At 38.6% G+C, this 57,671-nt stretch carries 65 protein-coding genes, 1 pseudogene and 2 riboswitches (2 of these 68 running past the window's edge); of the genes and pseudogenes, 19 read left to right on the plus strand and 47 right to left on the minus strand.

Annotation, left to right across the window (positions count from 1 at the left end; genetic code table 11):
* Together dhbC and B5473_RS07435 are read right to left on the minus strand one after the other, a co-directional pair.
* Positions 1–325, minus strand: the 5' end (the start) of a protein-coding gene (gene dhbC / locus B5473_RS07430; RefSeq protein WP_079524295.1) for an isochorismate synthase DhbC. The gene continues 878 nt to the left of window position 1, outside the view; 325 of the gene's 1,203 nt are visible here — the first part of the coding sequence; the start codon lies at positions 323–325; the stop codon falls past the left edge of the window.
* 46 nt (positions 326–371) lie between these two features.
* A complete protein-coding gene (locus B5473_RS07435) occupies positions 372–1,160 on the minus strand; it encodes a 2,3-dihydro-2,3-dihydroxybenzoate dehydrogenase (RefSeq protein WP_079524296.1) in 789 nt (262 codons plus the stop codon).
* A gap of 657 nt (positions 1,161–1,817) precedes the next feature.
* Here B5473_RS07435 and B5473_RS07440 point away from each other — a divergent pair.
* The 5 genes from B5473_RS07440 (at position 1,818) to thiW (ending at position 6,367) form a co-directional block, all read left to right on the plus strand.
* Complete coding sequence (locus B5473_RS07440; protein ID WP_079524297.1) at positions 1,818–3,362, plus strand: alanine/glycine:cation symporter family protein; 1,545 nt, start codon at positions 1,818–1,820, stop codon at positions 3,360–3,362.
* Positions 3,363–3,475: 113 nt separating this feature from the next.
* A complete protein-coding gene (locus B5473_RS07445) occupies positions 3,476–4,231 on the plus strand; it encodes a 3'-5' exonuclease (protein WP_079524298.1) in 756 nt (251 codons plus the stop codon).
* A gap of 256 nt (positions 4,232–4,487) precedes the next feature.
* Positions 4,488–4,946 carry a hypothetical protein gene (locus tag B5473_RS07450; RefSeq protein ID WP_079524299.1) on the plus strand — a complete coding sequence of 153 codons (459 nt, stop codon included), beginning with the start codon at positions 4,488–4,490 and terminating at the stop codon, positions 4,944–4,946.
* A gap of 56 nt (positions 4,947–5,002) precedes the next feature.
* Positions 5,003–5,575 (plus strand): cupin domain-containing protein, encoded by a 573-nt coding sequence (locus B5473_RS07455; RefSeq protein WP_079524300.1) that lies wholly within the window; start codon positions 5,003–5,005, stop codon positions 5,573–5,575.
* A 108-nt stretch (positions 5,576–5,683) separates the two neighbouring features.
* Positions 5,684–5,773, plus strand: a riboswitch (TPP riboswitch).
* 87 nt (positions 5,774–5,860) lie between these two features.
* The gene (gene thiW / locus B5473_RS07460; RefSeq protein ID WP_079524301.1) at positions 5,861–6,367 is read left to right on the plus strand and encodes an energy coupling factor transporter S component ThiW; all 507 of its coding nucleotides are present in this window, start codon (positions 5,861–5,863) and stop codon (positions 6,365–6,367) included.
* A 347-nt stretch (positions 6,368–6,714) separates the two neighbouring features.
* Here thiW and B5473_RS07465 read toward each other — a convergent pair whose 3' ends face one another.
* The 8 genes from B5473_RS07465 to B5473_RS07495 all read right to left on the minus strand — a co-directional run bounded on the left by B5473_RS07465 (position 6,715) and on the right by B5473_RS07495 (position 11,850).
* Complete coding sequence (locus B5473_RS07465; RefSeq protein WP_079524302.1) at positions 6,715–7,110, minus strand: VOC family protein; 396 nt, start codon at positions 7,108–7,110, stop codon at positions 6,715–6,717.
* A 117-nt stretch (positions 7,111–7,227) separates the two neighbouring features.
* Positions 7,228–7,359: a hypothetical protein gene (locus B5473_RS21055; protein WP_303047312.1), complete on the minus strand. Its 132-nt coding sequence runs from the start codon at positions 7,357–7,359 to the stop codon at positions 7,228–7,230.
* Positions 7,360–7,463: 104 nt separating this feature from the next.
* Positions 7,464–7,961: an SRPBCC family protein gene (locus B5473_RS07470; protein ID WP_079524303.1), complete on the minus strand. Its 498-nt coding sequence runs from the start codon at positions 7,959–7,961 to the stop codon at positions 7,464–7,466.
* Between the two features lie 112 nt (positions 7,962–8,073).
* Entirely contained in the window at positions 8,074–8,544 is a 471-nt protein-coding gene (locus B5473_RS07475; protein WP_079524304.1) for an S-ribosylhomocysteine lyase, read from the minus strand.
* Between the two features lie 15 nt (positions 8,545–8,559).
* A complete protein-coding gene (locus B5473_RS07480) occupies positions 8,560–9,282 on the minus strand; it encodes an amino acid ABC transporter ATP-binding protein (protein WP_139377709.1) in 723 nt (240 codons plus the stop codon).
* Positions 9,283–9,336: 54 nt separating this feature from the next.
* Positions 9,337–9,996 (minus strand): amino acid ABC transporter permease, encoded by a 660-nt coding sequence (locus tag B5473_RS07485; protein WP_079524306.1) that lies wholly within the window; start codon positions 9,994–9,996, stop codon positions 9,337–9,339.
* Positions 9,997–10,058: 62 nt separating this feature from the next.
* Positions 10,059–10,859, minus strand: a complete 801-nt coding sequence (locus tag B5473_RS07490) for a transporter substrate-binding domain-containing protein (protein WP_079524307.1) — start codon at positions 10,857–10,859, stop codon at positions 10,059–10,061.
* A 253-nt stretch (positions 10,860–11,112) separates the two neighbouring features.
* The gene (locus B5473_RS07495; protein WP_079524308.1) at positions 11,113–11,850 is read right to left on the minus strand and encodes an SDR family NAD(P)-dependent oxidoreductase; all 738 of its coding nucleotides are present in this window, start codon (positions 11,848–11,850) and stop codon (positions 11,113–11,115) included.
* Positions 11,851–12,479: 629 nt separating this feature from the next.
* Here B5473_RS07495 and B5473_RS07505 point away from each other — a divergent pair.
* Positions 12,480–12,932 (plus strand): HEAT repeat domain-containing protein, encoded by a 453-nt coding sequence (locus B5473_RS07505; protein ID WP_079524310.1) that lies wholly within the window; start codon positions 12,480–12,482, stop codon positions 12,930–12,932.
* A 301-nt stretch (positions 12,933–13,233) separates the two neighbouring features.
* Here the strand turns inward: B5473_RS07505 and B5473_RS07510 are convergent, their stop codons facing one another.
* The 14 genes from B5473_RS07510 to B5473_RS07575 form a co-directional block, all read right to left on the minus strand.
* Positions 13,234–14,337, minus strand: coding sequence for a 5-methyltetrahydropteroyltriglutamate--homocysteine S-methyltransferase (locus tag B5473_RS07510; RefSeq protein ID WP_079524311.1), 1,104 nt, complete (start codon positions 14,335–14,337; stop codon positions 13,234–13,236).
* A gap of 107 nt (positions 14,338–14,444) precedes the next feature.
* Complete coding sequence (locus B5473_RS07515; RefSeq protein WP_079524312.1) at positions 14,445–15,362, minus strand: LysR family transcriptional regulator; 918 nt, start codon at positions 15,360–15,362, stop codon at positions 14,445–14,447.
* 129 nt (positions 15,363–15,491) lie between these two features.
* On the minus strand, positions 15,492–16,112 hold the full coding sequence (locus B5473_RS07520; RefSeq protein WP_079524313.1) for an NAD(P)-dependent oxidoreductase: 621 nt from the start codon (positions 16,110–16,112) through the stop codon (positions 15,492–15,494).
* Between the two features lie 65 nt (positions 16,113–16,177).
* The gene (locus B5473_RS07525; protein ID WP_079524314.1) at positions 16,178–17,704 is read right to left on the minus strand and encodes a class I adenylate-forming enzyme family protein; all 1,527 of its coding nucleotides are present in this window, start codon (positions 17,702–17,704) and stop codon (positions 16,178–16,180) included.
* A gap of 146 nt (positions 17,705–17,850) precedes the next feature.
* Complete coding sequence (locus tag B5473_RS07530; RefSeq protein WP_079524315.1) at positions 17,851–18,165, minus strand: excinuclease; 315 nt, start codon at positions 18,163–18,165, stop codon at positions 17,851–17,853.
* Between the two features lie 98 nt (positions 18,166–18,263).
* On the minus strand, positions 18,264–18,476 hold the full coding sequence (locus B5473_RS07535; RefSeq protein WP_079524316.1) for a phosphoglycerate mutase: 213 nt from the start codon (positions 18,474–18,476) through the stop codon (positions 18,264–18,266).
* 220 nt (positions 18,477–18,696) lie between these two features.
* Positions 18,697–19,167, minus strand: coding sequence for a peptide-methionine (S)-S-oxide reductase (locus B5473_RS07540; protein WP_079524317.1), 471 nt, complete (start codon positions 19,165–19,167; stop codon positions 18,697–18,699).
* Positions 19,168–19,454: 287 nt separating this feature from the next.
* Positions 19,455–20,768: a CitMHS family transporter gene (locus B5473_RS07545; RefSeq protein ID WP_079524318.1), complete on the minus strand. Its 1,314-nt coding sequence runs from the start codon at positions 20,766–20,768 to the stop codon at positions 19,455–19,457.
* Positions 20,769–20,863: 95 nt separating this feature from the next.
* Entirely contained in the window at positions 20,864–21,559 is a 696-nt protein-coding gene (locus tag B5473_RS07550; RefSeq protein WP_079524319.1) for a response regulator, read from the minus strand.
* Between the two features lie 4 nt (positions 21,560–21,563).
* Positions 21,564–23,120 carry an ATP-binding protein gene (locus B5473_RS07555; RefSeq protein ID WP_079524320.1) on the minus strand — a complete coding sequence of 519 codons (1,557 nt, stop codon included), beginning with the start codon at positions 23,118–23,120 and terminating at the stop codon, positions 21,564–21,566.
* 136 nt (positions 23,121–23,256) lie between these two features.
* Positions 23,257–25,302 (minus strand): catalase, encoded by a 2,046-nt coding sequence (locus B5473_RS07560; protein ID WP_079524321.1) that lies wholly within the window; start codon positions 25,300–25,302, stop codon positions 23,257–23,259.
* Positions 25,303–25,509: 207 nt separating this feature from the next.
* Positions 25,510–26,835, minus strand: a complete 1,326-nt coding sequence (locus tag B5473_RS07565; RefSeq protein ID WP_079524322.1) for an MFS transporter — start codon at positions 26,833–26,835, stop codon at positions 25,510–25,512.
* Complete coding sequence (locus tag B5473_RS07570; RefSeq protein ID WP_079524323.1) at positions 26,832–27,476, minus strand: 3-oxoacid CoA-transferase subunit B; 645 nt, start codon at positions 27,474–27,476, stop codon at positions 26,832–26,834. The genes B5473_RS07565 and B5473_RS07570 overlap by 4 nt, the downstream gene beginning before the upstream one ends.
* Complete coding sequence (locus B5473_RS07575; protein ID WP_079524324.1) at positions 27,463–28,152, minus strand: CoA transferase subunit A; 690 nt, start codon at positions 28,150–28,152, stop codon at positions 27,463–27,465. The genes B5473_RS07570 and B5473_RS07575 overlap by 14 nt, the downstream gene beginning before the upstream one ends.
* Before the next feature lie 87 nt (positions 28,153–28,239).
* On the opposite strand from B5473_RS07575, the gene B5473_RS07580 reads away from it, so the two are divergent.
* Positions 28,240–28,836, plus strand: a complete 597-nt coding sequence (locus B5473_RS07580) for a TetR/AcrR family transcriptional regulator (RefSeq protein WP_176142050.1) — start codon at positions 28,240–28,242, stop codon at positions 28,834–28,836.
* A 201-nt stretch (positions 28,837–29,037) separates the two neighbouring features.
* Complete coding sequence (locus tag B5473_RS07585) at positions 29,038–29,340, plus strand: YunC family protein (protein WP_079524326.1); 303 nt, start codon at positions 29,038–29,040, stop codon at positions 29,338–29,340.
* Between the two features lie 88 nt (positions 29,341–29,428).
* Here the strand turns inward: B5473_RS07585 and B5473_RS07590 are convergent, their stop codons facing one another.
* The 3 genes from B5473_RS07590 to B5473_RS07600 all read right to left on the minus strand — a co-directional run bounded on the left by B5473_RS07590 (position 29,429) and on the right by B5473_RS07600 (position 31,777).
* Positions 29,429–29,788, minus strand: a complete 360-nt coding sequence (locus B5473_RS07590) for a hypothetical protein (RefSeq protein ID WP_254865270.1) — start codon at positions 29,786–29,788, stop codon at positions 29,429–29,431.
* A gap of 598 nt (positions 29,789–30,386) precedes the next feature.
* Positions 30,387–31,253, minus strand: a complete 867-nt coding sequence (locus B5473_RS07595; protein WP_079524327.1) for an IS3 family transposase — start codon at positions 31,251–31,253, stop codon at positions 30,387–30,389.
* A complete protein-coding gene (locus B5473_RS07600; RefSeq protein WP_079524328.1) occupies positions 31,250–31,777 on the minus strand; it encodes a helix-turn-helix domain-containing protein in 528 nt (175 codons plus the stop codon). Before B5473_RS07600 ends, B5473_RS07595 begins: the two co-directional genes overlap by 4 nt.
* 184 nt (positions 31,778–31,961) lie before the next feature.
* Here B5473_RS07600 and B5473_RS07605 point away from each other — a divergent pair, with 184 nt between their 5' ends.
* A complete protein-coding gene (locus B5473_RS07605) occupies positions 31,962–32,210 on the plus strand; it encodes a hypothetical protein (RefSeq protein WP_079524329.1) in 249 nt (82 codons plus the stop codon).
* A gap of 21 nt (positions 32,211–32,231) precedes the next feature.
* On the plus strand, positions 32,232–32,441 hold the full coding sequence (locus tag B5473_RS07610; RefSeq protein WP_079524330.1) for a hypothetical protein: 210 nt from the start codon (positions 32,232–32,234) through the stop codon (positions 32,439–32,441).
* A 468-nt stretch (positions 32,442–32,909) separates the two neighbouring features.
* On the opposite strand, the gene ltrA is transcribed toward B5473_RS07610, so the two are convergent.
* The 7 genes and pseudogenes from ltrA to B5473_RS21200 all read right to left on the minus strand — a co-directional run bounded on the left by ltrA (position 32,910) and on the right by B5473_RS21200 (position 37,728).
* Positions 32,910–34,172, minus strand: coding sequence for a group II intron reverse transcriptase/maturase (gene ltrA, locus B5473_RS07615; RefSeq protein ID WP_079524517.1), 1,263 nt, complete (start codon positions 34,170–34,172; stop codon positions 32,910–32,912).
* 683 nt (positions 34,173–34,855) lie between these two features.
* Positions 34,856–35,158, minus strand: a complete 303-nt coding sequence (locus B5473_RS07620) for a hypothetical protein (protein ID WP_079524331.1) — start codon at positions 35,156–35,158, stop codon at positions 34,856–34,858.
* 121 nt (positions 35,159–35,279) lie between these two features.
* On the minus strand, positions 35,280–35,642 hold the full coding sequence (locus B5473_RS07625) for a hypothetical protein (RefSeq protein ID WP_079524332.1): 363 nt from the start codon (positions 35,640–35,642) through the stop codon (positions 35,280–35,282).
* Positions 35,643–36,245: 603 nt separating this feature from the next.
* Positions 36,246–36,539, minus strand: a pseudogene (locus B5473_RS07635) (tyrosine-type recombinase/integrase); the annotation flags it as partial.
* Positions 36,540–36,760: 221 nt separating this feature from the next.
* A complete protein-coding gene (locus B5473_RS07640; RefSeq protein ID WP_139377711.1) occupies positions 36,761–37,189 on the minus strand; it encodes a DUF5643 domain-containing protein in 429 nt (142 codons plus the stop codon).
* Positions 37,190–37,196: 7 nt separating this feature from the next.
* Positions 37,197–37,514, minus strand: coding sequence for an RNA polymerase sigma factor (locus B5473_RS07645; RefSeq protein ID WP_079524335.1), 318 nt, complete (start codon positions 37,512–37,514; stop codon positions 37,197–37,199).
* A complete protein-coding gene (locus B5473_RS21200; RefSeq protein WP_439848469.1) occupies positions 37,420–37,728 on the minus strand; it encodes a nicotinate-nucleotide--dimethylbenzimidazole phosphoribosyltransferase in 309 nt (102 codons plus the stop codon). The genes B5473_RS07645 and B5473_RS21200 overlap by 95 nt, the downstream gene beginning before the upstream one ends.
* A 178-nt stretch (positions 37,729–37,906) precedes the next feature.
* Positions 37,907–38,021: riboswitch (TPP riboswitch) on the plus strand.
* Positions 38,022–38,172: 151 nt separating this feature from the next.
* Here B5473_RS21200 and thiC point away from each other — a divergent pair.
* Both thiC and B5473_RS07655 read left to right on the plus strand, forming a co-directional pair.
* Positions 38,173–39,957 carry a phosphomethylpyrimidine synthase ThiC gene (gene thiC / locus B5473_RS07650; RefSeq protein ID WP_079524518.1) on the plus strand — a complete coding sequence of 595 codons (1,785 nt, stop codon included), beginning with the start codon at positions 38,173–38,175 and terminating at the stop codon, positions 39,955–39,957.
* A 21-nt stretch (positions 39,958–39,978) separates the two neighbouring features.
* The gene (locus tag B5473_RS07655; protein ID WP_079524336.1) at positions 39,979–40,146 is read left to right on the plus strand and encodes a serine protease; all 168 of its coding nucleotides are present in this window, start codon (positions 39,979–39,981) and stop codon (positions 40,144–40,146) included.
* Positions 40,147–40,271: 125 nt separating this feature from the next.
* Here the strand turns inward: B5473_RS07655 and B5473_RS07660 are convergent, their stop codons facing one another.
* The 3 genes from B5473_RS07660 to B5473_RS07670 are packed head-to-tail and all read right to left on the minus strand — an operon-like array spanning position 40,272 to position 41,194.
* Positions 40,272–40,610 (minus strand): 4-aminobutyrate aminotransferase, encoded by a 339-nt coding sequence (locus tag B5473_RS07660; protein WP_079524337.1) that lies wholly within the window; start codon positions 40,608–40,610, stop codon positions 40,272–40,274.
* 19 nt (positions 40,611–40,629) lie between these two features.
* A complete protein-coding gene (locus B5473_RS07665) occupies positions 40,630–40,935 on the minus strand; it encodes a hypothetical protein (RefSeq protein WP_079524338.1) in 306 nt (101 codons plus the stop codon).
* Between the two features lie 25 nt (positions 40,936–40,960).
* Positions 40,961–41,194 carry a hypothetical protein gene (locus tag B5473_RS07670; protein WP_079524339.1) on the minus strand — a complete coding sequence of 78 codons (234 nt, stop codon included), beginning with the start codon at positions 41,192–41,194 and terminating at the stop codon, positions 40,961–40,963.
* Positions 41,195–41,444: 250 nt separating this feature from the next.
* Here B5473_RS07670 and B5473_RS07675 point away from each other — a divergent pair, with 250 nt between their 5' ends.
* Positions 41,445–42,290: an alpha/beta fold hydrolase gene (locus B5473_RS07675; protein ID WP_079524340.1), complete on the plus strand. Its 846-nt coding sequence runs from the start codon at positions 41,445–41,447 to the stop codon at positions 42,288–42,290.
* Entirely contained in the window at positions 42,283–43,470 is a 1,188-nt protein-coding gene (locus B5473_RS07680) for a SpoIIE family protein phosphatase (protein WP_079524341.1), read from the plus strand. The genes B5473_RS07675 and B5473_RS07680 overlap by 8 nt, the downstream gene beginning before the upstream one ends.
* An 81-nt stretch (positions 43,471–43,551) precedes the next feature.
* Here B5473_RS07680 and B5473_RS07685 read toward each other — a convergent pair whose 3' ends face one another.
* The 5 genes from B5473_RS07685 to B5473_RS07705 all read right to left on the minus strand — a co-directional run bounded on the left by B5473_RS07685 (position 43,552) and on the right by B5473_RS07705 (position 48,004).
* Positions 43,552–44,091 (minus strand): PadR family transcriptional regulator, encoded by a 540-nt coding sequence (locus B5473_RS07685; protein ID WP_079524342.1) that lies wholly within the window; start codon positions 44,089–44,091, stop codon positions 43,552–43,554.
* An 82-nt stretch (positions 44,092–44,173) separates the two neighbouring features.
* Entirely contained in the window at positions 44,174–45,355 is a 1,182-nt protein-coding gene (locus tag B5473_RS07690) for a YhgE/Pip domain-containing protein (protein ID WP_079524343.1), read from the minus strand.
* Between the two features lie 191 nt (positions 45,356–45,546).
* Entirely contained in the window at positions 45,547–45,789 is a 243-nt protein-coding gene (locus B5473_RS07695; RefSeq protein ID WP_079524344.1) for a hypothetical protein, read from the minus strand.
* A gap of 157 nt (positions 45,790–45,946) precedes the next feature.
* The gene (locus B5473_RS07700; RefSeq protein ID WP_079524345.1) at positions 45,947–47,410 is read right to left on the minus strand and encodes a phospholipase D family protein; all 1,464 of its coding nucleotides are present in this window, start codon (positions 47,408–47,410) and stop codon (positions 45,947–45,949) included.
* 126 nt (positions 47,411–47,536) lie between these two features.
* Positions 47,537–48,004, minus strand: coding sequence for a hypothetical protein (locus B5473_RS07705; RefSeq protein ID WP_079524346.1), 468 nt, complete (start codon positions 48,002–48,004; stop codon positions 47,537–47,539).
* A 686-nt stretch (positions 48,005–48,690) separates the two neighbouring features.
* Here B5473_RS07705 and B5473_RS07710 point away from each other — a divergent pair.
* Positions 48,691–49,053, plus strand: coding sequence for a DUF2294 domain-containing protein (locus tag B5473_RS07710; protein ID WP_079524519.1), 363 nt, complete (start codon positions 48,691–48,693; stop codon positions 49,051–49,053).
* A gap of 128 nt (positions 49,054–49,181) precedes the next feature.
* Entirely contained in the window at positions 49,182–49,367 is a 186-nt protein-coding gene (locus B5473_RS07715; protein WP_079524347.1) for a multidrug transporter, read from the plus strand.
* Positions 49,368–50,497: 1,130 nt separating this feature from the next.
* Here the strand turns inward: B5473_RS07715 and B5473_RS07725 are convergent.
* On the minus strand, positions 50,498–51,646 hold the full coding sequence (locus B5473_RS07725; RefSeq protein WP_217699915.1) for an asparaginase: 1,149 nt from the start codon (positions 51,644–51,646) through the stop codon (positions 50,498–50,500).
* Positions 51,647–52,354: 708 nt separating this feature from the next.
* Positions 52,355–52,543, minus strand: coding sequence for a hypothetical protein (locus B5473_RS07735; RefSeq protein WP_079524349.1), 189 nt, complete (start codon positions 52,541–52,543; stop codon positions 52,355–52,357).
* Between the two features lie 198 nt (positions 52,544–52,741).
* On the opposite strand from B5473_RS07735, the gene B5473_RS07740 reads away from it, so the two are divergent.
* A complete protein-coding gene (locus B5473_RS07740) occupies positions 52,742–53,221 on the plus strand; it encodes a hypothetical protein (RefSeq protein ID WP_079524350.1) in 480 nt (159 codons plus the stop codon).
* A 219-nt stretch (positions 53,222–53,440) separates the two neighbouring features.
* Here B5473_RS07740 and B5473_RS07745 read toward each other — a convergent pair whose 3' ends face one another.
* The 3 genes from B5473_RS07745 to B5473_RS07755 form a co-directional block, all read right to left on the minus strand.
* The gene (locus B5473_RS07745) at positions 53,441–54,619 is read right to left on the minus strand and encodes an amidohydrolase (protein WP_079524351.1); all 1,179 of its coding nucleotides are present in this window, start codon (positions 54,617–54,619) and stop codon (positions 53,441–53,443) included.
* A gap of 68 nt (positions 54,620–54,687) precedes the next feature.
* The gene (locus B5473_RS07750) at positions 54,688–56,208 is read right to left on the minus strand and encodes an AbgT family transporter (protein WP_079524352.1); all 1,521 of its coding nucleotides are present in this window, start codon (positions 56,206–56,208) and stop codon (positions 54,688–54,690) included.
* Positions 56,209–56,515: 307 nt separating this feature from the next.
* A complete protein-coding gene (locus B5473_RS07755) occupies positions 56,516–56,773 on the minus strand; it encodes a UDP-glucose 6-dehydrogenase (protein WP_079524353.1) in 258 nt (85 codons plus the stop codon).
* 259 nt (positions 56,774–57,032) lie between these two features.
* Here B5473_RS07755 and B5473_RS07760 point away from each other — a divergent pair, with 259 nt between their 5' ends.
* Entirely contained in the window at positions 57,033–57,506 is a 474-nt protein-coding gene (locus tag B5473_RS07760) for a DUF2062 domain-containing protein (protein ID WP_079524354.1), read from the plus strand.
* 108 nt (positions 57,507–57,614) lie between these two features.
* On the plus strand, positions 57,615–57,671 hold the 5' portion of the coding sequence (locus B5473_RS07765) for a GGDEF domain-containing protein (protein ID WP_254865271.1). It continues 543 nt past the right edge of the window; the window shows 57 of its 600 coding nt (coding positions 1–57); the start codon lies at positions 57,615–57,617; its stop codon lies off the right edge, out of view.

Here is a 57,671-nt window from a genome sequence, read left to right on the forward strand (position 1 = left end):
CGGTCACTGCCCTTTCCTCCTGCTGCAATGATGGTGCGATTTGGATAGATTCCGGAACAAGTAAACATGCCTTTTTATAGTAATCAAATGGCACCGCGCCTGCTACGACAGGTCGTGGATATCCTTGTTCTTTGGCTTTCTTCAACGCGCTCGCCACTCTATCGGACAATCCTTCCATCTGGTTTTGAAATGGTTCACCCGCTGGCACGTGCATGAATACACCTTTGCCTAATATCGTTCTTTTTGGTGTTTCAATGAAAAAATCACCAACTTCATACTCATCTAAAAGTTCATGTTCGATTAGTGCTTTTTGTTTGCTTACCATATTACCGCTCCTTTTCGTTTCACTACTCTGAATTCAAAAGACAGACTTAGCTCGCTCCCAATGTTGCGCCGCCATCCACGACAAGATTGCTCATCGTAATATGGCTTGAGTGCTCGGACAGGAAAAACAGGATAGCGCCGACAATATTGTCCGGTTGTGCAATCTTTTTCAGCGGAATCCCTACTTTATACGTTTCAGGCATTCCTTTAATCATAACTTCAGCTCCATGATCATCGGACCACATCGAACGTTGCATATCCGTATCGGTCGAGCCTGGTGAAACGATATTGCAGCGTATATTATGCTCTGCCAGCTCTAAACCAAGACATTTTGTAAACATGACCGTTGCCGCCTTTGATGCTGCATAGGCCGCCATAGAAATTCTCGGTACACTTGCGGCATTTGATCCGACTGTTACAATTGAACCTGCATTTCTTTGAATCATATAACGGCTTACCGCTCTTGAAACATAAAACACACCTGTCGTATTAATTGAAAAAATCCTTGCCCAGTCACGGTCAGTACATGATTCGACCGGTCCTGTAGCCAATGCACCTGCTACATTGACGAGCATTTCAATTGGCCCGATTTCGTTTTCCACTTTCTCTACAACTGCATCAATGGCGTTACTATCTCCGACATCTGCAGGAAAGGCGAAAACTTCGTGGTCCTGCTCTATTAAACCAATCACATGGCTTCTCAATTTCTCCTCGTTATAATCGATTACAGCAACTTTTACTCCTAATGTAGCCAAGCTTTTGACAAGGCTTGCGCCAATTCCCTGGGCTCCGCCTGTCACAAGTGCAACTTTCCCTCTTAACTCCTGAAAGTTCACTTCAACACTTCCTTTCGTTTACAGTTATGTAAAGACAGCTTGATTTCTTATTAGAATCAACAATCAATAATGATAATCATTATCAATTGATTCTATTAGCAATGATAGGCCTAACATTTTACAACGTCAAGAGACATTCAAACATTCCAATAGAAAGACCTAAGTTTCGGTTTAGTGCTGATTTAAAGAAGTAATATTCAGCATTTTCGAAAAATTTATAAGGAAAATTGATTTAACAAAATCCAAATAAAGGAATAAATATGAACTTTCTCTCCTCTATTATGTAGTCTTATCAATTCATTACTGCCCCCTAGAGAAGCTATCATTGTGTAAATATTTGGCCAGAAATACATTCTTGGAAAAGAGAGCGATAGGAATATTGAATTACTGCACAATAGATTATGGAACTTCTTCGTTTTTTCCTGTAAATATTTAAATTATTTTAATGTAGAACACCGTTAAATACCTGCTACTAAAACATTCCCAAGCTTTGAATTCCATAAAAATTAATACAAGACTGAAAAATTTTGTTTAACTAGCGCTTGTTTGTGTTAATTACAGTAATAACACTTTTTTCTGTAAACAGAAAAAAGCTATACATAAAACGTGCATGACAGTTTTACTTAGAAAATGAAATAAAAAGGACGTGGTACATGAATGTTGGAAATCGTGAATTTTTTGAATAAGTATGTTTGGAGTAATGCGTTAGTATTTTTATTTTTGGCAGTCGGTCTCATATTTACGTTGAGAACTCGATTTGTTCAAGTTCGACGCTTTAAAGATATGATCACATTGCTGTTTGAAAAAAATAATGACAGTGCAGGGATTTCTTCTTTCCAGGCATTGGCGATGTCATTGGGCAGTCGTATCGGTACAGGTAATATTGTCGGTGTTGCAGCGGCCATCAGCCTCGGTGGTCCTGGTGCAGTTTTCTGGATGTGGGTTATGGGATTTTTAGGTGCAGCCACTTCATTTATTGAAATTACCCTTTCTCAAATTTTCAAAAGTAAAATCGAAGGTGAATACCGCGGCGGAACTCCGTTTTATATTTACAAAGGCTTGAATTTAAAATGGTTTTCCATTATTTCAGCGACGATTTTAATTATCGTTATCGGTATTTTATGGCCGACAGTACAGGCGAACACGATTGCTTTAACGGCTCAGGAATCGTTCAATGTTCCCCCACTTGTAACAGGTCTGCTGCTTGCTACATTAATGGCTGTAATTATTTACGGTGGTGTAAAGCGAATCGCTACTGTTTCAGAATATTTGGTTCCGTTTATGGCATTAGCATACGTGACAATTTGTATCGCATTATTAGTCGTTAACATTTCTGAAATTCCGGCGATGTTTTCATTAATCGTAACAAGTGCGCTTAACTTGAATGCTACATTTGCAGGTCTAGTCGGTACAGCCATCGCAATGGGTGTTCAGCGTGGTGTATTCTCAAGTGCTGCCGGGTTAGGTACGGAAACGTTTGAATCCGGTGCAACGAGTGTTTCGCACCCTGCCAAACAAGGTTTAGTACAGGCATTTTCTATTTACATCGATACGTTTCTAATCTGTACAGCGACAGCCTTTATGATTTTAATTACAGGTATGTACAATGTTGCGCCAAGTGCTGGCGAGGCCATCGTATCGAACATTCCAGGTGCTAACCCTGAAATTTATACACAGTCGGCAATGAGTACACTGATCTCTCCGACATTCGGTCAGTACTTTATGACAATTTCATTATTCCTGTTCTGTTTTACTACGTTAATTACGTACTTCTACAAAATGGATACGAACATTGCCTTCATTAAAGAAACGCTGAATATCGGCAAAGCAGGCAAATTTATTACACATGCTGCCCGCATCGGCCTTCTAGGTATGGTTATTTTCGGTGCAGTGAATTCGGCTACCCTCATTTGGGCGATTACCGATTTAGGTGTCGGAATGCTCGGTTGGGTAAACGTCATTACGGTCGTACTGCTTTCTAAAACAGCTTTAATCGCATTGAAAGATTACGATATGCAAAAACGATTGGGGCTTAACCCAACATTCAACCCGTTAGTATTAGGTATTAAAAACGCGGATTTCTGGGAAGACCTCGAAGCAAGATCTTCGATACCAAATACCGTTCCTTCAAAAGGAAAAACGGTCGTTGCGAAGAAAGTTCAAGAGCGTCTGCAACCAGTACCGAATCCGTTTTCTGAATAAATGAGAGGCTGACCATTGCTGAATTTTCGGGTTATGGTCAGCTTTTTTATTTATTATTCCCTTCATATATGGTTCAATTATAGAACAAACGTTCTAATTAAGAGGTGAAGTTTATGCACATCGAACGATTGCACATCCGCATCATGATTACTTGCTCGATTGTGGGCTTTGCCAAACGTGAAGCATTGGCCGCAAGCTATCCGGCAGAGGCAATTGATGAACTGGAACAGCACGGTTATATTGCCCGAACACGCTATGGCCATTATTACAATACGAAGCTTGCCGCACAGTATTTAAGAAAGTTCATTACAACGTACAGCCCGCGCTTAAAGGTTCCGGAGATGGTGGAACTGTTGAAACATGCACCCGAATATGTCGTCGTCGATATTGAAACGACGGGTGGTTCTGCTGCCAGAGGTGATAAAATTGTGGAGATTGCTGCACTGAAAATACGCAACGGAGAAATGGTGGATCTTTTCCACCGGTTTGTGAATCCGGAAAAACCGATCAAAAATTCGCATATTCACGGGATTACTAATGAACGCGTAAAAGATGAGCAAACGATCTCCCCTGTCATTCACGCCTTTAAAGATTTTTTAGGTGATTTGCCGATTGTCAGTCACCATATCGGGTTTGACTGGTACAGCTTCCTCGCACTCGAGTTTTTCCGAAATGGCATTCGTCCAACGAATCCGGCAGCCTGTACGGTACTGCTTGCGCGCAAATATTTGGACAGTCCGAGAAATAATTTAAATGTCATTGCCGAGACATATAACATCCCGCTCCTTAACCACCATACTGCCGATGCGGATGCGATTTGCGCCAATGAAATACTGCAGCTTATTTTGAAAAAAGCGACTGCACAGTAGGAGAAACGGTTCTATTAGTGCGATCGCTTTTTTGTTTTGTGAGTTTATTAGAATAGTTGTGACGGTTATTAGAAAATGTTGGCCGGGTATTAGAACATTTGGGTGCTTTATTTGAAGATGTCGGCTGTTTATTAGAACAACTCACTGGTATATTAGAAAGTCTTACTTTATTAGAACAATGCAGGTCGTTATTAGAACTCTATTTGAAACTATTTCCAGTCTGTCGTCGTAGAATATAACAAATGGAGGTGGACGGATGAGGAACTTCTCATTATATATGATGTTTGTCGGGATATTGATCACTGCCATAAGCGGGAACTGGATCATCTTTAATTATGGTAACGTAACAATTTCTCCGAAAGCTTCATATGTTGGTTTCGGAATTGGGTTAGTGCTTGTAGCGGGCACATTTATCATGAGCCGTTTCTCTACGTACCATGAAATTTCAAGTACAGATGATAAACGAGACGCTTTAAACAGGTGGCTTATGGGAAATTATCCGGTTAATAAATGGTTGATTGTCCTCATTATTCTTCCACTTGTGATTGCACCGTTTTACAACTGGCTGCTGCTTTTTACATTAATTAAGTGGTATTTAATTGCTGGGAGTATGATAGCCGGGATAATTTTTATTCTGCAAGGTGAACGGGTTGAAGATGATGCGGATTGGCAGTACAAAGGGAAAACTAAGAACTATACTCTTATTATTAGATAGGTACGAAACAGTAAATTTTCGCATACTTTAGCAACAATAAAAAAAGAGGTGAACGATTGAATTCGAATCAAGATTATACTGCAGCGCAACCGCAGTTTACATTCGATGTTAATAAAAATCCGTTGTTCGTTAAAGACCAGCATAATTTTATCAACCTGCTTGGCGTTGGCCAGTTAAATACGCTGGATAATATATCGCTGCTTGATATTTATTTGAGTGCCAATAATGTCATTGAGCCGCACTACCACCAAAATGCTGCAGAACTTGTTTACTGTATTACGGGGAGTGCGGTTGTTTCGATTTTGAATCCGTTTACGAAACAGCTGATGCATTTCCCGATTAGCCCCGGTCAAGTGGCGAACGTTCCTCAAGGGTGGTGGCATTATGAAGTCGCTACGCAAAACAACACGCATCTCCTTGCCATTTTTAATGCTCCGACACCGGAAGTGATTTTAGGTTCCGACCTGCTCAAGCTGACACCGGCAAATATTATGGCCCATACTTATGGGATGAACGAAAATTTATGGCAGCAGGCAGTGGCCCCTGTCAGACCAAATACGTTCATCGGTCCGCCAAACCCTTGGCAGCATACTCAGCCCGGTAATTATGGCGGCGGGTATGAGCAGTGATTGATATCGGTCAAAGGGATCAAATTTCAAAAAGTGCTTGATAAATGGGATGTTCATGTTATGATTATTGTGAATTTAACCTAATACTGGAAGCAGATAATCTGCTCGTTAAACTACTAGGGGCGCCTTTATGGCTGAGAAGTACCCTTTGCACCTGATCTAGGTAATACTAGCGTAGGAAAGTAGTGTCGATCCCCTATTTTTATTTTTGTATAGGCTACGATACCACTTTCTTAATTGAAAGTGGTTTTTTTGTTGCAAAAATTATTATAAAGGATGGTAGAAATGAATAAAACGAGAAAACTTACATACTCCGCGATTATCGCAGCAATTACAACGATTCTCAGCAGTTTGGTGTATATCCCATTAGGTTTTGCAAAAATTTTTCCGATTCAGCACTTTGCCAATGTCGTCTCGGCGGTACTGCTCGGTCCATGGTATGCGGTGTTACAGGCATTTCTTACTTCGACGTTAAGAAACTTGATGGGGACAGGCAGTATCTTTGCCTATCCGGGAAGCATGATCGGCGCACTTCTCGCTGCATTTTTATTTACGAAAACGAAGAAGCTGGCGTTTGCAGCGGTAGGTGAAGTGATTGGAACAGGGTTGCTCGGTGCGATGGCTACTTATCCGATTGCAATTTTATTTTTAGGTCAGGAAGCGGCGCTGTTCGGTTTTGTCCCGGCATTTATGATGAGTTCATTTGCGGGTGCGCTTTTAGGTTATGGCTTGCTGAAGGTGATGGTGAGAAACAGGGCTTTTGGCGGGATGCTTTATCAGAATGTTGGGTGATTAGCTGGGCAAGGGTTTTTATTAGAAGGTTTCGGGGGGTTATTAGAACTTCGGGATGGGGTATTAGAACTTTCGCGGATTTTATTAGAACAATTTAATAACGGAGAATACTTTTCACCGGCATACCGATTTTATTAGAAGATTTGAGCGGTTATTAGAACTTCTAAGTAGGAAATTTGAAGATCTATGGATGATATTAGAACAAATCACATACTTATTAGAACAACCGCCACTTATATTAGAAAATCTCACTTTTATTAGAAGATCTTAAAATATATTGGAACAACTCAGACCTTTATTAGAAAATGAAGCGCCGGGTATCGATGCATGACACCCGGCACATTTTATTAAGCTAAATTAATCTGCCATGACACGCCGTAACGGTCATTTATCCAGCCAAACTTCTTACTGAAACCGTAATCACCGATTGGCATTAGCGGATGGCCGCCTTCAAGCAGTTTTTCATATAGATGGTCGGTTTCCTCTTCTGTATCACATGTAATAAAAATGGAGAATGACGGTGTGAAGTCAAATTCATGTTTTAAATTACTGTCAATGCACATGAATTCCTGGCCTTTAATAGAAAAAGTTGCCTGCATGACTTTCCCTTCGTCTCCGCCTTCATTTGCCCCATAGCGGACAATGCTCGTAATTTCCGTGTCCTCAATAATTGATGTATAGAAGTTCATTGCTTCTTCTGCAACACCGCCTTGGAACATTAAAAATGGTTTTGCGCTTTTCATTGTACTCTTCCCCTTCTGAATTCAAATTTCCACCACTTCAATTTAGCCTATTTTAACCTTTTTCGCGAACTTTTCTACCTATAAAAAGGCATCTCCTTACTCGAAGATGCCTTTCGTTTAATATTTAAATTTCGCGATAACGAGCTGTAATTCCTGTGCCAGTTCCGTTAAAGCTTGTGCCGATGATGAAATTTCTTCAATCGCGATGAGCTGCTGTTCCGAAGATGCGGCAACTTCTTCTGAAACCATATAAAGATATATTAGAACGATTCAACCTTTTATTAGAAAATCTTCCCCGAAAATTCAATCACCGGATGGCCATAATCCGCACCCTGTGTTTCATTTTACGTTCCCTAACCTTGATAGCTCACTTTTCCGGTCTCGACTAATTCCTTCAGACCCATGAACATTAAGTTCCAGCCTTGTTCCGTGCCATCTCGCATTTCATCTACAGCTTTTGCGATGTCAGCATCTGTCCATTGCTCTTCATTTTCTACATGGATCAGTTGGGTGAACGTCATTTCACTGCCTTGTCCCAATTCTTTCAGCTCCACAGTAATCGTATCTGCCAGTTCGCTGAATTGCGGCATCTTAAAAGTGAACACGATTTTTTCAGGCGAATTAATTTCAAGATACTCGCCGATTGCGCGGTAGTCTTTTCCACCACGGTGATCGACAATTTCCCAGCCGCCCCCTACTTTCGGGTCATTTTGAGCAACCTTGTTCGTCCCTTCTAAAGTAAAGAACCACTTTTTCATCATCACAGGATTCAGCCATGCGTCAAACACTTTTTCGGGCTTTACATCAAATTCTCTTTTCATCGTTAATGTCGTTGTTGAAATATTGTTCATTCAAATTCTCCTTTTAGTTTATTAATAACCTATTTACCGGAACTATTAAAACAATTGCTCCAATAAAAAAGCCTCCTGCGAGATTGCCCTCACAGGAGACTTGCTTCAACAATTATTCTCCGAAAACGATATGCCATTCAGCGCGGCCTGCTAAAAATTCTTCAGCTAATGCTTTTGCGCCTTCTAAGCTATGGCTTGCTGCCCAGCCACATTGTACTTCATTACATGCTGGAACAGACTCTGCCTTCAGCACATCTTGCAGTGTATTTTCAATAATCGTTAATACGCCGTCATAGTCATTGTAGTTCAGTAATGCCAAGTAGAAGCCTGTTTGGCAGCCCATTGGCGATAAATCAACGACATCTTCACTATGGTTGCGGATACGGTCTGCCATTAAATGCTCTAAAGAGTGAAGTGACGGCATTTCCATATGTGCTTTGTTCGGCTGTTTGAAACGTATATCGTATTTTGTTACGACATCGCCCTTCGCTCCTGTTTTTGTACCGGCAAGTCGTACGTATGGTGCTACTACTTTTGTATGATCTAAATCAAAGCTTTCTACATTTGTTTTCTCTGTTGTCATGTTGAATCCCCCTAGTTAGATAAATTGCATAGATTTAATAAATTGTTGAATCCGTTCATTATTATTCGATGTAAAGAAGTTTTCGGTTACGCCGTCATAGCCGATTTCACCGTTTTCCAGAAATAAAATCCGGTCTGCCACTTCGCGTGCAAAATTCAGGTTGTGCGTCACGATAATCATCGACTTGCCTTCTTCCGCCAAATCTTTCAGCACCTTCAGCACTTCCCCCTCAAGCTCGGGATCCAGTGCACTCGTCGGCTCATCGAACAGTAAAAACTGCGGCTCCATTGCCAATGCTCGTGCGATGGCGACACGCTGCTGCTGCCCGCCGGATAATTGAGAAGGATACTGGTCTGTTTTATGACTCAGGCCAACCTTCTCCAATAATTGCTGTGCCTTTTGTCTTGCAGCCGCTTTATCTTTCCTTAAAACGGTAACCGGTCCTTCCATCACATTTTCAAGCACTTTCATATGCGGGAACAGATTAAAGCTTTGGAATACCATCGCCGTATTTTGGCGAATCGAAAGCAGGTTCTTTTGAGAGATGGGTTTGTTCAGTTCAACTTTTTGATTACCGACTGTCAGGACTCCTTTTTCAGGTCGCTCCAATAAATTGATACAGCGTAAAAGCGTTGATTTCCCTGAACCGGATGGACCTAAAATAACCGTTGTTTCGCCTTCATGAAATGTTAAATTGATATTTTTCAATGCCTCGTTCTCGCCAAAGAACTTCGACATTTGCTGAAATTGTACGATAATAAGCCCTCCCTTTTAGCGCTTCACTTGCCACTCTTATACATACTTCGATGCGTATTTTTCCAGGCGGCTTTGAATGACCATCAGAATACTAATGAAAATTAAATAGATGACCGCACAAAGTGAATAAATCATAAGCGGCTCATATGTTCTTGCTGTAATTTGCTGCCCGACCATGAATAAATCTGCTAGTGTGATACTCGCAACTAAAGATGTGCCTTTCACTAAATCGATAAAATCATTGGCCACTGAAGGCAATGAAATTCGAACGGTCTGCGGTGCGATCACTCGTCGCATCATTTGCCAGTACGTCATACCGAGTGATTCTGCTGCCTCCCATTGCCCTTTTGGAATGGCCAAAATCGAAGCTCGAATCGATTCAGATGCATAGGCACCCGTATTCAGTGAAAATGTAATAATCGCCGCTGTCCATGCATCAAGCGTAATCCCCAATTTCGGCAAACCGAAGAATACGATAAACAATGTTACCAATAATGGTGTTCCACGAAATACCCAGACGTACGTACCGAAAATCCAGCGTAATACTTTGTAGTTTGAGATTCTAGCCAGTGCCGTCACGACTGCGATGACTAATGCTATGGCAAAGGCAATGAGCGATAGCGGAATGGTAACAAGAAGTCCTGCTTTTAAAATCGGCCAGATTGAGTTAAGTAAAATATCCATTTCTCTACTCATCCACTAACACTCCTTTCTATAGTTGAATCCACGTAAAAAAGGCCGTCGAAACGACCTTTCCATTAGTTGTTTGAAATAACATTTTCACCAAAATATTTTTCCGAAATTGCTTCGAATGTACCGTCTTCTGTACGTTCTTTAATAATTTCATTTAACTTCTCACGGAACTCATCGTTTTCTTTATTTAAAATTAATGCGATATCAGTTGAATTAATCGCACCGTCCAGCACTTTCAATTTCGTATCCGGCTGTTCCTGCAAGTATGTCAAGAATGTTACACGGTCATGGATTGTTCCATCTGCGCGGCCTTGCACAACAAGCTCGATTGAACTCATTAAATCATTTGTAGCAACAACTTCTGCACCAAGCGCTTCTGCATCGCGGGCAAAGTTACTTGTAATTGTTTGTGAAGATTTTTTGCCGTCCATGTCAGCCGGCTCTTTAATTTCTGTGTTATCCGTATGAACTGCAACTACCGCTTCTGATTTCATATATGGCGTTGAGAAGTCGTACTTTTCTTTACGCTCATCTGTAATCGATACGTTATTAATAACGAAATCGTATTTATCTGTATCTAAACCTGCAATTAAAGAATCCCACTTTGTTTCAACATATTCTGCTTCAACACCAAGGTCTTTTGCGATTTGATCAGCAATTTCATATTCAAAGCCTGTTAATGCTCCTGATTCATCATGGAAGCTGAATGGAGGAAATGTTCCTTCAAGACCGATTTGAATTTTTCCGTCTGCCTGGATTTCCTCTAATTTATTTTTTGCTTCGCTTGCGTTTTCCTCTGATTTGTCGCCACCACATGCTGCTAAAACAAGTGCTGATAATGTAACGATTGATAGTAATTTTTTCATGCTAAATGCCTCCGCTGTTAATTCCTAGTTATTTAATAAGCTTTATATTATAACAGGGTAATAATAAAAACAATCTTTATTTTCTGAACATTTTATAAGTTTAGAACTATTAGTTAAATAAAGCTAAGAATCGTGCGAAATACAGAAAAAAAGTGCCGATTTCCTCAAATAGAAAATTGCCACATTCATGTTAGCTTTCTAATGAAAATGGCGCTGTTCCTCGTTGCAGGAAAGCGCCATTTCATTCAATCTACTATTCTTCATAAATCATTTTCTTCGTCATTCCGCCATCGATTGTCAGATCTGTACCGGTAATAAAATTATTTTCCGGGTTCGCTAAATACAGACAGGCGCGGGCAATATCATCTGGTTTGCCGACACGGTTGGAAAAATGCTGGGCGTGGTCGGAAGGTCTGAGGGCATCGTAATCCCCTGTTTCAATCCATCCCGGTGAAATGCTGTTCACTGTTATGCTGAGCTCACTGAACGAACTTGCTAATGCATGCGTGAGGGCTAAGATTCCGCCTTTTGATGCCGCATAGCCTTCTGAATTCGGTTCGGACATGACGGCTCGCGTTGAAGCAAGATTGATAATCGCTCCGCCGCTGTTCATCCGCTTTGCCGCTTCACGTGAACATAAAAAGACACTGCGCAAATTCGTATTGATGATGTCATCCCAGTCTTCGAGCGATAATTCCAGCGGGGAAATCCATTTCCCTTTTCCCGCATTATTGATCAAAATATGAATTTCGCCAAAACGGGCTGCTGCCATCTCCATCAATTGAGTAACGCTCTCTTCACTGCGCACATCGGTCTCTGCAAAGATTGCGGAGTACCCTTCTTTTTGAAGTTCGCCTGCCAGTTGTACACCTAAGTCATGTTCGAGATCTGCGATGACAACATTCGCCCCGGCTTTTGCAAAATGGGTTGCTACGGAGCGCCCGATTCCTTGCGCTGCCCCTGTTACGATAACGGTTTTGTTTTGGAACATTAGTTGAATTCCTCCTTTGTAAATTGCTTAGTAAGAGTGTAACTGAAATGGGTAGAGATTTCGTGTTTGAGGTTGTGCCGAGGTGGGATTTTATTAGAAAAGTTTTGGCGGGTATTAGAACATTGGCGGGGTTTATTAGAAGATCTCGGTTAAACGGGCTCTTTTTTGCCTGTTGGGCGGCCAAGTGGAATTTTATTAGAAAAGTTTTGGGACATATTAGAAGAGTTGTTTGGGATATTAGAACTTTGGCGATCTTTATTAGAAGTTCTCCTTTAGTCGGGGGAATTTTGGGGAGAAAGCATTGATTTTCACGTTGTCCGGTGGCGTGCTGGGATTTTATTAGAAAAGTTCGGGTACATATTAGAAGAGTTGTATAGGATATTAGAACATTCGCCTACTTTATTTGAATAGTTGAAGCACTTATTAGAAAAAATAGAATTTATATTAGAACATCACACTTTTATTTGAACTTTTTTCGGGATATTAGAACAATGGAGAGCAATATTAGAAAGTCTGCCTCACTGCAATCGAGACCGCACATCTACTAGAACGAGTAATTGCCTCACTTTCATGCTATAATAGATCGAGCGGATCATTGCTAGTAAGGCAATGACAAAGGAGACAAAATAATGAGTCAACAAAATCAACAATCAGCACAACCATTACCTGAAAATTTCAGTGAATTAAAGAAAGCCGTAAACCGTTCAGCAGATTGGGAAGCACGGTTAGATGCAGTCCAGGAATTAGCGAAAATTAAAGCGGATGAATCGATCAAAATTTTGCAATATGTGGTGAAAGCGGATTTAGTAACGAAAGTTCGCGATGCTGCGGCGAAACAGTTAAAGAAAATGGGGCAGCAAGTGGAACCTTCTGAAGCACCTAAAGGCGAATTGTTCAAAGACCTGCGCAAAATTTTCAAACGTATTAAGAAGAGCTTGCCTGCGGACCACACGTATGAAGACTTCAAAGTAAAGCTTGAAAAAATGCGTATCGATATTTACAACACATACGAAGGCGAAAAAGGCGCACAATTTGACGCTTGGCTGAAGGATATGTGGAAAACTACTGAAACAAGAAAATAATTGGCATAGAGGCAGGGACATAAGTAGAATTATTGTGAAATAATAGGAAAGCCTTTATTAAGAAACGGGTATTTTGCAAAATTGATTGGAATGCAGGGCGACTCCTGCGGGAATAGCGTGACGCTTGAGACTACAGGCTCAGGCCACGCCCGCGGAAAGCGTCCCGGAATGGAAATCAATTTTAAAGTTCAGCAAAAAAATGATATTTTTCTCTGAGAGAAAAATATCATTTTTGGGTTATGTCCCGGCCTTTTTTTGCAGAAACAGCCGGCCCCTTCTCACGGCGACAACTGTATTCAAATTATCCCCAAATCTCTTTTGAAATATCGACAATATACTTCAGTTTTGCCCATTGTTCATCTTCAGTCAGAATATTTCCGTGATGCGTTGAGGCGAATCCACATTGTGGACTAATACATAATTGCTCCAACGGCACAAATTTTGTTGCCTCTTCAATACGAGCTTTAATATTTTCCTTCACTTCTAATTCACCATGTTTGGAAGTGAATACGCCCAGCACTACTTGTGGTCCGCCATTTGGAATGTATTCCAACGGTCCGAAATCACCGGAACGATCATCATCATATTCCAGGAAAAATCCATTTACTTTTTCTTTCGCAAATAATGTAGGCGCAATTTTAGCATAGCTTCCCTCGAACGCCCATTTTGAGCGATAGTTGCCGCGGCAAAGATGAGTCGTGATGATTAAATCTTCCGGCTTATCCTCCAACACTCCATTTGTAACACGAAGAGCTAAATCGATTAACTCTTCACGAGAATACCCGCTATCATTGAATGGAATTTCCGGAGCATTCAGTCCGGCAATGTACACATCATCGAGCTGCAAATAACGGCAGCCTGCATCATAAAAGGCTTTAATGGCATCACGGTATGTGCTGATAATATCCTTTGAGTATTCTTCAAGATCCGGATAAATATCCAGATTGCGAATACCCGCATTAAATAGCTGGTTTGGGCTTGGAATGGTCTGTTTGGCAACAGCTCGGTCTCCTACTATTTCCTTAAATTCGATAAAATCTTTAATATGGGGGTGATCCGGGTTAAACGAAATTTTACCGATTACCCGCACATCATATCTTTCGGTTTCTTCGCCTTTGAATGCGAACCCTGAATCCGGAACATACCCCTCTACTCCATTTAAATGTTCAAGGAAATCTGTATGCCAAAATCTGCGGCGAAATTCTCCGTCCGTTACAGCTTGAAGGCCTACTTCAATCTGCTTATCAACAATTTTCTTAATTTCCTCTGTTTCGATGGCATGCAGTTCCTGTTCCGAAATATTGCCTCCCTGGAAATCCTTTCTTGCTTTGTGGATTCGCTCCGGTCTTAATAAACTACCAACATGATCCGCTCTAAATGGTGCTTTTACTAATGTTTTCGTCATATACAATCTCCCGCTTTCCTTTTGGTTTTCTTAACGTAAGGCTAGTGTAGCATGGGGAAATCGTTATTACGTAACACCTAAATCCTATCCCTCGTTATAGCCTTAAACTATAACTGGACGATTTCTTGTTCAACAGATTCTTTTAAATACTGTATATACGTATTCGCCATTGTACTATTTGTAACATTTTGATGAGTTATATACCCTACATGAATTTGTTCGTCCACCTTTAAAGGAACCGCTATAATGTCTTTACTGTTTAATTTATGACTGATTACCCCTGTGGAAATCGTATAGCCATTTAACCCGATCAGTAAGTTAAATAATGTGGCACGATCGGTAACCTTAATATTTTTCGGTCTGGAAAGCGTGCTTAAAATCTCCTCCGAGAAATAGAACGAATTATAATCGCCCTGTTCATAGGAAAGGTATGGGTAAGGATCCAGGTCCGATAAAGTGACATACTCTTTTTTGGATAGCGGATTTGCCGAGCTGATAAATATGTGCGGCTTTGCTGTAAATAGCTCATGAAACTGTAAATTGCCTTCTCCTAAAAACTTGCTGATTACTTTTTTATTGAATTCATTGACATATAAAATGCCGATTTCGCTCCGTAAGTTTTTGACATCTTCAATAATTTCATAGGTTTTGGTTTCTCGTAAACTGAACTCGTATTTTTCGATATCATAGTCTTTTAATAAGCGGACAAACGCACTTACCGCAAATGCATAGTGCTGGGTAGATACACCAAAAAACTTTTGCGGAGACGTTGTATTCGTATAGCGACTTTCTAAAAGTTCCGCCTGCTCAACAACTTGCCGGGCATACCCTAAAAATTCCGAGCCTTCAGAAGTAATGATAATCCCCTTGTTCGAACGCAGAAAAATCGTGATTCCGAGTTCTTCCTCCAGCTCTTTTAGTGCATTGGACAGGCTTGGCTGACTAATAAATAGTCTTTGTGCCGCTTTATTAATCGATTGACTCCTTGCTACTTCGATTACATATTTTAATTGCTGCAATGTCATGTTTTTAACCTCTTCCTTCTCTTAAAATGTTTCGTATGTTATACGCTTTACCAGCCTTTCACTTAATGAAAAAATGACATTGAAGCTTACAGGCATCGGCATTTTCAAAATGATTTCTGCTAAATTAGGTTAGTAAGCGATCCCCACGCGCGTTTTTATAAAGTCGCCGCTTTGCAATAAACTATAGGCAAAGTCCGCTGTATCCGGGACTGAAATCTGGCTGCCTTCTACCGGTAGAAAATCTCGCTCTGTCCGGTAGTTCCCGAGCCGTTCCCCGTCAGGCAAATAGGTAGGGCAGACAATTGTCCAATCAAGTCCCGACTGCTGGAGCAACTCGTATACTTTGTGGTGTTCTTCAGCAGCACGGGTTAGTTTCCGCTTCGATTCACTTGACTGGTAGCGCAGCAGTTCCGGGCTGACGCGGCTTTGCAGGATGCCGGCAGTACCGATAGTGATGATTCGTTTAATGCCTTCCTTTTTCATCGCATCGATAATTAGCGGAATGCTGTCAGTTAAAGTCGTTCCCCCATCGGTGTTTAGTGCACTTATCAACATATCCGCTCCATGCATCGCCTGCTCAATATCTTCCTTCCTAAGCACATTGCCTTGAACAACCGTTAAATTGTTATGCTGGTTTTGGATTTTCTCCGGTGTACGAACGAGAACCGTTACATGATGATCGTCCTGAAGTGCAGTCTTAACTAAGTGACTTCCAACCCTGCCAGTTCCGCCTAAAATTAATAAATTCATTTGTAAAACCTTCTTTCCTTGAATAAAACTATAAGGAAGCACCTTTTTGGATGCTTCCCGAATTATTAACTCTTAATATCTTCCTTTTCTTTCGCTCTTAAAACATGTTTTAAAATTTTCCCTGATGGGTTGCGCGGCATCTCTTTTACAATTTCCACAACATGCGGCACCTTATATTTTGCTAATTTACTTCGTGCATAATCAATGATTTCCTGTTCTGTAACCGCGTCTTCCTCAACTAGAACAACAATGGCTTTAGGAATTTCACCATAAATCGGGTCCGGTATGCCAATGACCGCCGCATCGATTACTTGCGGGAGCTGATACAAAACATTTTCGACCTCGATCGGATAAATGTTTTCACCGCCGCGGATAATTAAATCTTTCTTACGGTCCACAATATATAAATAACCATCCTCATCCAGACGGCCTAAATCACCGGAATATAGCCAGCCGTTTTTAATTACTTGCATCGTTTCATCTTCATTTTTTAAATAGCCCTTCATAATTTGCTCACCTTTAATGCAAATCTCGCCGATTTCCCCAACAGGCAGTTCTAAACCGTCCGCATCTACAATTTTCAACTCTGTCTTCGGCAACGCTTTACCGACTGAGCCTACTTTAGTGAGTACCGCTTCATCAGATAATTCCGTTGCACCAGGGCTGCTTTCGGTTTGACCATATAAATTATGGAACTCGACTTTCGGAAACGCCTCTTTAAGATTTTTAATAATTTCATATGGCATCGGTGCCGAACCGTATACCATTTTCCGTACATTCGGGAATGCCTGATTCGCAAAATCAAATTTACTTAATAACAGCGCATACATCGTTGGAACCCCTGAAAATACCGTAATTTTTTTCTCGAGAATAGTAGGAATAGTAAGATCCGGTATAAACATTTCATCGATTACTAATGTCGCACCACAATAAATCGTTGATACGGCGATTACATGCAAGCCAGCACAATGGAATAATGGAATCGAAATGTAGACGCGGTCTGTCTTTTCATAGCCGATACATTCAGACCATTGTTGTACAGCACTGATGACATTACGGTGCGTTAGCATGACACCTTTTGGACGTCCTGTTGTACCAGACGTATAAAGCACCAATGTCGTATCGTTCGCTTTGTTTTCAACCGGCTGAGGCTTTCTGTCAATATTCAGTTCCGCTCGAAGCTCATCCCGTGTTTTGGTCCATTCAAATCCATAATCCACCTGCTGCAGCGATCCTTCAAGACGCTCATCATAAATTAAACCTTTTGCTTCTGAATGATTGAAAATATACGTTAGTTCATCTGGTGCCAGCTTCGTATTAATCGGAAGTAATGTACATCCCGCAAGCTGAACTCCATAATACACCGCCATAAACAAATCGGAGTTTAGCAGCATAGAGGCGACAATATCCCCTTTTTTCATGCCTTTACTTTGTACGAATGCTGCAACACGCTCAACATTTCTATAAAAAGCCTCATACGAAATTTCATCGTTATTAAATGACACCGCAATTTCTTCAGGTGTTTTCTCAACTTGCTCTTTCAAATAATCCGTGATGAACATGTCTACGCTACTAAACTGATTTTGAACCATTCCTACTCATCCTCCTAATCGGTATTAAAATCCCTATAAGAAACTAATTCTCTTAAATGATAGTAAATCCTTCTTTCCGTCATACAGTGTAACCATGCATAAAAAATAGGAGATGTGAAAAATAACTTCCCCATCCCCTAATAATTTTATCCCTCAATATAATTCGCTTCCAAGCCGCGCGCTACTTCCTTTGTTTTCTCCATTACTGCAGGGTGTGACACCGCAACATACAGCTCGTTCTCGTAAAAACGGAACGGTATTTCCAGCTCTTCTAATTGCCATATAAAGAAGTAGCCGTTAATTTTCATATTAACGCCGTCCTGTGTGACACTGTAGTAATCTCTATATTCAAAATCCGGCTTTGACGCAAAGAAGTTTTGGCATTCCTGCAAGCTGAGCGTTGGATTCCCTTCCTGGTCATGACGTGTAATTTTATATCTTGTATTCATTCGTGTATTCATTAAAAAATCTCCTTTAAAAACCATCTATCGTTTCATTATAGTTGGTTGGGATCGTTAAGGCAAAAGACTGGATTTCAGAACGCTCCAAGTCTCTCCCTTTACCTTGTATCATAATTTATGTTCACTTTAAGTTCATTTAAGTCCTTATCAATTTTAGAAATTAATCTATGTAATTCTTCATTTTCAGAAGGGGTAAAGGTTTCGCCACTGCGTTCCCTTAAAATCACCGCTTGGTTAATGAGTCTTAAACACGTTTTAATCAACGCCAAATCCTTTTCGATCGCCTCTTTACTTATGTCTATTTCGCCCATTTATAACACTCCCTTCCATAAATTATATAACAGTAAGCATAAAAATACTCCCCTTTCCTCTAATACTTAAAGAGGAGTATTTCTTGTTATTTTATTCCCAAATAGCCGATGTCCACTCGGGGTGATCGATAATAAGAAGAGCGGAAAGAGACTGAATGACTTTCCTTCATACTAAAAAAATAAACCTTCCAGTCAAGTTTGAGATGGAAGGTTCACTTTTTCATTTGTATTTCATTAATAACGCTTCAGGAATATGGCAATAATCATCCGGACATCTTGTTAATCGGTCCTGATGCTCTTCCGCACTTCTTACATAGTTTTTCAGAGGCAGAACTTCTACTACGATCCGGTCAGCATCCGGTCTTGCTGTAATGAATGCTTTTGCTTCAATCAAGTGTGCTTCGTTGTCACTGTATACACCTGTCCGGTATTTCTCGCCGACATCTTCACCTTGTTTGTTCACACTGTACGGATCGATAATTTCAAAGAAGTATCCCATTAGTTCCTGCATCGATACAACATTCGGATCAAATTTGGTTTTGACACATTCGGCATAGCCATCATAATCGCCGTCCAAAGTGTTTGTCGTTCCGTTCGCTCTTCCCGCTTCGGTAAATGTTACACCAGGCAATGTTCTGATAAATGCCTGTACACCCCATAAACAGCCGCCTGCAAAATATACGGTTTCCATCTTGGTCACTCCCTATGTAAACTTCTGTGAAACGTATATAGTTCACTAATCTACTATTAGTATACCATTTCAAGATAAATATTTTTAGACTACTCTTTTTCTATTTCCGTACTATACTGTTATATACAAAGCGAAAGGGATGTGTCCAGTATTTCAATTACTGACAAATTGCCACTTTCTTTGTTTTGAAATCGTTGCTAAATGTTCGTTACATATTAGCATAAACAATGAAACCATAAAAAATGAAGCTCCTAATAAAAGAAGCTTCATTTTCATGTTCGTTTTAATTAAATTTGTACAACACCTAATAAAATCGCAATAATCAGCAGTGTAATACTCAATCCCCACATCCAGAAGAATGAGAACTTCAAGTGTTTGCCCATTTCCAGTCCTGATAGACCAAGTGCCAGCCATACTGCAGGTGCAAGCGGTGATACGAATGTGCCGACGATGTTACCGATGATCATCGCATACGCTGTCGATAATGAATCGATGCCGTATGTTAAGCCGATCTGGTCAACAACCGGGAACAACGCGAAGTAATACGCATCCGTACTTAACAGCAAGTCAAACGGTACACCGAGTACACCGATAATAATATGTAAGTACTGTGCTAAAAAGCTAGGTAAAATATTTACGGCGTTATTGGCAATGGCTGTTAACATGCCTGTCCCGTTTAAAATCCCTAAAAACAGTCCGGCCGCAATAATGATCGAAGCCATCGTCAATGCGTTCGATGCATGTGCCTGAATACGTCCCATCTGCTCTTTCGGTGTGCGGTAGTTTAACGGTAAAGCAATTGCGACACCGATCAGGAACGCCAAGCCAGCCGGTAAAAGTCCGGACATTAAAACACCAAGTACAGCAATTGTTAAAATCGCATTTGCCCAAAGGCGGTTCGGGCGTTTCAAAGACTCGTCTGTTTCAACATTTAAAATACTATTGCTTAAATCAAAGTTTAACGTTTGTCCTGTTTGCGCCCGTTTCGCAATCAGACGTTTTTCACGGAAGCCCATAAAGACCGCAAGTAACAGCATCAGCACAATACCGATGACCTGAATTTTAATTAACGGATGCCATAGCTCTGTTACATCTGTTTCAAGAACGGAAGCGACACGCCCTAATGGCCCGCCCCATGGAATCATATTGATGATCGCCGCAGAACCGCCGACTAACAGTAAAAGTAAATACGGGTTCATCCCAAGTCGAACATATAGCGGCAATAGTGCCGTAATCGAAATTAAGAATGTGGAAGCACCCGAACCATCAAGCTGTGCAATAACCGCGACAATTACCGTAACGATTGCCACAAGCACGACATTCCCTTTTGAGAGCGCTACCATTTTATTGATGATTGGTTCGAATAAGCCGACATCCTGCATAATCCCGAAGAAGATAATTGCAAAAATAAACATGATGGCGACACTGATTACGGAGTTAATTCCATCCCCGAAAAATACTCCCAAGTCATCAAACGAATAGCCTGCAACAAACATCGCCACTATCGGCGGTAGAACCATTGCAACAATTGGTGATACACGTCCGCTAATTAACAGCGCGACGATCACTAAAATCGTAATAATACCAATAATACTTAACATTCAACAATCCCCCATTGCTTAGAATTCTTATAATCTTATGACAATTCTGTGTTAGGAGGAAGAATGTGCTCATTTATTCGATAAAAACAATAAAGCTAATTTTGTTCATAAGTTTCACGGAGGACATAATTTCGTTCCGGACGACCGACAGTACCGTAAAGCAGTTTCGTCTCCAGAATATTCATTTCCACTAAATACTCCAAATACCGTCTTGCTGTTGAGCGGCTTGTCCCGATCACTTCGCTTAACTGTGTCGCCGTAAGCTTTGTATACTTTTGCTCCTTAAATAAGTGAATGACCTGTTCGAGCGTAAAGGTATCGATCCCTTTAGGCAGTGCCTTTTCCGCCGTCGTCGAATGATTTTTCCGGTAAAACAGCGTATCCAGGTCCTGCTGCGAGAAATGTGTTTTCTTGTGAAAAGCAGCTTGCATCAGATGAAACTGCTGGAATGATTTTTGCAGTCGCGCTTCATCAAACGGTTTCACAATATAATCAAATACACCATATGTATACAATGCTTCCACATGCGCACGCTCGGTTGCTGCCGTCACCATGATGATCCGGATATTCGGAAAATGTGTCCTTACATACGCAACGAGTTCATAGCCTGTAACATCCGGAATATATAAATCCATCAACAGAACGTGCGGTGGTGTTTTATGCAGGAGTGCTTCCTTTAATAAGGCCCCCGTTAGAAATTGCTGCACTTGTGCATCCGGCTGAACCGCTTTAATATAGTCGGCATGAATCGCCGCAATGCGAAAATCGTCTTCCAGTAACCAAATTTCCATTGAATCACTTCCTTTGTAAAATGATTAAAAAGCAGGCCCCGCCTAAATCGCTTTCTTCTATCAACAGGGAACCGCCGACTTTTTCAAGTGCCTGTTCACTGATTGCCAGGCCGTAACCCCGATCATAGCCGTCCTTTGTCGTAAACCCGAGTGTAAAAATCTGACTGGCCGTTTCTTCACCAATTCCCGGTCCATTATCATGTACTTCAATCATCAGCTCATGGCGATATTGATGAATAAACAGCTTAATTTGCTTGTCCGGTATATTTGTTTGATCCAATGCATCGATCGCATTTTGCAGGACATTTCCTAAAGCGGTCAATAATGCATCCACTTCTTCATCATTATAATCGATTAAAACGTCCTCTGTTTCGATTGTAATCGTAATGCCGCGCTCTTTTGCTTCCGATATTTTCCCTTCGAGTAACGCCTGCAGCAATATTGAAGGCTGTGTTGCAAGTGCCTGCTGCTGTTTCGTTGAATCCTGCTGCTCCTGCCTGATAAATGCAATCGCCTCATCAATATGAGATTGCTTTAACAAGCCTAGAATCACGTGCAGCTTATTCGCAAATTCATGTGTTTTAGCCCGCTGCATCCGCGCCTGCTGCTTCACCAGTGTCAGCTCGTTAATGACCGTTTCGTATTCAAGCTTAGCCCGCAAAATATATAAATAACCGAGCTGCTTCTCAAGCTTCAACGGCGTTTTGGTAATAATCATCTCCTGCTGCTGCAACGGAATTTCCAGTGCCCGAATGACCTCTTCTTTAAATAGCTGTTCAGGAAGCAGCTTATGTAATGAGATACCTTCTGCCAGTGGTGAAAGGAGCTCCTTCGCACGTGTATTCGAGATCACCACTTCATTGTTCAATGTCGTTAAGATGACCCCATCCGTCGTTTCCTCAAGGATTGTATGATACGCCGAATAAAGCTTGGCAATTTGTGCCGGCTGCATGCCGAGCAGCTGATCCTTTACATAAAGTGATAATAGCACCGCACAGACAATCCCGAAAACCGCGAGCAGGAGCGTGATTTGAAGCCAGCCGAAAAAGGCTGTATCAATTGTTCTTTGTATATCTTTCGTTAAAAATCCGACCGAAACTACTCCGACAACATTGCCGTCAACGATGACCGGTACTTTCCCTCGGATCGATTCCCCCATCGAACCCGTTGTAACGGAAACGATAGACTCTTTGTTAATCAGCGCCGAATCATTATCCCCGCCGACCATCGACAAGCCAATCTTTTCAGGGTTCGGATGGGTGTAGCGAATTCCGTGGTCATTTCCGATGACAACGAAATTCGCACCGGTCTGCATTCGGATGTCCTCTGCAATCGGCTGAAGAATGGAGGACGGATCTTCCGCAGAAAATGCTGCAACGACATCCGGCCGCTCAGCAATCAAGTACGCACTCGTTAATGCCTTCTCCCCCATCTCCTCAAGTATCGATTCATCCAAATAATGATTGATCAACAACAAAAAAAGCACACAAATCGTAAATACGATACCGCTGATTGTCATTAGAAGACGGGTTGTTAGTGATTGTTTTAGGCGGGTTATCATGGGCGAGCCTCCTTTTGCCTAGTGTTTTTTATAGTTTACCATGTACAATGATCTCATTTAACAGGATTCACTATGAGATTACCTCAAAAAAACACGTAAAACCTTTTATGAGTAAGGTTTTACGTGTTTTTAATAACTATGCTAACTCGCGGTACCAGAACCGTTGGGCCGCTATCGCTTCAATGAATTGGGGTACGAAATCCTGCATCTCTGTTCCTGTTATGACACCCGGCTGGCCTAAAATCTGGTTTACACGCAGCCATTCAATACCCGCTCCCGTCGCACCAATTGGCTTGTAATGTGAATAGGCTTCATCAATGAAGTAGGCTGCATCCTTATTGAACATGACGTTTGTGTTACTTCCTCTTACCATATAAACAGCATCAAACAGTACGGATTTTGCAGTTAGGAAGGTATGTTCAGCTTTTACGACCACTCCGTTTGTTCCGTGTACCATCCCAATATGTTCGCTAATAATTTCCGGAATTATGCCTTGGTTAATCAATTGGTAGAGCACATAGTTAACTTCCGGACCATTGAATCCCTCTGTCAAAATGATTGCTACTTTCCTTGTTTGTACGGATTTCACTGTATTTTCCTGGCTGAGTGCCGGAGAGGACTTTGTTACAGTTGAGCCGCCCCTTGTAGGAGGTTGTGACCCGATATTTATTGCAAAGGCGGTTGCCAGTTCCATATCTACATTGGCGAACATATTCACTACCTGCTGTTTAACAGATTCACTTTTCACTTTACTTAGTTCAAAACTGAACGCTTCAATGATATGCATTTTTTCAGGTGGGCTCATACTATTCCAGAAAAGAGTCGCTTGTGAAAAATGATCGGCAAAACTTTCACTTCGAGCCCGGATTTTCACACCGTCCACTCTTTCCTGATAAGAGGCATATCCGCCTTTATCCGGACTTACAGGTGAAGGGGTGTTCCCAGCTAATGAATTTCGGTGATAACTCACTTTCCCAAGATTAATCGTCTGGCGGTGGAAGCCTTCCCGCTGATTGTTATGGAATGGGACAACCGGTCTGTTAATCGGGATCTCATGGAAATTCGGTCCGCCCAGACGGAGTAATTGTGTGTCTAAATACGAAAATAGCCGTCCCTGTAATAATGGATCATTTGTAAAATCGATCCCTGGTACGACATTCCCCATATGGAAAGCAACCTGTTCTGTTTCTGAAAAGAAATTATCTACATTCCGATTTAACGTCATCTTTCCAATAATAGTTACAGGAATATCTTCTTCCGGCCAAATCTTTGTCGCGTCAAGGATATCAAAGCCGAGACTGAATTCGTCCTTTTCAGCAAGAATCTGAACACCTAGTTCGAATTCAGGGAAAAAGCCGTTTTCAATTGCGCCCCATAAGTCATTCCGGTGAAAGTCCGGATCAATGCCCGCCAGTTTACGGGCCTCGTCCCATACTAAAGAATGCGTTCCCAATAAAGGTTTCCAATGGAATTTTACGAAATGTGCTTTTCCTTCCTCATTGACGAGACGAAATGTATGCACACCAAACCCTTCCATCATGCGGAAACTGCGTGGGATGGCACGGTCTGACATGATCCACATTATCATATGGGCCGATTCCTGGTTATTCGCGACAAAATCCCAAAACGTATCATGGGCAGTCGAAGCTTGCGGTATGTCATTATCAGGCTCCGGCTTAAATGCATGTACAAGATCCGGGAATTTTATGGCATCTTGGATGAAAAAGACCGGAATATTGTTGCCGACCAGATCGTAATTCCCTTCTTCCGTATAGAATTTCGTTGCAAATCCTCTCGCATCACGCACGGTATCCGCAGAACCACGTGATCCATTGACAGTAGAAAATCGAACAAATACAGGCGTCTTTCTAGAAGTATCCTGAAGGAATTTCGCTCTTGTATAATTTTTCATGCTCTTATATAACTGAAACTCCCCATGCACACCAAAGCCACGTGCATGGACAACACGTTCTGGAATTCGCTCATGATCAAAATGCGTTAGTTTTTCACGAAAATGAAAATCCTCGAGTAAAGTTGGCCCCCTCACGCCCGCTTTTAAAGAGAATTCATCCTCCGACACTTTTAACCCTTGATTCGTTGTAAGATCTTTTCCCCTATCATCTGTTCGGAAAATATCTAATTGTTCATCTTTACTGTTCTTGCGGTTATTTTGCTCATCCACTCAATATCCCTCCTCAACATTAAATGGTATGAGTTCATGGAATAATTTATGTAAAGGGCCGTCTGTATTTGCAACAGCATAAAAATAAAAGGACTCGGTGTATTAAGCGAGAGGGCTATTACTAAAAAAATGCTGCCCGGTCATTTCTCACCGAACAGCACTTTGTATTAAATACTGAATAATCAGTCTTTTTAAAGCGCAACTAATTTATGTTAATCGTTTTCCGGAAGTTGTTACACGTACTTCTTTATTGCCTTCTGCTTGAATTTCGATATTCGCTTTCGGCATTGTTAATAAAATCAGGATACCGACAACTAAAATAATTGCCAGTGCAAACATGCCTGTTTCTAAAACAAACATACCTAAAATTGTTGGTCCTACAAATCCACCAAGTGCTGCAAATGAGTTAACTAGTGCAATTCCTACTGGTGCTGTTGACTCGGTGAAGAAGAATGTTAAGTACGCAAAGAAACTACCAGTAAAGCCGTAAAGTCCTGCTGATGCAAGTGACAACATGGCAACCATTGGCCATAGAGTCGTAGAAAGGGCACAACCTATGAAACCGACCGTAGCAATGATTAAACATACTACTAAATGCTGTTTATGCTTCCCTGTCCGGTCAGCATTAAGCCCTGTAAAGATAATAGCAGGTATACCGACTAGCGATGGTAACATGGCCATCCAACCAATTTCCATATTCGTTGTATTAATAGCGGAGAGTGATTTAATAATCGTTGGCACCCAGAATGACAACCCGTATACTCCTGTATAGCCAGCAAAATAGAATATCGCTAACTTCCAAACAGTTGCATCTTTTAGCATCTCCAGTTTAGACGGCTTATTCAACCTTAACGCTGCTTGTCGCTCTCCCTCTAATTCACCTTCCAGCCATTTAATCTCTTCTTGTGTAAGCCACTTCGCTTTACTTGGACGATCTGTTAAATAAACTAATGTAATCACACCTAAAATTAATGCTGGAATCCCTTCTAAAATAAACATCCAGCGCCAGCCCTCTAAACTTGCCCAAGCAATGTTATCAATAATCCAGGCTGATAATGGAGCACCGATTAATCCTCCAATCGGCAGGGCTAACAATAATACAGCTGTTGCTTTACCACGCTCACGTTCGCGGAACCAATAAGTTAAATATAGAATAATACCAGGAAAGAATCCGGCTTCCGCAACACCTAGTAAAAAGCGTAAAATGTAAAGATGTGTAGCTGATTGCGCAAACCCAGTAAGAATAACTATGATTCCCCAAGAAAGCATTATACGTGCAATCCAAATTCTTGCCCCTACTTTATGCATAATCATATTACTAGGGACTTCAAAGAAGAAGTAACCGATAAAGAAGATACCCGATAGTAACCCAAAGACTTCAGCAGTTAATGCTAAATCTGCATTCATTTCTAATGCAGCAAACCCTAAATTTACTCGATCTAAGTAGGCAATGATATACAGGATTAAAATAAACGGTAAAATACGAGTCATCGTTTTCTTCGTCGTCTGTTTTGCTAAAGCGCTTTCATTCATAGCTTTACCCCCATATCTAATTGAATTTTTAATCGGTCTTGCAATTGTTCAATCGTAAGGTCACCTAACAATTCACTCACAATTACTTTTTCGTCCTCAAATTCAAATACCGCATATTCAGTTACAAGCATCTCTATCCTGCGAATACCGCTTCTCGGATAAGTTAAGCTTTCTACAATTTTTGGCTCGCCATCTTTTGTAAACAATGTTGCGGCTGCAATTACTTTTTTAGCCCCTACTACTAAGTCCATTGCTCCACCAACACCTAAAATCGGTTGCCCCGGTACAGCCCAATTGGCAATTTCACCTAAACGGTTCACCTGTAAAATTCCTAATACAGCTACATCAATATGACCACCTCGAATCATTGCAAAAGAATCGGCACTACTGAAAAACGATGCATCTTTTGTAATCGTAACTGGTTCTTTTCCCGCCGAAATTAAATCTGCATCAATCTGACTTTCTGAAGGTGGTGGCCCCATTCCTAATAAGCCATTCTCCGATTGTAGATATACTTCTTTTCCTTCAATGTAAGAAGTCACTAACGTAGGAATTCCGATGCCCAAATTCACGATTTGACCATCCTGCAACTCCTGTGCAATGCGTTTAGCAATTACTGCCCGTGGATCAAATGCTGACATAGCGATCCCCCTCTTTCACATAGTTAGACTGCACAATATAATCTACATAAACATGTGGTGTTACAATTGCCTCAGGATTTAGCTCGCCTACCTCTAAAATTTCATCAACCTCTACGATGACCGTTTCTGCGGCGGTTGCCATCATTGGATTAAAGTTTCTGGCAGTCGTATGATAAATTAAATTTCCTAGACGATCTGCTGCTTTCGCCCGAATAATGGCTACATCGCCCTTGATAGCTTTTTCAAAAATATACGTTTCTCCATCGATAACTCGCTCTTCTTTATTAATTGCCAACTCAGTGCCTACAGCCGTTTTCGTATAGAAGCCGCCAATTCCAGCGCCTCCACAACGAATCGCTTCCGCTAATGTTCCTTGTGGTAAAAGTTCAATTTCTAACTTACCTTCTGACCAAGCAATAACTGCCTCTCTGTTCATTGTAAAAAATGAACCAATTGCCTTTTCAATTTTCCCTTGTAAAAACAGTTTGTGTAACCCAATCCCATGATCCCCTAAATTATTGCTAACTACATGTAACCCCTTCACATCGGTTTCAGCCATTTGATCAATAATTGTCAATGGTGCACCTGACAAGCCGAAGCCCCCTGCTAAAATAACCTGGTTGTCCTTGAATAACCCACTTAGTTCTGAAAGATTTTGGATGACTTTGTTTTTCAATTTTGACCCCCCTCATCTTAAAAACTAGACTGCAGTCTAATTTTACAATAGAATAAAAGAGAAGTAAATGTATAAAGGATGATTTTATTGATTAATAGAGAAAATAAAATACATAAAACAGAAAATAAAAGGGAGTTTATCATTAGAATTGCCATGCAGTTGTTTAAAGAAAAGGGGTATAAAAACGTAAGCGTCGATGAAATCGTACAAGCCTGTAATTCATCCAAAGGTTCGTTTTACCATCACTTTAAGTCAAAGGCTGAAATATTAAATGAGCACTTTGCATTGGCCGATAAGTATTACGAACAACTGTATAATGAATTACCAACACAACTAACAGCAAAAAGACGATTACAGCTCTTTTTAGAAAACGTATTTATCTATTTAGAAGAAACGTTTGGGCGGGAGTTTTTGTCGGTAGTTTACTCTACTTCTTTAGAATCCGAAGCCCATTTATATTTCAGGAATCCAAACCGTAAATTGTTTATGTTATTTGAAGCATTAATTGCCGAAGTTATTGAAGCTAGCACAACAAAGCCTTCGTTATCAATTAAACAATTAAAACTCGCCTTCATTCAGCTCTCGATGGGTGTTATTTATTATTGGTGTACTTTCCCCGAAGATCGGTCTCTCCAGGAAAGTGGTGCAAGTGCATTAGAGCATTTTTTAAATGGGTTCAGTTAATAAAAACTCAATGAAATGGACCCTACTAGTCCGTTTCATTGAGTTCTTTTATTGGAAACTTCCCCTGCCGTGAAATACCCGGGTAAAGTGCCAAACTTGAACTAACCCAATTTAATTTCAAAACATCCCCCACAATTCCCCCGAAAACAAGTACCATTTTTCAATTGTTTCATATGATTTATATGAAAGGGGGAGAAGGTTATCGTCTATACGGAAACGATTGATCTTCAAGGTCATTTATTTACTGCTGTAACGGTTAATTTACCTAAAACAACGTTGCTGACAATTTCGAATGAACGTGGGTACATTATGTGTGGTGCACTTGATGTCGGACTGTTAAATGAAAAGTTGGCCGATCGTAAAATCATTGCTGGGCGTGCAGTGGGTGTTCGAACGATCGATGACTTACTTAAAGCTCCACTGGAATCCGTCACATACGAAGCGAGAGCGTGCGGCATCGAAGAAGGTATGATTGGTGAAGACGCGTTATTAAAAATGATTTAGCCATACATGTGAGCTTTCAGGTATTGAGCTCCATGCAAAAAACCGCTCTTTCAATTTCTTGAAAAAGCGGTCTATATTTTTATTGTAATTAAATCGCTTTATTATAATAAGAAGCTTTTGATCCTTTACTTCTTTTTACGGCTAGAAGCTCTTCCAATTTCTGAATATATTCACGATCTGCTGATATTCTTGTAAGGCTTGTTAATAAATATGGTCTTAACCCGGAATTGATTTTTTGACATCGCGCAAGATTGATCAAATACTTGGCCATCTTAAATGACTTTAGGTGCGTATGTCCATTTTTAAATTCCTTCTTCGTATTGACGACCATAAATTCCTGCTTGCGCCCTTTATAAAAAGGAATAATAATAAACTCATCTTTTTTAAAAATTTGATTCATATTATCCTCATCCTTTTCTTGAATATATTCAAAAATGAACTTTTCCATACGGAGAAATAGTGATCACCCCGTTTCCCTTAATGCCCCTCCCGCCTCTCCTCTTTACTGGTCTTACGTTTCCATACCCTATTTACCGCTTACTTTATTCCATCTTCAAATAAAAAAGCACTTTTTTAGCGATTATTAACAGTTCGGATATGTTTTTACATTTAGTTAATATAGGATATTACAGAGGAAACGCATTTGACAGGACAAATGCTTGAATCTCACTGAATTTTCTGTAAAATTAATTCAAGTTTTATCCACTACCTGTAATTTTTTGCTCGCACACTACATTTACGAGGATTGAGTTGGGCTTTCTTTATCGTTCTCTGCATGGCTGTATAAACAATAAAGTTCCGCTTATTGGTATTTTACTGGTAAAATAAATGGAATAGACTGAAAAACCGTACTTATTTTCCGGGAACACTTTATTCATTGAAAAAAGGCTGCATTAAAAGTAATTGTTTCTTTTAATTTAGCCCGTTTAGTAAATTTTATTTTATGAATATTTTTCTTTTACTTGGTCCTAGATTATTCACACCCAAATACAAAATCCCCCAGAAAAATCGTGACAGGTAGTGACCCCTTAAAGTTAGAGTTTTTATTATGCAGCTAATTGGCTGGCATGTGTCCGATATTTTATCGGGCTCATGCCGGCCAGTTTTTGTTTAATTCGATCATTGTTGTAGTAATCGATATATTGCTCAATTCTCTTTTGTAACACTTCGTAGGAGACTAATTCTTCCCCGTAATACATTTCCTGTTTTAATAAGCCAAAGAAGTTCTCCATTGCGGCATTGTCTGCACACGTTGCTTTACGAGACATGCTTTGGAAAATCTTGTTCTGCTTTAAGGTTTTGACCCATGATTTATGTTGATAATGCCAGCCTTGATCTGAGTGAATTGTTGTACGATATTCAGCTCGTTCTTGAATGATTGGGAGCGCTTGTTCCAGTGATTTCATGACGAATTCAAGCGTCGGCCTCTTGGACATACTGAAACCGATAATTTCTCCATTATATAAATCCATTAGGGGACTCAAATAAAGTTTCTCACCATTTGTACATTTAAATTCAGTTACGTCAGTCACTAGTTTTTGAAGGGCGTATGGCGTATAGAAACGTCGGTTTAATCGGTTTTTTGCGATTTTTCCAACAGTGCCTTTATAAGATTTATAACGTGATTTACGTCCAAATTTCTCGCATTTCAAATTCAAATCCCGCATAATTCTTTGCACTTTTTTGTGATTAATCGTATAATCTTTCGCCTTTAGCTGTGAGTGAATTCGACGATAGCCATAACGACCTTCATGTTCCTCAAACAGCTCTATTATCAACGTTTTCAAAGCTTGATCTGGATCTGCTTTCGCCATTTGTTTCATGTGATAATGATACGTTGCTTCTGGTAAATCGACACGCTTCAATACATCTTTTAATCGGAATCCTTCTTCTTTGAGTTCAAAGGCAATCACTGCTTGTGCTTTTCGAGGAAGGCATCCGGGTTCTCTCGAAAAGCTTTCAACTTTTTTAAATAGGCGACCTCCAATCGAAGCAGTTCATTTTCACGCTCCAACTGCTCCTCACGTGACATTTCTTTTTCTTTTTTAATTGATGTTGTTTTTGTTTTTTTAGACATAGATGGGCGCCCCTTTGCTTTTTCTTGCAGGCCCTCTATCCCTTCTTTAAGAAATTTACTGTTCCAATTGGCAATTACACTCGGGTTATTCATCCTAAATTGAATCGCCGTCTCTTGATAAGAAGCACCTGTTTGTTTCATAAAGTGTAATACATCCACTTTGAATTGAACAGAATAAATCGTCTTCTTTTTCTTAACAGCTAATCCTTTACGTCCAAACGCTTTGTAAGCACGTACCCAACGTCTGACTATAGAATGATCAGAAAGTCCGTATTTTTTCGAAACTAATTTCATCCCTAATGAACCTTCTAAATACTCTTGCACAACGCTCCATTTAAATTCTTCACTATATTTAGCCATAAAAAAATCACCCCAAAAAGTTAGTTTTTACTCTAACTTTTGGGGTGCAGCACCACAACGGCTTTTCTGGGGGGATTCTCTTTTTTCACTTAAAAGATGAAAAAAGAATCCATTTCTGTTGCTCTTACGTTTTCTTTTGTAGGAAATATAGGATTAACTGCAATGGGTATTGCCGACGCAAACAATGGACATTAACGGTAATATAGTTGATTTAATCTATAAATCAACTGATAATGGTGTAATCATCGAGTTACATAAACAATCAAGTAATATGGTAATGGTAATGGCTAGTTCTAAATGGAAATGTACATTAGGAGTTCTTGGCGGTTATTATTCTGGGGCATTAGCTGGGCTAGGAGCTGGTGCCGTTGGAGAAACTATTATCGGTGCAGCAAGCGGAGCTATGATAGGCGCCTCATCATCTTGTTTTTAATTAATTTATAGGAGGAGTTCTATGTTAGATAAATGTTTTAGTTGGCCTATGATAGTAGCTTATTTTGTTGTTTGGAATATGTGGATTTTATTGCTTATTGCATTAGAGGTGGATAAGGCTTGGATTATTCTTAACCCACTACACTTCGCTTTCTTTTTCAACATAGTTTATGGAATTACTTATCAGATAAAAGCTAAAAAAACGGATAAAATGAATAGTTCACCTCTATAAAAACTCAAAACAGCGAAAAACACTGATTAACAGTGCTTTTTGCTGTTTTATTTAAATTATAGCCGGAAATTCTCCAACGACTTATCAATTTCATCACGTTAATCCCTATATGTTTTAAGGTAAAGGTTGGAGCCTAATGATTAAATAACATTTTCAACGTTACCATCGCAAAATCTTCAATTTACTGAGCTAATCTTATATAATTTTTCATACATTTAAAATCATCTTTTAAGAGGGTCGTACCCCTCCTTCAAATACAGATATGCAACATTAATAATATGCACGATTTTATACAATAAAGTCAATGTTGCAACATTACCCAAAACACAATCAAACTGTTGCTGGGACTGGCTTTGTTTATACGCGCATAAAATTACGTATAAACAATATACCAATCGAGTAGGAGGGAGTGATTAACTCCCGACCTCTCACACCACCGTACGTACGGTTCCGTATACGGCGGTTCAATTAAGATGAATAACGCAAAGTTGCGTAACGAACTCGCAGACTTTTCAGCCCTTGGCTTTCCCAAAAGGAATTGCCGAGGGTTCTGTGTAATATGGGGCTTTTTGAGATGCGCCAGTACCCTTTCCGGGTATTTCCCCATTCGTATGCTTTCCCATACGGTACTTTTAGACGAATGAGGTTTCTGATTCTTGTTCGAGGTTTCTTCCAATTCTTCCACAGACACATACGTAATCTTCTTTTAATCCAACTATCTAATAGCTTAAATATAGAGAGTGTGTCCGCCAACGCAAAGTACCCACACCATCCAATTAAATATTGGTTTAACTTCTCGATTCTGTCCTCCATAGAATATGGTTTCTTTCTTGAGGTAATTTCTCGTATTCTCTTCTTCATTCGTTCTAAACTAGTCTTCGCAATTCTAACCTTCGGTTCTTTATGATTTGTAAAACTAAAGCCGAGAAATTTACGATTCCATGGACGGTCTACGGCAGATTTCTTTTTATTTACCTTTAATCGAAGTTTACCTTCAATGAAACGTAGTACGCTTGCCATCGTTCGTTCTCCAGCACGTTTAGTCTTCACATAAATATTGCAGTCATCTGCGTAGCGAACGAATTTGTGACCACGACTTTCTAATTCTTTATCAAGCTCATCTAATACGATATTCGAAAGCAGGGGGCTCAAAGGACCACCTTGTGGTGTTCCTTCGTCTGTATTTACTACTACGCCATTTACCATCACGCCTGCTTGAAGGTATTTACGAATCAACTTGAGGAGTGATTTGTCCTGAATTTTCCTCGCTAGTACCGCCATAAGTCGGTCGTGGTTTACTTTATCGAAGAATTTCTCTAAGTCCATATCTACTACCCAACGGTATCCTTCTTTTATATAGCCTTTCGCTTTTCGGATTGCGTCATGTGCACTCCGCTTTGGGCGAAATCCATAACTATAGTCAGAAAATGTTGAGTCATATTGTTTTGATAAAATCTGCGAGATAGCTTGTTGAATCAAACGGTCTGTCACGGTTGGTATTCCTAATAGGCGCACACCACCGTCTGGTTTCGGGATTTCGACACGACGTACTGGCTGCGGTTCATAGGTTCCATTCAAAATCTGCGATTTTATGACTTCCCAATTTTCGAGGATGTGCGGTCGTAGGGTTTCTACGGGCATCATGTCTACTCCATGGCTTCCTTTATTCGCTTCAACTCGCTTGATTGCTTGTATCATGTTTTGCCGTTCTAGAATTTGATTCAACATCACCATTTCGTTCCTTTCCGTGAATAACTGGTCTTCTTATACCTAGTTGAACTACACCCTCCGCAAATACCCACATGGGATTCACCATTACTTTCTAAGCGCGAGGTTTCTCCGTTTTCTGTGCTTCAACGTTCCAACTAGAATGCCAAGGGCTATTCTCTCTTAATTGTTCGGTCCTTCCAAGAAACTCTAGATTTCCTTGTACTATGACCTCTGCTGACTTCTGACAGTTCAGTTACTTGTCACCAAGTAGGTTATGAAGGGTACTTCACATTTCTGTCAGACCTCCCCGGGTAAGCACATGCACTTTCACACCATCTATCCGCCTCATTTACTTGATATGACCTTCGACAGAAAGAGCTTTGTTTTGTAATGCAAACTCACTCAATCATACCTAGCCTTGTATGAGATTCGTGTTCCTCGGACCGGTGTTTTGCCTCCAGCTTCCTTCAGATTCCATGTCACCATGGACACCCTTGCTCTTGGCTAACCTCTACTTCTGTCTTCGTGGTTCGGGACTTACACCCTATAGTTCATGCACATGCCGGGCGCACATCAAAAGCCACAAACGCTGATATAACAACGTTTACGGCTTTTTAGTGTATTCCCAAACTTTTATTTGGGAACATTTTTTTGTATAGAGTTGTATTTATAATATTTAATTCCTTGTCATACTTAAGGTAGATTTAAATGATTAAATAGCTAAAAATTAGTGGTAACGATAGCAAAATTGCTGAAATGATAATGAGGGTTAAAGAAATTTTTTTTGATAACTTTTCTTTACCTTTCCCCTCATCCCATCCGTTAAATTGGTATTTATTTCGATACAATACATACATAAAAATGAAAATTGCAATCAAACTTATCCAACTATATTTTTCAGCACCATTATCCATATTTATATATATATTCTCAAAAACAGCACCTAATATTACAATAGGAACTAAAAAAATGAAGAAAATTCTAAGTAGTTTTAATAATAATTTCATTTAGCTCACCTAACTTTTTTTGTTAATATTACCATAAAAGAACGAAGGCTACCAAAGTGTCATTTGGGAACGTTATTTGAATAATGGGTGTATGTTGCACATTGAGTATTAATTAACAAAGTTATACACCAAAGTGAATCATCCATTTATCTCCTTTTATTGCCTCGGTTATTTTTTTCATCAATTCTTCTAGTTCTTCTGATTTGTATTCGTCATTTGCTTCACTAACAATATGTAAAAACTGTTTATGAGAACTCGGTGGTATCAATGTTATACCAAAATAGGCAAGGTTTTTATAAGGTCTATTTGTTTTATGTGCGAATGTATCTAACTGATGCATTTTTTCACCAAAATCCTTAGACATTAGTTTATCAAGGAAATCACCATCCACAATTATGCAATCATATTTTTCAGGTTCATAATGAATATATTCTTTATCTTTTTCTATACAAGCAACTATTCCAAACTCGTGAACGTAAGCCATATTACATCTCCCTCGTTTTACCTTAATATATACCTCTACTATCCTATATTCCAATGAATATTTATATAAAATGTCCAAAGAGGTTCCCAAAGCGATGTTTGGTCACATTTTGAAGTGTTTGTTGCACTAAGCATCCATTTCTAAATTTAGGTTACTTTTGAAAGTTTCTTTTTAATAACAAAGTAAGTTACTACACCTAAGCAAATGTAAATAATCAACATACAACTTCCCAAAAACATTGAGTTCTTAAATACAGTGGTTAGCGAATACATACTTAGTAATATATAGATTATTAAAAATACATATCCTTTCTTTCTACTTTTCACAAAGACAGAAGTAAAAATAGCCAAAATTAAACTGACAAATATTAAATGACTTAAAATGACCATTATATACATCAAAATACTAAACTCCACTAGTTATCCCCCAATCATCTCAAATAAAAGCAATTCCCTATTTTCAGCAAACTTGCTGCGTTAATTGAAGTATAACGTTCCCAAACCGACGTTTGGTAACATTTCTATGCCATTCAGAATAAGTGAATCGAACAATCCTATTCAAAAGAGTTTCTCACAGCATATCAGACACTTTATAAAGATCCGTTTAAAGCGAAAAATTCTCCAAAGACTTATCAATTTCATCATCAGTAATCCCTATATATTTCAAAGTAATGGATGGAGCCGAGTGATTAAATAACATTTGCAACGTTGCTACATCCTTGTTTCGCTTGTAATGATGATACCCAAATGTTTTTTTCATTGTATGTGTACCGATATCATCAAGTCCAAGAGCAGCTGCAGCTTTTTGCAAAGCCCTATACGCTTGTGTCGTAATGATTGGGCCATTTCCTTTTCGACTTGGAAACAGGTAATCTTCCTTCTGCATCCCCCGAATATAGCATATCTTATGGATGGTGCTAATTGGATGATTTTATATGGGAGTAATGTTGTTAAACTTTCTGGTAATATAGCTGTTATGATAGGGTACGGAACAGCTCAAGTTCAAGCATTTAAATCTAATGGATCTGTCCTTGGAGTTTATACTTTTGTAGTAAATAGATAATTTAAAATAGTAGATGAGATAAGGATTTCTTCAACTCATCTACTATTTTACTTTTATTAATTAATAGGTAATGTAACCTCTAACTCAGGAATATATTGAATCTTTGGTTCATTATTTTCATCCAATTGATATACCCCCATTTGATTTTCCTCATAAAGTCGTACATATGGCTTGAGAGTTATCGTTTTTGGAACGGCTTCAAACGGGTGGTACCGTAAATCCATAGTCTGAACGCTTCCATCTGTAGCATTCCAACCATTCCCATTAATTAAATTAAGTTTATTGCCTTGATCATCAAACATATCTACGCCTACACTCATTGATAATGGTGATAACGTGAATTTCGAGTTGTCAGTCAAAACCATTTGTGTAGTTATATTTGTCGTGATTGGTGTGAGTTTGATTTTTTCCACAGTAAAGCTAATATTCTCGTATTCTCGACTGACATTAGGTTGTAAAGTCATATAGTCTTCGATTTTTTTCACAGAAATATTAATTTTGAAAGGTTCGTTTATGAATCAGGTCATCTTCATAATTTTTCTTGAAACCTTTCCAAAACTGGTAACCCTTGTTTTTCTTTTTTATCAAATCAATACAGTAATGATGAGCTATTTTATACAACCATGCTGAAAAGGAAACAGTATAAGAAAAGTTATTAATATTCTCTAATCCCTTTATAAAAATATCTTGTGAAGCATCCTCAGCCTCTTCTTTGCTACCTAGCAAATAATAACAATAAATATAGATCTGTTTTTGAAAGCAACAAATTATTTCTGTATAGGCATAAACCAAGTTTTTCGTCAAACTCACGGCAAATCAATTCGCCCGTGTCGGAAGAAAGTGCACCGCCGTCAGAAGATAATTGAATCGAACGATTGGAATAATTCAGGTTGGTTACTAATAACGCTGCAGCTGCAAGGAAGATTCCCGCAATCCCGCAAATTTCCGGTCCGCCAACTTTTGCCACAGCATCAATCAGATCATTCGAGTCCGGCTTATTCAATGCAATCGCTTTTCGAATCACTTACGTTCGGTTTTTGATTCTTTACTGTCCTTAACGTAGAGACATGCAGAGGTTTGTAATGTGCATGCGCAATGAATACGATCTCAATATCCGGTAAGGTAATTCATCTAACAAACGCTTTTCTGAATTTTCCCTTTTATCTCAATGAAGTTTCATGTATACTAAAAACAAATTGAATAGAAATAACTAGGGGAGTCCAATAAGTTGGGCTGAGAAAGAAACACGTTGAAGTTTCTTGACTCTTGGGACCTGATCTGGATCATGCCAGCGTGGGGAAGTTAGCATCGTATTGTAGTCATACTACTTCTGTATACATATTAGCCGGGTCCGACCATTTATGGGACACCGGCTTTTTTATGTACTTCATAAGCTTTTTTAAGCTCCTCACTGTTATGTTCTATCTCTTGTCCTTATATTCAAAAAAAGGAGAGATTTATTATGTCAATGTCACCATCTTCATTAAACGAACAAAGTATTTCCATCATGTCTAATTTTTCAGGCAGCAAAAAAGTATATATAACAGGCTCTAGACCTGACATTAAGGTTCCAATGCGTGAAATCGAGTTAAGCCCGACAACTGGTACGTTTGGAGAAGAGGATAATCCTCCAGTACGTGTGTATGACACGAGCGGACCTTATACAGACCCTGATTATTCTGTCGATATTACAAAAGGTCTCCCTGCCCTTCGCAGTACATGGATTCAAGAACGTGGCGATGTGGAGGAATATGATGGTCGTGAAATCAAGCCTGAGGATAATGGTTATAAAGATAAAAACGATCCTCATGCCAATCATAACGTGTTTCCTGGTTTAAAGCGGAAACCGTTACGGGCTAAAAAAGGGAAAAATATTACACAACTTCATTATGCACGAAAAGGAATTATCACGCCAGAAATGGAATTTATCGCAATTCGGGAAAATTTGAAGCCTGAATTCGTACGGGATGAAGTTGCAAAGGGTCGCGCGATTATTCCTTCTAATATCAACCATCCAGAATCAGAGCCCATGATAATAGGTCGTAACTTTCATGTAAAAATTAATGCGAATATTGGCAATTCTGCTGTTTCATCTTCCATCGAAGAAGAGGTGGAAAAAATGACATGGGCAACACGTTGGGGTGCTGATAATATTATGGACCTATCAACAGGTAAAAACATTCACACAACACGGGAATGGATTATTCGAAATTCGGCTGTTCCTGTCGGTACCGTACCTATTTATCAAGCACTGGAAAAAGTAAATGGTGTTGCTGAAGACCTGACATGGGAGGTTTACCGTGATACATTGATTGAACAAGCCGAACAAGGGGTGGATTACTTCACCATTCATGCTGGTGTTCTTTTACGGTATGTTCCGTTAACAGCAAAACGTGTAACAGGTATTGTATCCCGAGGCGGATCTATTATGGCACAATGGTGTCTTCACCACCATAAAGAAAATTTTTTATATACTCACTTTGAAGAAATCTGTGAAATCATGAAAACTTATGATGTTTCCTTCTCTTTAGGGGATGGCTTACGTCCTGGTTCCATTGCAGATGCAAATGATGAAGCTCAATTTGCGGAATTAGAAACTCTTGGAGAACTAACAAAAATTGCTTGGGAGCATGATGTACAGGTGATGGTTGAAGGACCGGGACATGTGCCAATGCACCTTATAAAAGAAAACATGGACAAACAACTGGAGGTTTGTAAGGAAGCTCCTTTCTATACTTTAGGCCCTCTTACAACTGATATTGCTCCTGGCTATGATCACATTACATCTGCTATTGGAGCGGCAATGATTGGTTGGTACGGGACAGCGATGCTTTGTTATGTAACGCCAAAAGAACATTTAGGTTTACCGAATAGAGAGGATGTTCGTGTAGGGGTTGTCACTTATAAAATTGCTGCACATGCTGCTGATTTGGCAAAAGGGCATCCAGGAGCACATAAAAGAGATGATGCCTTATCAAAAGCTCGTTTTGAATTCCGTTGGAGAGATCAGTTTAATTTATCTTTAGATCCTGAACGTGCAATCGAATATCATGATGAAACTTTACCTGCTGAAGGTGCAAAAACAGCACATTTCTGTTCTATGTGTGGACCTAAATTTTGCAGTATGAGAATCTCTCAAGATATTCGTAATTTTGCAAAAGAAAAAGAACTTGATACAAAGGAAGCTATTGAAATAGGGATGAAGGAAAAAGCTGAACAGTTTAGGCAATCTGGTGGTAACATATATCAGTAACTTTCTTAGGAGGTTATTAGGATGAAGGTCGAAAAAATCGAAGAGGAAATTAATGAACTCAAAACTCACCTTGCTGTTTTGGAGAAAAGTTTAAAAGAAATCCAGCAAAATTGTGATCATCATTTTAAGGGAAATCAATATCATGAAAAATGTATCAAATGTAATAAAGTAAATGTTTTATATTATTAGTAAATAACAAGGGTCATAAGAAATAAGAGCTTCCATAAAAACCTTGCCTTAATTATTTTGTTAAGGCAAGGTTTTTCACTTTAACAAGTATAGATAGTTTAGAGGGTGAATTTTATTCTAAAAGCTTAATTATATAAATTCCTACTGTGATTAACCTGCTTTGGTTTCATTACTATCCTTGCATAAAAATAGACAACAAAACTCAACAAAGTCCCGAGTACCGTCAAGTTGTTTGATACTGGAATAAAGGAAGCGATCACACTCAAGATATTTAACGTGTAAAATACTAGGATTCCAAGTAACGCAACTGACATCACTATATTTTTTCTTACTAATTGTTTACGAATCATCGGACTGCCCACACCGCTAACGCTGTGCTTTGTCTCTATAACTTGATTAATTAAAGCATAAATTAAATATGCAATAATGATTCCAACTACTGCAAACCCAATCATATCATCCATTTTCATTTTCCCCGTTTCACTAATCTCCCGAATAAAATTCCTTTACTTTATTCGGCAAGATTTTATTCATAATAATGCCTGCCAAAGCCAAGCCAATCAAAATCACTCCAATTTCCAAAAGGTTTTTTAACCATGTGATTTCAACCTTATCCGTTATGTTGGATCCACCTATAATGATGAAAACAGCTCCAGCCCATGCCAATAAAAAAGCGGCACCAAATTGTAGCCATTCCTTTTTTGACAGCTGTTTAAAAGTCGCCCTATATTTATAAAATTTACGAATCGCAAAGATAAGCAAAAAGCCTGTCAGAATATAACCAATCATGATGATTCCCCCTGCTTTAAATTGTTTATGTATAATAATCCAGCGCAACTGTTATTTTAAAATGTTTGATTGTTGCCCATGACGAGACGATGAACAAAAACGAAAACAGAATAGAAGAAATCACCGCTAACCACTTAGCAACGATTGAAGTCGGATTAATAATAAGCTGGATATTTTTCAACAAGAAACCTGCACACATAATTTGAGCAATGATTAAGCTAATACATATAGAAATCGCCTTTGAATTCTCTTGTGCCATAACCGCTCTCCCATTTAATCATTTTTTTTATAATATAGCACATTCTAAAAAATAAATGGATATTTTATTGCAATAACAAACTAAGAATGCTTGGGAAATATAAAACGGAATCCTACCATTTAATGTACTAAAAGTATCATGAAACTATGAAAACATGCCTTATCCCTTTACTTCCCTTCTTCTATCATCCAGAATTACTAGTTAATAGAATGAAAATATTTTTCCGAAATATTAGAAGGGAGTGTATTTCATGATCCAAAAAACGATAAAGCGGAATAACGTACATATTCTTGGAAAAGGGAAAAAACCATTACTATTCGCTGCTGGGTTCGGATGTGACCAAACGGTATGGAATGATGTTTCTCCTGCTTTTGAAGAGGATTATCAAGTGATTTTATTTGATTATGTCGGGTTCGGTAATTCAGATATTACAGCTTTCGACCTTGAAAAATATGGAGAACTGTCCGGTTACGTGCAGGATCTATTAGATATTTGTGAAGCTCTCGATTTAAAGGATGCTGTTTTTGTCGGTCACTCGGTAAGCAGTATGATCGGTTTATTGGCTTCTTTATCGAAACCGGAATATTTTTCACAACTGATCATGATCGCTCCATCACCAAGTTATATTAACGATCCCCCATATTACGGTGGGTTTGAAATGAAAGACTTGCTCAATTTAATGGACCTAATGGAAAAGAATTATATTGGTTGGGCAAATGCCTTCTCGATTACATTATTAAATAATACAGCAAAAGCAGGCGTTTCAAAAGATTTGGAGGATCGCTTCTGTTCAACAGATCCTTTATTTGCGAATACGTTTGCAAAGGCTTGCTTCTTTACCGATAACCGCAAACAGATTCCAAAAGCTACTGTCCCGTCACTTATTTTACAATGTACGGAAGATGTCATCGCGCCAAGGGTAGTTGGCGAGTACTTACATGAGCATATGCCGAACAGTACGATTGCCTTTATGAATGCAATCGGTCACTGTCCGCATATGAGCGACCCGGAGGAAACAATTCAATTAATTAAAAATTATTTATTGGAGCAATCTGTTCCACTTATCGGTGAGGGCGTGGGAAATTTAAATGGATGAACTCATAGAAAACGCTCCGTGCGGGTTTATCACTTTATCTTCAGAAGGCGAAATTCTTACTATCAACAAGACTTTGCTGAATTTGCTGCACTATCAAACATCTGAGCACCTTATTGGGAAGCATTTTAATGTGCTGTTATCTCCTTCCTCTCAAATTTTTTGTCAGCTATATTTAGTACCTCTGATTAAAGTGAAGGACGCTGTAGAGGAAATGTTCCTAACATTACTAACTGTAATGAAAGAAGAAGTTCCTATATTATTAAACGCATCTGTACAGGATAATAATCAGCTGATCTGTATTATTTTCCCGATCCGTAATCGCAGTGCATTGGAAGACGCGCTCATTAACGCCAGAAAAATGACGGAAGATGCTTATTTAGAAAAAGAGCAGGCCCTTTTGGAATTAGAAAGAAAGCAACAGGATCTCGTTGAGGCCAATCAGATCAATACGAAAATCATGCGGGAAACGGAACGTGATTTACAGATTGCCAAAAAAATTCAGGAAACTGCATTAACGAAAGACATCATCAATGACAATATTCAGATTCTGTCCTATTATCATGCATCCAAAGCATTATCCGGCGATATTTTCGGTTTTTATCAAATAACGCCGCAAAAATACGGCATTATTTTACTGGATGTTATGGGGCACGGGGTATCATCTGCTTTAATCACGATGTCTCTTCAATCGATGTTCCAGAAGTTAATATCGCAGGAAGCCGCACCTGAAAGGGTATTACAGGAGCTGGATCAGTACTTGCACGAATTATTTCAAAACAATCAGGATGCCTGGCACTACTGCACAGCAATTTATCTGACTATCGATATCAGCACACAGGCGATCGAATATATTAATGCCGGCCACCCTCCTGCTATTTTACAGGAAGTCAATGGTGCCCAACATGAGCTCGGTGCAACAAACCCGCCATTAGGCTTGTTTGAAAACATTTTGTATAAATCAAGAACATTCCATTATAAGAGTGGGACAAGAATACTTCTGTATACAGATGGGGTTTCCGAAACGTTTGAGTTAAATACTTTGAATCATTTACTGCACGATACAATTTGGAGTCCATTGGTAAAGACAAAAGAGACCATTCAACATGCGCTCGAAAACAAAGAAAATATTTATAGTAAATATAATCATGATGACCAATGTTTTATATTGGTTGAATTATAAAAAAACAGCGGGAGAAAGATTCCCGCTGTTTTTACTTTTCCAATTAGGCTACGAGTATTAGATAAAAATATATAAATCCAGTTATTCTTTAATGTCCTTCATTTTGCTGATAAGCTTTTCTAACCAGTGTAATTCATTCGCAATGTTATTTGAATAATAAGAATGGACAAAATCAACTTGATCTCTCATTGAATCGTCTATTTGGATTTGGTTGTAAATTACCTGAAATTGTTCTTGTTTCTCTTTTAACACTTCAAGTTTTTTCTCTAAAATAGGGATGACGCGAGCATTTTCCACATGTTGTAAAAACATGATGCCTACAAGCATTTCTGAAATATTTTTCGCCTTTTCAAATAGTTCATAAATCTTGTTCGGCAGTTGTTCACGACCCTTGTCAGTAATCGCAAAAACTTGCTTGTCTGGACGATGATCTTCTTTAATGATCTCACGTGGTTCGACAAGTCCTTGCTTTGTTAGGGATTCAAAATGGTAATAAAGTTTACTTTCTGTTAAATTGCCCATTTTATCGAACGGAATTGGCTCCGATAATTTCTTTTTCAACTTATAAGGATAATTTTCCCCTTCTGTTAACTTACTTAAAATATATATTTGAATCGACATGAGGCACCTCCTATTTTACTGTACTGAACAAATAATAAAGCTTCAACCTCTTACGATGATTGAAGCTTTTATTTCTATACTTTTAAGATTGATGTGCTACATTTACCGATACATTTTTAGGTACATCTACAGATTTTTCTACAGGAACTTTTTTGTGTATAAATGTAACGATTAATGCATTAATCAGTACTGCAACTACACCTACTAACACTAAGCCCCATAGGAATGGTGCTTGCTCCGTTGAACCGAACATTACTGCAAAGTAAGATTGCACTGAATGATACATTGGTGTGATATAGCTTACGATATCGAAATAGCTGTACATCATATCACGTGGCATTGTTGCTCCATTGGCAATTGTTTGTGACAGTAATACCGGAATATTTAAAATCATCCCTGCTTCACCAATTAAGAATGTGAAGATTGCACAGAAGTTAAAGGCAACCATGTATAGCAATACTTGCTGGCCGTAAATTTTGAAAATAGCATCTATATCTAAGTCTGCAATTAAGAATGCAATACCTACTGCGAAAATAGATGAAACAATGGCAATGATAAGTGCTGATAATTGTACATAACCGAAAAGTTTCGCTCTTGATGCTTTTCCTTTGCTTTGATTGAAGGCTTGTACTAACTGCATCGCTGCAATCATAGCCCCTACATAACAAGCCATTGTTAAGAACATCGGTAACATGTTGTTGTGCATTCCATCTGGTATATCGTTCATGATAACATAGTTACCTACATAAGCCTGGTCAATTTGTGCTGCAATTGCATCTGCCTGCTCTTCAGGTACATTCATGTTAAGAAGAACGCCTTTAGCAGTTTGTGTGGAAAAGCTTGCACTTAATTGGTCATTAATTTCTGTTACGACTGACTTCATTGAAGATGATACCATTGTGGCACTTGCTTCATTCACTGTGAAATCGATTTGAGCTGGCTTACCGGATTGTGCATTCTCAGAAAAGCTTTCCGGGATGTGAATGACTAACGCATATTTGTTGTCCCCTAATTTATCTAGTGCTTTTTCATTTGAAATATTAGTTGTGATTTCAAATGGTAAACTTTCTGCTAGCTGATCTGCAATTTGAGTTCCTGCTTCACCTTTGTCATCATTTACAAGTGCAATTTTCAGTTCATCCATATTGCCGGGTAATGCCGTGTAACCTAGTAAGAAGATTAATAGCATTGCGACCGCATAGAAAATACCCATAAAGACCGAAGCACCAAAACCTTGTAAACGTGTAAACTGTTTAAATTTCATTCTTTACTTCCCTTCTCAATTCCTACTCAATTTAATGTACTCTAATTAAAGTACTTAACTTTAACTATAATAACCCATTATTTCAGGAAAGTAAACAAAGTGTTTTTACTTTGAACTAAAAATTATAATTTGTCATGATTAAACCGCCTTTCAAATATATGAAGGCGGTTTTTAATGTCATGAGCAGGTCTTTAATATAAAGTTGGAGTTGGAGGAGAACAGTGGTAGTTAACAATATCATTTAAAGCAATTGAATATTGATTCCATCTTCCACCGAAAAATCTAAAACCATAAACTCTGGATTCTCCGACAGCTGTTAGGTAAAACCAAAAATTATCATTATTTCTTAGCCACATATACGTGAAACGGTATATACAATTTTGAATACCTCTAGGATTTTGGCCATAGTGAGGCATTTGTTCCATATTTTGCATCAGGCAAGGTACACTCCTTTTGAAATTAGACATTTAACCAATTTATGCTTAGGAGGAACGTTTGGGTTGGATACTCGCCCTGATTAGTGTATGAAATATTTCCGAAATAGAAAAAGGAAATGCTTCATTCAAAATAGGAAGCATCTCCTTTTTTCCGTTAATAAGTAGTTACCTTAACTGCTTTTTGAGCCGAGTAAATCCAGCGCTGCCACCAGGACATGGTATCCTGATATTCCTCTACATCCACAGTGTAGAGCGCATCTTCATTTTTCCAAAGTCGTTCAAAATATCGTTCCATATCCAATACGAGCGCGCTATCATTTGGAGCGAGGATTCGTACATTATTCTCTAAATTGTAATTATCCAATGTTCGTTCCGTATAGTTGGAAGAACCGCTTGAAATGATTGTTTGTTCCGCTGTTTGAATCCAAATGGCTTTTGTATGGTATTGGCCAACTACGGTATTGTACCAACGAATGTTAATTTGTTCATTTGTATCCTCAAGCAGCTCGTTCACAACCGGCCGATTCGGCAGACCGGACTTTTCCTGGCCAAATGAGTTTTCGTTTGGATCTAGTATCATATTCACTTCCACACCACGGTTTACTGCATCTGTTAAAGCGTTCACAATGCCGCGCTGGGCAATAAAGAACATGCCAACCCAAATTTTATCTCCTTCTTTTGTCTCCTCCAGATCTTCAAGCAAGGCGTCCAAAACTTTCTTCTCGGTCAAATATTGTACAGCATACTGACCGTCATCTTGCTGGGGAATCTCCGCCCTCGGCAATTTTGGACCGTCCGACATGAGCGACACCGCTTCTTCTGCCTCCAGAATATCGTTTATGACTGGCCCCGTTACTTTCAAAGCAAGATTTCCATGGAAGCCACTTGCATCATGTGGGTTTGACGATGTGATAATCGCTTCCTTTTCCGAAACGGCTGCTTTGCGGTGATTGGCTTTTACATTGAGCAGTTCCAAATAGGAAGATGCGGTCATTTTTGGCGCTTTGCTCGACATGGCATTGCCAATCCATCCTTTATCTTCGTGGTCGAACCATTGAAAAAATAATCGATATAAGCCCGAATAGATCGGCGTGGAATCCCTTAGTGGTTCTAAATCCGTATAAACAATTTCTACCCCGGCTTCACGCATCTTCTTGAACCACGGCGTTTCATAAGAGCCATAGCCCTTATTTAGCGGATCGGTGATAAAAATAACCGGCATATCGGGATTGTTTTTCTTTTTCTCGGCAAGCTTGTCAGAGAGGCTATCCGCGATTTTCGGGAAATCTTCTTTTTCATCGAAATACCCATCCATCAAAAAGAAATCCATCACGACAAACTGTTCGGCTTCATCAATCAATGTATAAACTTCATCAAATATATGATTATCATGTTTTCGATCCGTTCCATCTTGGTCTTGCGCATAAGTTAAATCCGTGATCATTTCAATATTGTCTGTTTTATGTAATTCCCCTTCATAGGAAATACCTTTCGGCAACGGTTTATATGTATGCCATAACATTACCCCTATATATAGCAAAATCAAAAGAAGTATAAGAACGCTTATAACCTTTTTTCTGCGACTCCAGCTGTCCCATTTCTTCTGAACTTTTTTCATTGAAATTCCCCCAATACTCTTGTACTTCAAGTTCCCGCGCACAAGCAAATTTAAACAGCGCTTGCTTGTGTGGGGAGGCTGGAAATTTCAGGTAATTATCAAGTCTGATTACAAAATAATGGAAATTTATTCAAGAGTAGGATCAGATAACATTAAATCATCCTCTGCTAGTTGAAGAAATGTTTGATAGTCGCTGTATTCACTCTTTAGTTTTCTATATGCCTGTTCCCTTTGTTCACTAGTTGTTGCTTCCATATATTTATCAAAACTAATAGCAAAGTCTATTCTTGCTTCATTGTATTTATAGAAATACTGATCATGGATTTTTTGTTCAGATGAAAGCCCTACACCTGTTTTATTAAAAATTGTAGTAAACATAACATTTATGTTCCCAAGCATTTCTTTTCGTTCATCCACTTCATAATTGTCAGCATTCTCATGAAATTCGATTACTTCTGCAATTGGAGAAGCCAATAGTTCTAAAGAATAGTATGGAATCTGTCGGTATTCGAGAATCGTTCGATGCTGCTGATACATAAACGTAATAATGTAAATTCCCATAATCCCTGCAATCACAAGTTTTAATTTTTTCATTCTAATCACCTCACTATTAAAAGTATCACACTGTCTGAAGAGAAAATAGTTGAGCCCGATATACATTGAAACATAGCCCACCCTCACTTTAGTTGTAGTGCATGTTTGGGAACTTTAATTCTCTTATCATTTTAAATGTCTAATTTTTAAAAATCAGGCATTCCGAACATAAGAGATACCCCACAGGAAACCCAATTAAAACAATCACTGATGCTTTTCCCCAAAAGCTGTTTTCGCTATACGAAGAAGCTAGTGCTGAAGCTAAATATTCAATATAAATTCAATTATCTTAAACTTGACAGAGAAATAACTAAGTATTAATATTTTTATATATTATAAATAGAGTTTTATCCTTAGTTTGGTAGTCAATATTTTGGACATTGATTATCCATTCAAAAAGGAATTAGAATAATAATTTTAAATAATAGGTAGACATTTTAAAAAACCTAGATTAGGTTAGTTAAAAGTAAACCGACAATTTTAAAAGTAAATGGTTTGATATTTGAAACCATTATTTTTGGATTGTCGGTTTTTTTATTTTTAGAAATGAAAGCTATAGACTTGTTAGAAATGGTGCAGAGAAATAATATTTATATATATGCCATATGGGAGAAACTAAAGGTCACACAAACCATTAAATAAATGTTTAACGATTAATTGTGAAATAGGAAGGGATGGAAGTCATGATGGATAAAACAAAAGGTGCTCTTGAAGCCGAAATCAGTAAAGTGTTAACGAATTGGGAGAAAAGTTATCTAGGGCGCGGTTCCGTATCGGTTAAATCAGATATCTTGCGGGATATGGTGGTTGTTGTGTTAGGCGGGGTCTTAACACCTGCTGAATATGCAGTATGCCAAGATAAAGAGGGCCTATTATCAGTCAAAAAAATGCGAAATAGCTTGGTGGAATCGGGTGTAGAAGAAATAAAAGAAGCAATTCTAACCATAACAGGTCTGGAAGTGGTGAGTTTTTATAGTGATTTGAGCACAATAACTGGGGAACGCATTATGGTCTTTAAGCTTTCAGAGGATTTGCAAAGTAAATTATGATGTAACCATTGAATGTAGTCATTTCTATAGAATCGTTTGAAGAAGTTAACGTAGTAGTGAATTAATAGTCTTCAAGGGAAAGATTATACCCCTAATTATAATAGCGGAAAAAGGAGGTTTAAATTGATATGGATAAGAGTAAGACATCAGTACCTCACTTAGATACAAAACTAAAAAACCATATTGAAGTTTTCGATAATGAAATCCATCTAAATATAAAGGAAACGATAGCTAAAAATAAGGAAATAATAGAGAAAAATCGTGAAATTCTATCCCTTAAATTGGCTGACGATTTAAAAAAAGTAACAGAATGAGTTTTCTTTCTTCCTCAACAATCAGGCGCGATTCTTCACTAAGAAGATCGCGTTTTATATTGGTGACTAAATAGTTATTGATTTGATTTAAACAATCTTACATACAACGTTCTACAATGTTAAAGTTGAAACGATAGCGAGAACCAAGATACTGTTAAACCAATATCTTAAAAATGTCTTCAACAACCGTGCGCTTTTCTTGAATAAGGAAAGTGCTTTATTCAATTATAGGACCATATTCAACTTTTACCGTTTTTTCCCCCACCTTTGATTTGGAATAATTATTTTGAAGGAGGTGTTTCTTTAAACCGTTTAATCAAAAATAAAATTAAGTTGTAGAAAACTAATGTAAATAGAAAGATAAAAAGATTATCCCCCCACTGAATCCCGTTACCATTATACATATCTAATATAGTCCTACTTATAAACAAAAGACTCGGAAATACAAGAGCCCGTATATATTTATTTGTAAAAATGACCTTCCCCCCTTTTTAACCTAAGCGTCTTTCTGATATTTTTTATTTTGAACAGCAAAGAACATCCAAATCAAAACTAAGGTACTGGCAGGTCCATTTACTTGAGAGAAATTCAGATGAAATATCCACTTAATCAAGCCTTGTGTAATGATCGACATTATTGTCAAAATGATAATTAATAACAGCGAGTGTACTATTAATTTGGGAAAATGTATTTGAGAAAGTCTTGGTAAATCCATAATTTCACACCTTCGTATAAAACATTCTAATTTATCATTCAATCATAGAAATTAAAGCAATACTACAAACAATTAGCGTAAAAGATGCCGTTAGCCAAAATGTATTAATAGAAGTGGATTGCTCTTCTTTTATTATTTTTACAAGATTGGTACAAAATATTACGCATAAACTTATTAATACTACGAATATCAAAGTTTAGCACTCCTTCCAAAAACAGTATAACAAATATTTTCTAGGGGAATATTACCAAAGTCATCTAATTTGATGAGACTAATTTGATTCTACTTTTTTACAGTAAAATACGGATGCATGAGAATCGGCACAGAATTGCTCCCCCTTAGCTTTTAACCACTAAAAAAGATGACTCCACCAACTTATCGGAGTCATCTAACTTTTAATATAGCTTTTCTAATGTTATTTCGTTGTAAAATTTCGGTTACCAATAGTTTCAAACCATGTACGAATTTGCTGTGTATCATCAGAGAATGTTAAGCCCAATAAAAGCAATAAACGTGCTTTTTGTGCTAGTAAGTCCCCTGCAGCAATAATATTACCTGATCCACCGTACACTTCACCCGAACCTACACGGCTTGTAGAAGCAAAAACGATTCCTTTTTCTGCCGCAGCTTTACGTGCTGTAGATTGTAAAGAAGAAGTTCCACCTGCACCTGTACCAGCTGTTACGATTCCTTTAACACCTGCATTTGCAAATGCTTCAATTACTTCCCCACCAGCCATTTGGTACGTATATGCGATTTCAACACGTGGTAATTCTTTATCTTTTACTTCTGCTAAGTCAAAAGGTGTTGCCCACGCTTCAGTATTACATGCTTTAACACGAGCTGGAGCACGTTCTACGTTAATGTTGTCACCGTCAATATAACCTAAAATACCATATTCACCGCTTTGGAATGTATCTGTACGGTATGTGTTTGTCTTTGTAACTTCACGTGCTGCATGAATTTCATCATTTAACATTAATACTGTGCCGTAGCAATATGTGTTTTGACTAGCTGCTAATTTAATCGCATTTAATAAGTTGATTGGTCCATCGCCACCAATTGTTACATCGCCATTTGCATTCCCCCAAGGACGCATCGCCCCTGTTAAAACAACTGGTTTTTGGTTTTGTACTGTTAAATCGAACCAATAAGCAAACTCTTCCATTGTGTCTGTACCTGTCGTTACAACAACACCATCAGAAGTTTTTAAAGTTTCATCAATTAATAATGATAATTCACGGAATTCATCGATTGAGTAGGAGCCTGATCCTTTGTTTCCAAATTGAATTGTTTTTACGTCTGCATATTGTGAAACTTCCGGAGAAATATATTTAACCATATCTTCAACGGCAATACGAGATTGGCCGTAACTTAAATAACTCACTCGAGATGTACCTAACGAGCCAATTGTCCCGCCTGTTGCAATAACTGTTACTACTGGTTTTTTCTCGACTAATTCTTCTGCACGTGCAAATGTTGAGGGGGTAAACATTGAAATAATTAATAATGCAGCTAAAATTGGTGCTAACAATTGATTCATACGTTTTTGACCTTTTTCCATTTGACCAGCCTCCGTTTTACGTTAGATTATCTGACATAGAAAAATATGATTTTATTATAAAAACCCAAAAATCGTTAATTATTTAAATTTTCTAATGAATTTTTATAATAAAATTGTAAACTCTCCTTTCTTAAGGACAAATATAAATTATATTTTTTTCCAAGTCAATCATTTTCTTGAAATAATGTAAGGAAATCTAACATAATATTTTTCTTTTTATATTTTGCCACGAGTAATTTTTTGATAATTTTCGTAAGTACTAAACACCTCTTGTGAGTAATTTTTACGCAAAAAAAAGCGCCTAATAAATATATTAGACGTTAGACGACATGGAGGATGATTATCTTTATATGCGTTTGTACATACCTAAAAATATATGAGCAAATAAATATGGATTGGAACCTCTTTTCATAAAAAGCGTGATTCTTCTCCTTGTATATATTAAACATTTTAGCTTTTATTATTTTAATTAATTTTATTAAGCCAATACTAAATATCAATGTTCCAATTAGCATAAACGAATGTATGAAACCATTTAAAATTGGAACATACTCCCCTGTTAAGTTTTTATCTGCATAACAATAGTCACTCGTTCTCTAATTGATACAAAAATTTTCTTCATCCTTATAGGTTAGCTAATTTACTACTTTCCCTTTGGCATTTAAAAGGTATTTGAGAGCAATAAGATAAAACAAAAAACCACTGAAATCATTCTTCAGTGGCTTCTTTTTGTTTCTTTGAGTCAAGAATTTTACGGTTTTGCTCTATTACTTCTTTATTCTTCTCTATTGTAACCTTAATGTTTTCAAGCATTTCTTTATCTTCATTACTGCTAGTTTCAGAATTATTCTTTAGGTGTTCATCTAAGTCGGATGTTTTATTATCTTTATTAATCACTAAATTCACCTCTCATAATGACTATATTTTTAGTATAAATGATTGAAAGCAACTTTTATATTAAATTTATGTATCATTTTCATAATTTTGGTTATTCTACTCGTTTACTGGGTAGGGGCTTGTTCAAGCATTCCTATTTTACACTATTTAGTAAAATTAAGTATATAATTTATATATAAAGGAAATTGGAGGTTGCTTATGAATGCTAAAGGTAAGAGTAAAAAAATGATAGCAAGTATATTCATTTTGTTTATAGTTGCCCTATTCGTGGCTTTCTTTGTTTTTAACAGCAATACATTAGCCAGCGATGAAGTTTTTAATGATATAGACTTTGAGTCAGAATACGTTAATGTTGACGGTTATAAATTGGATCGTGAGACAGAAGAGATTTTTGTAAAACTTAAGTTGATAGAGGATGATAAAAAAGCAATTCTAGAAGCTTTTAAAAATTCTAAGTTTGAAATATTATCTAGTTCAGAATCATATGTGGATGGAAATTATTTTATCAATATTACATTAAATAAGCGTTATGAGTTAGAACTTGATTCAACTCAAAAAGTATTAATATTTTCCTATGAAGAAGACAATGATAGCGATCATAAGTATTATAAATTCTCGAATGATAATGGTTTATTTGAGCTTTTAGAAACAATAGCAAAAGGATCTGTTAATCAATAATCCGAACCTTATTGTTGAATACTCAGAATAATGATCAAATAAAAAAGATGCTCTGCTGGCATCTTTTATTCTAGTCTTCAATACCCTTTTGAGTATCTTCAATTAGTTGATTTAATACTTTTCTGCATTTTCGTAATCCTTTTCTTTTAGGGCTTCTTATATATCATTTAAAAACGCGAAAACCAATTAAACCGGTTTTCGCGTTACGTCTTCCTACTATTAAGAATGTTTCTTTAAATACTCCAACGTCGCCTTTGCAAGTGTGTTTGCAGCAACTAAAAGTGCACGCTCATCAATATCGAACTTTGGATGGTGGTGCGGGTACGCTTCTTCTTTCTCAGGATCGCGTGCACCTGTGAAGTAGAATGTTCCCGGTACTTTTTCTAAATAATAGGCAAAGTCTTCCCCGCCCATTTCCGGTTCACAAATGACTACTTCTTCAACACCCGGCGTTTCTTTAGCCTGTTCGATGAAGAATCTCGTCGTCTCGCGATCATTAATAACAGCCGAATAGCCGCGCACATAATCATAATCGTAATCAGCCTTCATCACTAAGCATGCCGCCTTCAGGACATCTTCCAGCTCACGCTCAATTTGGTCACGCGTTCCTTCGTCAAATACACGAACCGTTCCTTTAATTTTTACCGAATCGGCAATAACGTTGAATGGGTTTAATGCTTCAAAGTGACAAACCGAAACAACTGCCGGTTTCACTGGACTAATACGACGACCTAAAATTTGCTGGGCATTCACAACAAACTGTGAACCGATGTAAATCGAGTCTTTCGTTTCCTGTGGTTTAGCTCCGTGTCCGCCCTTCCCTTTAATCGTAATGTAGAAGGCATCTGCTGCAGCCATTAACGGCCCTTCGCAAACAGCGATTTTCCCCTGCTCTACCGGTGCCCATAAATGCTGACCGAAAATAACATCCACCCCGTCCAGGCAGCCATCTTCAATCATTGCAGTCGCTCCACCCGGCGCAATTTCTTCACCAAATTGGTGGATGAATACAACATTTCCTTGAATCTCATCCTGGATTTTGTTCAGTGCTTTTGCCAATACAAGCAGTGACGCCGTATGCCCGTCATGACCACATGCATGCATTCTGCCATCTACCTTCGATTTATAAGAAACATCATTTTGCTCTTGAATCGCCAGTGCATCGAAATCCGCACGTAGCGCAACCGTTTTACCAGGTTTTCCACCGCGTAATGTAGCAACTACCCCGCGTCCCCCTACACCTTCACGTACTTCATGTCCAAGCGCACGATGGTACTCTGCAATATATTTCGGTGTTTCCACCTCTTCATGTGAAAGCTCCGGATTTTGGTGCAAGTAACGACGAATCGCTACCATTTCATCATAGTGCTGTTCTAGTATGTCAAATATATTCGCCATGTTTTACATCCCCAATTTCTAAGTTGTCTGTTGTTTGAATAAACGGTTATTCCCTGTATCTCTGAATATTATTTCAAGTAAATGCCGTCGCCAGGTCCTAGTGGCAGTCCAAGTAAGAACCAGATTGCGAATAAAACAATCCACATAATCGCGAAGAATACTGAGTAAGGCAGTAACGCTGAAATTAATGTACCAATTCCGATATTTTTATCGTAGCGTCGAGCAAATGCTAGTAAAATCGCAAAGTATGCAAGCATCGGTGTAATCGGGTTTGTAATCGAATCCCCTACACGGTACGCCATTTGTGTTACAGCCGGTGAATAGTTTAAGTACATGAACATCGGTACAAAGATTGGAGCAAGTAATGCCCATTTAGCCGATGCACTTGCGATCAGTAAGTTGATGAATGCACAAATGATAATGAAGCCGATAAACATTGGTGCGCCGGTAAAGTTCATATTTTGTAAAAACTCTGCGCCTTTAATTGCTAAGATCGGTCCAATGTTACTCCATCCGAAGTAGGCAATCATTTGTGATGCTACGAATGCCAATACGATGAATGAAGAAAGGTCACCGATTGATTTAAACATTTGTTCTGCTACATCACGGTCCGATTTTACTTTTTTCGTAACGATACCGTAAGTTAAGCCCGGTAGTAAGAAGAAGAACAGCATAATCGGTACGATACCCGTCATAAACGGTGAGTTTAAAAAGCCGTTATCTTCCGGATTACGCAGTAGCCCTGATTCCGGTACTACTAAAATCGCCATTACAATGATGTATGCTAATGTAACAACCCCTGCCCAGCGAAGCCCCTTGTTTTCTAGAGCTGTAAGTGGTTCAGCGACTTCAATTTTCCCGCTGTACTTACCAAAGCGAGGTTCTACGAATTTACCTGTTACCCAAGTTGCGACAACAACTAAAACAAATGTCGAAACAATCAGGAAGTAGTAGTTCATCGTTGCAAGTCCAGTATATGTAGGATCAACCAATTGGGCTGATGTTTGTGTGATGCCCAGTAATAATACGTCTAAAGACGAAATGATAAGGTTTGCACTGAATCCACCGGCAATTGCTGCATAAGTAGCGATTAACCCAACTAGCGGATTTCGTCCAACACTCATGAAAATCATTGCGGCAATTGGAGGTAATATAATGAAGGCTGCGTCTGCGGCAACATTCCCGACAAGACCTGTCAGTAAAATAACAGGCAAGATGATTTTTTTAGGAGCACTTAAAACTGTCTTTTTCATTAATGCCGATATTAAGCCACTGTTTTCAGCTACCCCAATACCGATCATTGTCACGACCACGATACCAAGTGGCGCAAATCCAGTAAAGTTACTAACCATGTTTGTAACAATTTGAATAAGTCCTTCACGGTTCAATAGATTGATAACTTCAATCGTTTCTTCAGTTCCTGGCTTAACAGCAGAAACCCCAAGTTTTGATAAAACAAATGATAGCGCAAGTACAAAGAACGCTAAAATGACGAATAATGTAACCGGATCGGGAAGCTTATTCCCCGCTCGTTCGATTCCGTCTAGAAACCTATCAACCAATTTTTTCTTACCAACTTTACTCTCCATAATGTGTCCCCCTAGAAGTTAATGTTTTATACAATAACAAAATATAAAGTAGATAGCAATAAGTTATGCAAATTTTTAGATTTTTCTTTATATTTATATAGTAATTTTGTATATTTTAGGATTAATTTGGGTGATAAGCTTTTTCCTAGGGGGGTTGTATTTTCTCAAAATAAATTTACACACAAAAAAAGCCTGGCGATACCATGGCACATCTGTTGTGCCATGTTCCCATGCTTTCCATTTCGTTATTTATGGTGATGCTCCTATGACGAAGCGAATATCCTTTAAATAAGCTCACACTATAAAGTTAGTTATTAGTAAGTGCACGCTTTTTCTGAACGTACATATTTTTCAATTTAGCGTAGTAGGCCGCTGCATGTACTGCCCCTGTATCCTTTTTGCGTAAAGCAAATTCGAATGCCTCCACTAAATGTTCTGTAGTAACCAATTCACTTCTGATTTTGATTAAATCGTAATGCTTATAGTTTTCAGGCACTTTCGATAAAATATCCTGATCCCCCGTAATTGAAATTAAATGATCGTCGTTAAAAAATAGTTGTAGCATAGTCCATGTCCCCTTTTCTGTTTAGTATCGCGATGTCACCCTTTGATTAGCTTGCTTCAGCCCGTTTTTAACACGCTTTATTTATATGGCTTCTATCCATTACCCCGTTTTTTGTAAAATGAATCACTAATCAGTCAAAAAAATCTTTATTAATACAATTATTCAGAAAAATGAAATTCAATTCCGGTAAATCCGGTATAATATATCTATAAAGACTGTATTACAGTTATGACGAAGTACTTGGAGAGGATTTACATCTATGAAAATAACACGCGTCATTAAATATAATTTAATCCGGCTATTTCGGCTTAAGTCTGGTCCACATCAAGTTGCATCAGGGGTAACAATTGGCTTTATCCCAAGCTGGCTCCCAACATTCGGACTCGGCCCCGTTCTTGCCGTTGGTATGGCAAGACTCCTGAAGGCGAATACCGTTTCCGCACTTATCGGCGGTGTCCTGGGCACATTTATTTGGCCGCTGCTTTTCTTTTTAAATTATAAAGTCGGGAGCTTACTACTCGACCGAAATATAAAAGTCGATGAATTTGATGAAGTAGAATACATAGATGCGATTGAACATACGTATACAGGCATTGTGAATTCCCATTCGAGCGGATTCACCTTTTTAACAGGGGCCATGTGCAATATAGTGATTTCCTCGATTCCCATATACATCATTGTATATATTATGTTTAAGTCGTACAGGGTGAGGATTTTAAACAAAATTCGTTGAGTTGGAAATCCTCACCACTCACTTGGCAGAATTCCGGGAATATTATAAAATTATCTTTTACAATAATTAGATAAGCAAGGTGATAAAATGCCCTATAGGGGAAGAATATTGGCAACAGGAATCGTTCTCTTATTTAATATAATTCGTTATTTCTATTATCATCAG

It is taken from the genome of Solibacillus isronensis, from assembly GCF_900168685.1.
Classification (GTDB): Bacteria; Bacillota; Bacilli; order Bacillales_A; family Planococcaceae; genus Solibacillus; species Solibacillus isronensis_A.

What these genes read in the sequence shown, in the direction of transcription:
- B5473_RS07475 (WP_079524304.1), bottom strand. Translation starts at nt 8,544, where the DNA reads ATGACAACAGAGAAAACAAATGTAGAAAGCTTTGATTTAGATCATACA.
- B5473_RS07445 (WP_079524298.1), top strand. Translation starts at nt 3,476, where the DNA reads ATGCACATCGAACGATTGCACATCCGCATCATGATTACTTGCTCGATT.
- B5473_RS07700 (WP_079524345.1), bottom strand. Translation starts at nt 47,410, where the DNA reads ATGAAAAAAGTTCAGAAGAAATGGGACAGCTGGAGTCGCAGAAAAAAG.
- B5473_RS07545 (WP_079524318.1), bottom strand. Translation starts at nt 20,768, where the DNA reads ATGTTAAGTATTATTGGTATTATTACGATTTTAGTGATCGTCGCGCTG.
- B5473_RS07695 (WP_079524344.1), bottom strand. Translation starts at nt 45,789, where the DNA reads ATGCAAAATATGGAACAAATGCCTCACTATGGCCAAAATCCTAGAGGT.
- B5473_RS07600 (WP_079524328.1), bottom strand. Translation starts at nt 31,777, where the DNA reads ATGGCTAAATATAGTGAAGAATTTAAATGGAGCGTTGTGCAAGAGTAT.
- B5473_RS07450 (WP_079524299.1), top strand. Translation starts at nt 4,488, where the DNA reads ATGAGGAACTTCTCATTATATATGATGTTTGTCGGGATATTGATCACT.
- B5473_RS07745 (WP_079524351.1), bottom strand. Translation starts at nt 54,619, where the DNA reads ATGGCGAATATATTTGACATACTAGAACAGCACTATGATGAAATGGTA.
- B5473_RS07520 (WP_079524313.1), bottom strand. Translation starts at nt 16,112, where the DNA reads ATGAATTTATTAATTTTAGGCGGAACTGGCAGGGTTGGAAGTCACTTA.
- B5473_RS07530 (WP_079524315.1), bottom strand. Translation starts at nt 18,165, where the DNA reads ATGAATACACGAATGAATACAAGATATAAAATTACACGTCATGACCAG.
- B5473_RS07535 (WP_079524316.1), bottom strand. Translation starts at nt 18,476, where the DNA reads ATGGGCGAAATAGACATAAGTAAAGAGGCGATCGAAAAGGATTTGGCG.
- B5473_RS07550 (WP_079524319.1), bottom strand. Translation starts at nt 21,559, where the DNA reads ATGGAAATTTGGTTACTGGAAGACGATTTTCGCATTGCGGCGATTCAT.
- B5473_RS07490 (WP_079524307.1), bottom strand. Translation starts at nt 10,859, where the DNA reads ATGAAAAAATTACTATCAATCGTTACATTATCAGCACTTGTTTTAGCA.
- B5473_RS07515 (WP_079524312.1), bottom strand. Translation starts at nt 15,362, where the DNA reads ATGACATTGCAGCAATTAAAATATGTAATCGAAGTAGCAAGGAGTCAA.
- B5473_RS07465 (WP_079524302.1), bottom strand. Translation starts at nt 7,110, where the DNA reads ATGAAAAGCGCAAAACCATTTTTAATGTTCCAAGGCGGTGTTGCAGAA.
- B5473_RS07590 (WP_254865270.1), bottom strand. Translation starts at nt 29,788, where the DNA reads ATGGAAAAGTTCATTTTTGAATATATTCAAGAAAAGGATGAGGATAAT.
- B5473_RS21055 (WP_303047312.1), bottom strand. Translation starts at nt 7,359, where the DNA reads ATGGTTTCAGAAGAAGTTGCCGCATCTTCGGAACAGCAGCTCATCGCG.
- B5473_RS07685 (WP_079524342.1), bottom strand. Translation starts at nt 44,091, where the DNA reads ATGTCGATTCAAATATATATTTTAAGTAAGTTAACAGAAGGGGAAAAT.
- B5473_RS07555 (WP_079524320.1), bottom strand. Translation starts at nt 23,120, where the DNA reads ATGATAACCCGCCTAAAACAATCACTAACAACCCGTCTTCTAATGACA.
- B5473_RS07505 (WP_079524310.1), top strand. Translation starts at nt 12,480, where the DNA reads ATGAGTCAACAAAATCAACAATCAGCACAACCATTACCTGAAAATTTC.
- B5473_RS07715 (WP_079524347.1), top strand. Translation starts at nt 49,182, where the DNA reads ATGGATAAGAGTAAGACATCAGTACCTCACTTAGATACAAAACTAAAA.
- B5473_RS07660 (WP_079524337.1), bottom strand. Translation starts at nt 40,610, where the DNA reads ATGGATGATATGATTGGGTTTGCAGTAGTTGGAATCATTATTGCATAT.
- B5473_RS07440 (WP_079524297.1), top strand. Translation starts at nt 1,818, where the DNA reads ATGTTGGAAATCGTGAATTTTTTGAATAAGTATGTTTGGAGTAATGCG.
- B5473_RS07710 (WP_079524519.1), top strand. Translation starts at nt 48,691, where the DNA reads ATGGATAAAACAAAAGGTGCTCTTGAAGCCGAAATCAGTAAAGTGTTA.
- B5473_RS07665 (WP_079524338.1), bottom strand. Translation starts at nt 40,935, where the DNA reads ATGATTGGTTATATTCTGACAGGCTTTTTGCTTATCTTTGCGATTCGT.
- thiW (WP_079524301.1), top strand. Translation starts at nt 5,861, where the DNA reads ATGAATAAAACGAGAAAACTTACATACTCCGCGATTATCGCAGCAATT.
- B5473_RS07495 (WP_079524308.1), bottom strand. Translation starts at nt 11,850, where the DNA reads ATGTTCCAAAACAAAACCGTTATCGTAACAGGGGCAGCGCAAGGAATC.
- B5473_RS07470 (WP_079524303.1), bottom strand. Translation starts at nt 7,961, where the DNA reads ATGAACAATATTTCAACAACGACATTAACGATGAAAAGAGAATTTGAT.
- B5473_RS07755 (WP_079524353.1), bottom strand. Translation starts at nt 56,773, where the DNA reads ATGCTACAACTATTTTTTAACGACGATCATTTAATTTCAATTACGGGG.
- B5473_RS07655 (WP_079524336.1), top strand. Translation starts at nt 39,979, where the DNA reads ATGAAGGTCGAAAAAATCGAAGAGGAAATTAATGAACTCAAAACTCAC.
- B5473_RS07480 (WP_139377709.1), bottom strand. Translation starts at nt 9,282, where the DNA reads ATGTCGAAGTTCTTTGGCGAGAACGAGGCATTGAAAAATATCAATTTA.
- thiC (WP_079524518.1), top strand. Translation starts at nt 38,173, where the DNA reads ATGTCACCATCTTCATTAAACGAACAAAGTATTTCCATCATGTCTAAT.
- B5473_RS07705 (WP_079524346.1), bottom strand. Translation starts at nt 48,004, where the DNA reads ATGAAAAAATTAAAACTTGTGATTGCAGGGATTATGGGAATTTACATT.
- B5473_RS07690 (WP_079524343.1), bottom strand. Translation starts at nt 45,355, where the DNA reads ATGAAATTTAAACAGTTTACACGTTTACAAGGTTTTGGTGCTTCGGTC.
- B5473_RS07740 (WP_079524350.1), top strand. Translation starts at nt 52,742, where the DNA reads ATGAATGCTAAAGGTAAGAGTAAAAAAATGATAGCAAGTATATTCATT.
- B5473_RS07610 (WP_079524330.1), top strand. Translation starts at nt 32,232, where the DNA reads ATGTTAGATAAATGTTTTAGTTGGCCTATGATAGTAGCTTATTTTGTT.
- B5473_RS07540 (WP_079524317.1), bottom strand. Translation starts at nt 19,167, where the DNA reads ATGGAAACCGTATATTTTGCAGGCGGCTGTTTATGGGGTGTACAGGCA.
- B5473_RS07670 (WP_079524339.1), bottom strand. Translation starts at nt 41,194, where the DNA reads ATGGCACAAGAGAATTCAAAGGCGATTTCTATATGTATTAGCTTAATC.
- B5473_RS07750 (WP_079524352.1), bottom strand. Translation starts at nt 56,208, where the DNA reads ATGGAGAGTAAAGTTGGTAAGAAAAAATTGGTTGATAGGTTTCTAGAC.
- B5473_RS07620 (WP_079524331.1), bottom strand. Translation starts at nt 35,158, where the DNA reads ATGAAATTATTATTAAAACTACTTAGAATTTTCTTCATTTTTTTAGTT.
- B5473_RS07605 (WP_079524329.1), top strand. Translation starts at nt 31,962, where the DNA reads ATGGACATTAACGGTAATATAGTTGATTTAATCTATAAATCAACTGAT.
- B5473_RS07485 (WP_079524306.1), bottom strand. Translation starts at nt 9,996, where the DNA reads ATGAGTAGAGAAATGGATATTTTACTTAACTCAATCTGGCCGATTTTA.
- B5473_RS07570 (WP_079524323.1), bottom strand. Translation starts at nt 27,476, where the DNA reads ATGTCAGCATTTGATCCACGGGCAGTAATTGCTAAACGCATTGCACAG.
- B5473_RS07725 (WP_217699915.1), bottom strand. Translation starts at nt 51,646, where the DNA reads ATGGAAAAAGGTCAAAAACGTATGAATCAATTGTTAGCACCAATTTTA.
- B5473_RS07675 (WP_079524340.1), top strand. Translation starts at nt 41,445, where the DNA reads ATGATCCAAAAAACGATAAAGCGGAATAACGTACATATTCTTGGAAAA.
- B5473_RS07680 (WP_079524341.1), top strand. Translation starts at nt 42,283, where the DNA reads ATGGATGAACTCATAGAAAACGCTCCGTGCGGGTTTATCACTTTATCT.
- B5473_RS07510 (WP_079524311.1), bottom strand. Translation starts at nt 14,337, where the DNA reads ATGACGAAAACATTAGTAAAAGCACCATTTAGAGCGGATCATGTTGGT.
- B5473_RS07760 (WP_079524354.1), top strand. Translation starts at nt 57,033, where the DNA reads ATGAAAATAACACGCGTCATTAAATATAATTTAATCCGGCTATTTCGG.
- B5473_RS07565 (WP_079524322.1), bottom strand. Translation starts at nt 26,835, where the DNA reads ATGAATGAAAGCGCTTTAGCAAAACAGACGACGAAGAAAACGATGACT.
- B5473_RS07525 (WP_079524314.1), bottom strand. Translation starts at nt 17,704, where the DNA reads ATGGTTCAAAATCAGTTTAGTAGCGTAGACATGTTCATCACGGATTAT.
- B5473_RS07625 (WP_079524332.1), bottom strand. Translation starts at nt 35,642, where the DNA reads ATGGCTTACGTTCACGAGTTTGGAATAGTTGCTTGTATAGAAAAAGAT.